Here is a 57,671-nt window from a genome sequence, read left to right as displayed (position 1 = left end):
TTGGCCTGAGACGACCCTACGATACGCACAGTTGATGCCGAACAGTTTTGCTCATGATCTGCATGAAGAATCAAAAGCTTATTTAAGGCACTGATAACAACCGGATCAATATGATACTCTTCAGTTGGCATCGCAAACATCATGTACAAGAAGTTTTCACAGTACTCCATATTGTTTTTAGGGTACATGAAAGGATGACGCATTGCATTTTTATAAGACCATGCCGCAAGTGTCGGCAATTTTGCCAACAGACGGTGAATAGTAAGATCAAACTCAGCTTCCGAACGATTCGGATTCAGTGATTCCGGGTAAAATGTTGAAAGTGAACAAACCATAGAAGCAAGAACTCCCATAGGATGCGCCTTTGCAGGATACGCTTCGAAGAATTGTTTCATATCTTCGTGAACAAGCGTATGCTTGGTAATAGAGCTTTGGAAATTGTCCAACTGTGCTTTTGTAGGAAGTTCACCATAAATAAGCAGATAAGCAACTTCAAGGAATGAAGCTTTTTCAGCTAATTGCTCAATTGGGTATCCACGATACCGCAGTACTCCGTTCTCACCATCAAGGTAAGTAATGGCACTTTTGGTACTACCGGTGTTTTTGTATCCGAAATCAAGGGTTATGTATCCCGTTTTAGCACGAAGGGCCGAAATATCTATCGCTTTTTCATTTTCAGAACCTACAACAACAGGTAGCTCGTGGACTTGACCTTCTAACTCTATTTTGGCTATTTCACTCATTTGTTTTATAAAAAAATAATTGAACTTTTTCTTATCGAGCGACTAATTTAACAAGAAAAATCGTATTCTGGTGCACGCTTTCCGCAAATTTTTAGGGAAAGAAAACAAAAGCAATAGAAACGCTTTAAGTACAATTGTAAAACACATTGTATCTTAATGGATTAATGAAATTTTTGTCGGATAAAAATCAGTCTTACTTCCTATTATTTATGAACTTTTAGTCTGCTGATTAACTTACTGCTATCCATGTATCCTTTCAGGATTTCTAAACGTTTTAGATTGGGAGCCAGCAGGACAAAACTGGGGTAGGACATATTACCATCCAAAAGCATTGCTGCTACCTGATGAAATCCACGTTTTCCTTTTGGAATATAATTATATGTTTTCCCTGAGAAAGTAATATCTTCTTTTTGTTCTGCATCCAGTTTTACACAATAAAAACCGGATAAGTAGTCGACCACTTTTTTCTCTTTGAAAGTGGTCGCATCCATTTTTTTACACCACCCGCACCAGTCTGTGTAGATGTCAATGAAAATCGGTCGTGGTTCTTTTTCATTTAGTAGCATGGCCTCTTCAAACGACAACCATTTTATCTCCTCGGTCAGCTCTTGTGCATACGACCCGAAGGAGATCAGGAGAGTTAGTCCTATTAGAAGTAACTGATTCATAATTATAAGTTCTTAAGGGTGTAATCTAATAACATCGTAAATAGGTGAAGACGGGTATTTCCACCGTAAATACCGTGATTTCTGTTTGGATAGATGAACAAATCAAAGTCTTTGTTGGAGTCTACAAGCGAATTAACCATTTCCATTGCATTTTGCATGTGGACATTATCGTCTCCCGAACCATGGATCAAAAAGTACTTCCCTTCCAGTTTTTCTGTAAAATTAATAGGGGAGTTGTCGTCATATCCATGGGCATTTTCTTGTGGAGTACGCATAAAACGTTCCGTATAGATATTGTCATAGTAACGCCAATTCGTAACGGGAGCAATCGCTATTCCCATTTTAAAATGGGGAGCTCCTTTTGTCATGGCCAAAGAAGACATATAGCCTCCGTAGGACCATCCCTGTATACCTATGCGGTTTTCATCTACGTAATCATACGTTTTCAGTACTTTCGCAGCTGCAATGAAATCTTCCAGTTCAAGTTTTCCCAACTGGAGATAAGTCGATTTTTTGAAATCGGCACCTCTATACATCGTTCCTCTGGGGTCAACCGATACAACAATGTATCCTTTTTGAGCCAATAACTGGTGATACATATATTCCATGCTTCCCCAGGTATCCTCTACAGTGTTACTGCCCGGACCTCCGTATACATGAACAAATACGGGATATTTTTTTGTCGGGTCAAAATCAGCAGGTTTAATCATCCATGCATTAAGATCTGTTTCGTGCCCTTTGAGCGTAAAAAATTCTTTTTTAGATAGTGGGAAGTTTTTCATCCGTTCAACCAAAGCAGAATTATCTTCCAGGACGGTAATTTGCTTTCCGGAAGCTTCATGTAAAGAGACTACATAAGGAGTATTCGCATCAGACCAGGTTTGTACGTAATACTTCATACCCGTTGAGAATTCGGCATCCGTGTGTCCTCTTTGACTGGAAAGTTGCTTTCGTTTTTTGTTTTTTATCGAAATCTGGTATAAATCCTGTTGAGTGGCTCCGTTTTCAGCAGAGGTATAATAAATGATTCCTTTATCATTGTTTATTCCTTTGAACTCAATTACATCCCATTTTCCTGACGTAATTTGTTCGATTTTTCCGTCAAAATATATTCTGTAGATATGATTATATCCATCCATTTCAGAGGTGCGAATGAAGGATTTACCGTCTTTCATGAAGAGTAAATTATCATCAATCTCAACATAAGCCCGGTCTTTTTCTTCATAAATTATGGTTGCCTCATTCGTAGAGCCGTCAATCAAGTGATATTGCAGATGGTTCTGGTGACGGTTTAATGTAAGGGCAATTAATTTGTCATCCAAAGGTGAGTAACTTATACGGGGAATGTATTCGTACTCTCCCAGCTGGACGGGAGTCGATGTATTCTTTTCGGAATCATAAATATGTAGGGTAACTTTGGAGTTGTCTTCTCCTGCCTTTGGGTATTTGAAAGTGTATTGATCCGGATACAGTTCAAAATAATAAGTCATTGTAAATTCCTTTACATCGCTTTCGTCAAAACGCAGATAAGCAATTTTTTTACTGTCAGGTGACCAGTTATAGGCTTTTGTGATGGCAAATTCTTCTTCGTACACCCAGTCTGTTGTTCCGTTGATAACATGATTGATACTACCATCCGTTGTTACCGCTGTAATGGTACCGTCAGCCAGATTTCTTATATAGATATTGTTTTCGTGAATAAAAGCGATCTTTTTCCCATCAGGAGAAAATTCGGCAAGTGTTTGTACGGGATATTGTTCACTTAACGGAGAAATATTGCGTGTTTCCAGATCAAAGATGTAAAAAGTGGCCGTATAGCTCCTTCTGTATACATTTTCATAATCAGTAGCAATTAACAATTTGGTCTCGTCTGCATTGAATTGATAATCATCTACGGTTAATTTCTTTTCATTGTAAACCAGCTCATCCGGATGAACAAAAACTTCCGGTTCAGCAGTAAACGAAAGAAAGGAAGATTTGAGAATAGCATTTCCGGCACGTCCCTGCTGCAGACGTGTGAAATGAGTTCCATCATTCATGGAACGGAAACCCTGTACCCGGCGGCGTGCATAAAAAGCATAATCTCTCCAAATGAGTTCATTGGTCAATTCCTGTTGCTTTTGAGCCGGAACATAGTTAAAAGAACAAACTGCTGAAACGCAGATCATGAAAGCGAAAACTAATTTCATCTATTTCGTTTTTAAGTTTACTGAAAAGCAGGTCCCATTTTAAGCTTTCCGAAATAAGCCCGGATAAAAAAGGTGTCACCTGTTTTACTTTACAAAATGTAACTTTTGGTTTTCAAAAATAATAAACCCTGGAAAACTTCGGGTAGTTTCCTGTGAGTATGCTATACCTTATAACAATTCTTGTTCCAGAATTTGGCATTCGGGAGTTGTTTTTCCTGCATTTTTTCGCGATTCTATCCCATTGAAAACACCTTTTGAGAAGGTATCGCGAAAAGGAGAAATAATCTGTAGGAGATGCTTGATTTCAATATCGTTAATTCCCCCCACAAATACGGTTGCTGTTCCTATACCCTGACTCAATTCATTTTTACGTTCTTCGGGAAATCCCGAAAAAAGTGTGGTGAGTTTTTCAAAGTCTCCCCGTGCATGATAATACAATGCACGTCCGATCCCTGCGTCAAACCCTTCAGGGATATTTTCAGAAGCAAATTCTGGAAGTGACCGGCTTCGAATCGTGAGCCGTGATCGGAAAAGTCCATAAAAATAACCGATTCCATCCCAAATCTTTTGTTGTTTATCTTTCGGAAACCGAATGACAAAATCGGAGGGGGAAGGATAACCGGAAATACCGATTGCCCAACCTAATCCTATTAATAATTGAGAGGAGTATTGGTTCTCGTAGTTATCATAAAAAGCTTTCCATTCAGAGAGATCGTTGGTCTCTATCCCTTTTTGTGCTAATAATTTGGATAGAGCTTCATAAGCAACAGAGGTAAATACCGACGAATTTTGGTCAATCTTTTGTACAATAGATTCCAATGGTAATTGTTCCCAATCGGATTCAACCGATCGAAACAAATCCATAATTTCGGAAACATTCTGTTCAATTTGTTGTACAGACATTAGCTAACAGTTTCTTTTACCGGATAAAACCACATAACGCGAACCTGTTCGTTCATTTCTTTATCCGGAGCAATTGAAGTATTGAGGGGATGATTCTCTTCAGGGAAAAGTTGCATGGTATAGGGATCGACAGGAATATCCATAGGAGTTCCATGCACCTGATTGGAAATCAACCGGAAAATTTCGGCGGCAATTTTTTCGAGTTTTTCCAGATTCTCTTCAACTTTCGTAATCAATTCGCGAGGAGAAAATTGTTCTTCAATTCCCTTGTGAAAGTCCCGAAGGAACTGAATATCAAACGGATCAATATAACGCTCTGTGAAATTGCCGGTATCATACGGTAACCACTCAAGGAATACTTTTTGCATTTGATTGTTTAGTGCTCCGAATCGGCGGCCTGCGCTTTCGTCATTGGAAAACAAGCGCTTTAGTACACTCAGATTGGTATAGCCTTTATTTGTAAAGAGCAGACATGGAATCCCCCAATAGATTGCCCAATCCCAAAAGATTTTAATGACCATAATCTGTGTTGATCCCATGAGCTGATACTTGTTTTGGTAAACAGGAATCCAACTATCGAATAGTGCCAGGTGCGTTTTTTCATATACGCTGGCGTGGAGTTCTATTGATTCTCCATTCATATCCCGGGTGATCAGGTCTGTTAACCAGGTATTGTTCATGGAGATGAAATCGGTTCCGGGAGAATAGAAGGGATCAAGAAATGCTCCCGACTCTCCTGTAACTGCCCATTTTTCAGCCGAATAGATTCGACCGCTGTTATGGGCATAGTGTTTAAGAACTTTAAAGTCCAAAACATGGTCCAACAGGGGAGAGATCATCTGGTGTGCCAGCGGTTCATGCTTTTCCATCCAGGACATAGCCCGTTCTAGTCGGTTAATCTCAGTAAACGGATGAAGATCTCCGTCCGCTACAATCCCAACAGAGGTAGCCCCTGAGGACAACGGAATTAACCAGACCCAATAACCTTTGTCCATTAAGTGAATGGTTCCCAGACGTCGTAGCCCGGGTTCCAGGAAAGATTGCCACTTCTCGTCTGACGACCAGTCGGTCACATCAATTTCACGGTCTACCCGAAACCATACTGCATTTACATTGTGATCAATTTCTTTTGCAAACCCGAGCTTTCGTTTCAATAATGCATGGCGACTGGTAGCATCTACCACCCATCTTGCAGAAACGGTTTGTTCTTTATTCGTATCTGTCGAAAAACGAACTTCGTGAAATGTATCGGGAGAAAGTGTAACATCTTCTACTTTAGCACCGAGTATAATTTCATTTCCTCTCTCTCTTGAACGGCGAATAAGTTCATTTTCAAGTGTTCCTCTGTCAAGCTGATGGCTGGGTACAGGAAGTCGTTCTCTCGGACCCAATTCAACTCGTTTTTCTATAGTGTCTTTGTGTCGTGGAGAAAAGAAAAAGCGCAGCCCGTGTTTCGGCAATTGTTTTTCATCCAGATAACCTTTTAAGTCAAGAACTTCGCGAAGATAGTATGTCCCCAGTTCTACAGTAGATTCACCTACTTTATGTGCAGCAGTCGGAGCAGACTCACCTCGTTTTTCAAGTATAAGAATTTGTGTTTCAGGTCTCTCTTGCTTTAACTGAAGGGAGAGCGTAAGTCCGGCAAGACCACCTCCCATAATAACGACATCGTAATCAGGCTTCATAGTAACTTCTTCGATTAATGTTATACAACAACAGTAAAAGTAGAAAATTGTTCGATTAACAGTACTCCCGGGAAGTGACTATTTCGCTTTCCGCATCATTTTACTATTAATCGCTTTCACCAAACGGTTTTCCTTTTTCTGAAAGAAGGGGGCTCCGGCATGTGTTCTTACATAGAACCAATTGGGTTTACGGTACTGTCTGAACTGATCATCTAGTAATACGAAAGCACTGAAGACGTAACTCGGATGTTTTTCTGTTTCTCCGTCCGGAAGGTAGTGTACAACCGAGTCGGCAATTACACGCGATACCTCTCCAATCCTGAACTGAGTGATATTGATAGTATCTTTATTAACGATTTCGTGATTGAATCCGTAAAAAGTGGTAGCATCAAAATCTTTATTTTTTACAAATTCTTTGTCTTTGGAGTAGAAGAATAGAACCTTACTAAAGGTAAAGTGTTCTCCAAATGCTTTTGCCAGTTTTTTATTTTTTTCCAGTAAATCTGCCTGGTAACGTTGCGCAGCAGCGTCACCCTGATTTTTTCGTATAATTTCTGTTGTGCTTTCACGGGAAAACAATTGAACCAGAAGGTAACCGTTTTGAATGACTTCCAGATTTTGTTTCAGAGATCCTTGCGAAAGAATACCCAGAGGAGTGAAAATAATCAGACTAATGAAAAAAAGTTGGCGCATATTTTTCTTCCAAAAATACATAATTTTACCAGTACGGAAGCGTAAAGAGAAATGGAATATGAAGAATAGTTATACTGGTCTGACTTTGAAAATGTTTTTGCTGATTGCTGCATTTCAGTTTAGTTTTTTGATCAGAGCACAGGAATCGGGAAAGAAAGATGCTATTCAGGTTGTACTTTCTGAAGTGGATAATTTATACAAAGTAAGTCCCGATCTGTATCGATCGGGACAACCTTCCGGACACGCGGTACCAGAGTTAAACGATCTGGGTGTGAAAACGATTCTTAATTTAAGAAATCTAAGTGGTAACGGAAGGTATAGAGGTACCGGAGCGTCCGGCGTTGTATTAAAACGGAAACGAATCAATACCTGGCGAATAGACAGGGAGGATTTATTGGAAGCCTTCCGGATTTTTGAGGAATCTCCTAAACCCGTTCTTGTACATTGTAAGCATGGTGCAGATCGTACAGGAGCATTTGTAGCTGCTTATCGGATTATGTACCAGTCATGGTCTGTTGAAGACGCTATTGATGAACTGAGAAATGGGGGATACGGATTTCACGCAAAATACTTCGAAAATATACCTGAGCTTTTACGATCCATTAATTTTGAGTCGCTTCGCAGCGAAATAAAAGAATGGTCAGTGCAGGATTAATTTTTTTCCTTTTGTGCTGCTTCTTTTTCGCGTTGCTTTTTTTCTTTCTTCCTTTGTTTCAGGTCTTGTTTCCGTTTTTTAGACTTTTCTTTATCTTCTTTTTTAATTTTTTTAAATTCCTTTTTTGTTAGTAGATCCAGTTCTCCGGGTTTGTGTTTCCCCTGCTCAATTTCTTTTACGATCCGTTCCATGAGCCAGTCCTCTTTGTCCGGGTGATAGGTAGCCTTCAGGTTTTGCTCAAACATTTTTCCCATAGTTGAGTACCAGGATGCTTTCAATTTCCCTCTGTACTTGGCGATGATATCAAACACGGTATGTCCGGTTTCACGATGAACCAACTTCATAAGTACTTTTCCTTCTGAAACATACATATTACGGATTACATATTCAAAATCGTCCATGAGTTGCTGATGCGCTTCTTTTCCATATTTTTTGACCTTTCGCTTTTTTTCAATTCCTGAAACATCCGCTTCATACTCATTCAGTAATTGTTTGGCATATACAGCATAAGGATAAACCTTTTTAACTCTGCGTAAGAGGTAGTTATAATTGCGTTTGTAATTAGGATCGACGATTTCTATGTCCTTGTGAAAGTAGGCAACATACAATGAGTCATCACCTTGTCCCCGGACAATTGAAAAACCTGAGGAAAGAGAGAATAAAAAGACTGTAACCAAAACGAAAATAACCTTTTTCATACTAATCGGTTTTCTGATTTCTTTTTATATTAGAACAAATTTCTTGCCATGAAGTTACAATACGCTTTTTTTCCTTTAGGTATTCTTTTGTTCTTTTCTTGTACTAACGAAGAAAGCCAATATGATATTGTGGAAATAGAGGAGGAGTGGGATTCTACCTTAGAGGCTGTTGATAGCATAGAAAATGATACTACTGCGTATGTTTCCGAAGTAGTAGAGAAGAATGAGATTAAGAAAGAAATTGAAAAGAAGTATGGGAAACAGTGGGATCTTTGTGACTGTGTAAGAAAAAATGACTCTATTCAGAAAGCGATTGAAAAAATGGGAGACGAGGATGATTTTGATCCTGTTTTTGCCAGAATGGAAGAAATTGATCAGCACTGTAAAGAAATGCTCACCATACCAAATACTACGCCTGAAGATCGTCAGAAACACCAGAAACGCGTGAAAGATTGCCTGAGGAGTAAATAATATGAGACTGAAACTATCTTTGTTCTGTGTTTAAAATAGCTTTTCATCCGGTTTATGTGCATCCGCTACCAGAGGGACATCGTTTTCCAATGGAAAAATATGATTTGTTACCTCGTCAGCTACAACACGAAGGGACTGCTGATCCAGATGATTTTTTTGCCCCGGATCTGATAGATAGTAAATGGCTAGAAGGAATTCACTCGGATACGTATATTAAAAAATTACAAGAGTTGACGCTTTCCCGTTCAGAAGAACGACAAACCGGATTTCCGGTAACCAGAGAGTTGGTAGAGCGGGAGTTTCGAATTGTGGAAGGAACACGTTTGTGTACCGAATATGCGTTGAGAGATGGAGTTGCGTTTAACAGTGCTGGAGGAACACATCATGCTTTTCGGGATAGAGGAGAAGGATTCTGTTTATTGAATGATCAGGCGGTAGCAGCTAACTATTTGTTGAAAACGGGGAGAGCAAATTCTATTTTAATTGTTGATTTGGATGTGCATCAGGGAAATGGTACGGCGGCAATTTTTGAACAGGAATCCAATGTGTTTACATTTAGTGTACATGGAGAACATAATTATCCGTTACGGAAAGAAAAATCAAGCAGAGATGTGGGATTACCGGATGGTATTTCTACAACTGATTATCTGGAGACAGTTGAGTTTCATTTGAATGATATTCTAAATGATTTTCACCCCGATTTTGTATTTTATCAGTGTGGGGTAGATATTATTGAAACCGATAAGCTGGGACGGCTTAATGTGTCTATTTCCGGTTGTAGACGTAGAGACGAACTTGTTCTTTCACGATTTAAAGACCTCTCTATTCCAGTTGTTTGTACGATGGGAGGAGGGTATAGTAAAGAAATAAGACATATCGTAGAGGCACATGCCAATACTTATCGTGTGGCAAAATCACTTTACTTTTAATTCATTGTGAACTGACAAAAGTCATTTGAATTTTCAGCATGTACTTTTATTTTCACAACATAAAAACGAAATAAAATGGATGAGAATACGCATGTAATTGAGCAAATATCGGCTGGCTTTCGGAAAGTAGCGAAGGAATTGGAGGAGTTTCAGGTTCAGTTAGCACTGGGAAAGATGAATGCCAAAGATAAGTATGAAGAGGTAAAGAAAGACTTTAATTCATACGTTAATGACTTTAAGCAGAAATATGAGGGATCAAAGGAGTTGTGGAATGAATACAAAGCTCAATTAGAAGACCTTCAGGTACAATTAGCTTTAGGAAAAGCCGAAACTGTAGAGGCATTTCGTGAGCAGAAACACAAGATCATTACGAAGGTACGGGAAATAGAAAGTCAGATCAAAAGTCACCCGTTGTATGTAAACTGGTATCCGGAACTATTGGCTGCTTTGGAGAAAGTTAAAATTCAGTTGGAAATTCTTGAAGATTACTACGATGAGGCAAAGACAAAAGCTTCAGGGGAGTTTGAAAAGCGTAAGGAGCAGTTAGAGGAAATAATAGAAGATATCCGGGATAAATTCAAAAAGAACACTGAGAATGATTCCCGATGGGATGTTTTTCAGGAGGAGATAACGTTAGCTTATTCGCATTTGAAGAAGGCTATTTTTCAGAAATAACCTCGTAAATGTTTATCGAGTAATAGAAGCGAAGGGATGAATTAAAATTCTCTTCGCTTTTTATTTTTCTGTTTCTTCCGGTTTTTTCTTGTTTTCTAGCGGGAAGAAGAAACTGGTAGGGTACTTTTTAAAATGTTGCCAGTTGGATGAAAAAACAAATCGTATTTCAGAAAAAGGAATATTTCGTGACCGAAAAGCAAGAAGCAGCGATAGAATGAAACTTACCAAAAAGTTTATAAGACCTATGATCCCTATTCCAAGAATACCGAGTAGAAGCATCCACAACGTAATTTCAAAATCATTTCCGTATAATCCCAATGCCAGATTTCCACTTGCAAATGTAATGTGCCTGATATCCAGATTCAGTCCTATAAAAGCACCGATAGAGGCAGTAGACCCCATAAACACCCCGAACCAGAGATTAGACATAATTCCGGCCCATTTTTTCTCATAAAATTGTGCGATTTTTTCGGTTTTTCTCCTTCCCAGACTTAGTTTAAGGATAGGATGCTCTTTGATACGGTAGGGAACCTGAAGGTAGCGATCTCTATTTGCAATACTTCCTGAGATGATACCCGAAAGAAACAGGAAAACTCCGGCAATGGCTGCGTGAAAGATAGCCAGAGAATGAAGAGGACTAAGATCAGTAATTAGTTTATCCGCCTTTGAGGTGGCTATGTTATAGTCGAAAGCCAGATCAATTAAAAAAACGCCTACTAAAGCAACAGGAAATGCTATTATTACGTTGCCGACAAAGGCAATAAACTGAGACCTGAACAAACGGGCAAAAAGCCGGGCAAAATCTTCATATTTTGTTTTTGATTTAGCTCCTTTATCCAGTCCTTTTTTTAATTCATTGATAAAAGCGGCAGCCGTCATTGCAGGTTGTTTGGTCGCCAGCGTAAAACCTAATAAATAAATGGCAATGAATCCGAATGCATAATTTGCACTGTACAGGAAAGCGTGTCCGAAATCACTGACATGAACTTTAGCCAGCAGTACTTTTATAATACACATAATTCCGACTATTAAACCACCTCCCATGGAGGCTTTGAGCATTTCCATATACTCTTTCCGGTCTGATGTAATATAATGTTCTCCTGTTTTGGCGGTATGCTGGGTTATTTCATATGAAACGAGTTGTGTACTTTCATTGATTAACTGTCGGACATTATTCTTGCGACAATTGATATCTATCAGGAGTTTTGCCAGACGCACGGTATTTCCCTTCATGTCATTTTGCCCTTCAATGGTGAGAATGTCAAGAAGAACTTTTAATCGGGTTAACTGCTGACGAATCCGAAGTAAATGTTGATTTACTTTCATTGATATACCGTACTTGGCACTGTTCTGAAAGGCTTTGTCAATAAACTGTTCACACTGTTTGTGAAGAACCAGAAACTGTTTCAAAGCCATTGTTTCCGGGGTCAACTGAAAATCAGGAGAAGAAAAAATGACTTTTCGGAGTTCGGTAAGTTCATTTTCAAGAGCAACAAAGGAGCTTTCGTGTGAATCATATTCAGGAACCATGCGAAGAACTTCTGTTTCCATTACCCGTCCGTTAATTCGCCAGATAAGTAACTCAATTGATTCAAATAACTGATCAAATGCTGAGTTTTCTGATATTCTGCTAAAGATGGTATTGAAACCAAGCAGGTCAAAAAGATGATTCAGTTCTTCTTCTGGAATTGAATCAATCCACAAAGGGTCACTTGAAGAAAAGAAAACCTGATTAAGAATAAACTCAAGTGTATCGGCTTTTGGTTGATAGGGGAGAAGCTTGGCAATAATACGTCTTTTTACTTCCCGCAAAAAATGAGTGTCTTCAAGTATTTCTGCATCCGTAAGAATGGTTTTGAAATTCCGTTTGTTAAACAAATTGGATAAAAAAGAGCCTAACTCCCTTGCGTATACAGGATTTCGTTCCAGTATATCAAGAAAATGCCGAATGGAATGTTGATTTGTTTTTTGATCCGGACGGATAGCGTTGACAAGGGTGGTTAATACCCGTACCTGATCTTTACAGTGTATCCATCCTTTGTTTTCGTCAAAATAAGAAGAAAGATATTGCTCAACAGGTTGTTTAGCCTTATATCTTTTAAAGATGTCACTGTTAAACCAGGGAAAACGCATAGTCTTTTATTAAGTAGTGTAAATATAGAAGTAATCTGTCTGAAACGGAATGGAGGAAACAAAAAAATCCTGCCGGTAAAAGCAGGATTTTTAATTTTTTAACTTTTATTATTTAAGCATGTACACCCAGTACTTCGGCCATTTTAGCTCCGATTTGAGCAGGTGAATCCACTACGTGAATACCACATTCTTTCATAATGCGTTTTTTTGCTTCCGCAGTATCATTTTCACCCCCTACAATTGCACCAGCGTGCCCCATTGTACGTCCTTTTGGTGCTGTTTCTCCGGCGATAAATCCAACAACAGGTTTTGTTCCGTTTTCTTTAATCCATTCAGCAGCTAAAGCTTCCAGATTACCTCCGATTTCACCGATCATGATAATTCCTTCTGTTTCCGGGTCTGCCATTAGCATCTGAACAGCTTCTTTAGTTGTTGTTCCGATGATCGGGTCTCCTCCGATACCAATTGCAGTAGTGATTCCCATTCCTGCTTTTACAACCTGATCAGCTGCTTCGTATGTAAGTGTTCCAGACTTTGAAACAATTCCGATTTTACCTTTCTTGAATACAAAACCAGGCATGATACCAACTTTTGCTTCACCCGGAGTAATAACTCCAGGACAGTTGGGACCGATAAGCGTAACATCATATTCACGAAGGTATTCTTTTGCATTCACCATGTCAGCCACGGGAATTCCTTCTGTGATACAAACCACCACTTTTATTCCGGCGTTAGCAGCTTCCATGATAGCGTCAGCGGCAAATGCAGGTGGAACAAAAATAATGGAAACATTAGCTCCGGTTTCTTTAACCGCATCTGAGACTGTATTAAAAACAGGCTTATCCAGATGAGTTGTTCCTCCTTTTCCGGGTGTTACACCACCAACAACGTTGGTTCCATATTCAATCATCTGTCCGGCGTGGAATGTTCCTTCACTACCTGTAAAACCTTGTACAATTACTTTCGAATCTTTATTTACCAGTACGCTCATCTTATGCGAATTTTATTAGCTATTTTTTCAATGCCACCAAAAATAGTTCTTTGATTGAGAATAGCCAAGAATAACAGACAAAATTTATCAACCGTTGATGAAATAATAACAGAGTAAATCTGCCTGCACAAACCCAAAAGTAAAAAGCTCCTCTCCGGGCGGAAAAGAGCTTTTCATTGTTGCTTTAAGAATCCTCCTGTGAAGTAGGAGATACTTTAGAATTGTACATTGTATAACGCAAAATTAGAATTTAATTACACCCTATTTTCATTATTAACATCCTTTAACAAAGAATTAACTGTTAGCCCTTGCTATGTAAGAGATGTTGCGTTTTTTTAGCCAAAAAATGTTAATAAAAGAAATGATTTTTAATAGAGACAAAAGAGAGGATTACTGACCTCTTTGAAGAATAGAACCAGGTGCGTTCTTTTTTCTTTTTGGTTGCTTATAATCCGGTTGTGGTGTTCCCGGTTGCTGATTTGTAATTTTTACTTTCTTACGAGAGTCTTTAGCGTTATTCTGACCATCAGGAAGTACAGCAGTGTGTTTTCCATTACTTACTGGTGCTTCATCATCAGTGGGACTGATCCATTTCGTTTTTACTTCACGTTTTTCAGCACCACCTTTTTGACTGTTTAACGTGTAAATAGTCATTTTCTTCCCGCGGTCTTCTTTGTTGGTTGAAATAATGTCTGCACGATACATCCAGTAGTCATTTACATACTCGTAAGCATCATAGCTCATGTCCGGTACGTAATATGAATAGAATCCTTTTAGTGCAGGCGATTCTGGAGAAAGATGGTCATATACGATCATATTTCTTTGCTGATCGTATCGCATGGTCATAACCGCCTGTTCTTTATGCTCAAAGAATAAACGTTTATGTGTGCCTTCTTCATTCTTAAAAAGGTTGTACCCCAACTTAGGTCGGCTACCCGCAAAGTAAAGTACGTCCATCAATTTGATGTTCGAACTGGCAGTATTACCATCCCATCCGAGAAGGGTGTAGTATACTTTGCCTCGTCTTTTCTTGGGAATGATAGCATAGTATAAAGCACCATACCAGTTTTCTGCCGTAAGTGTTTCATCGGGACGAGCCGGAAGCATAATCGAGTTATCGGTTAGTTCTGTTACTTCAACCTGCTTTTTGCGAGGGTTGTTGTATAGAACGTAACAGAAGTACTCATGTGTAAAATCTTTATTCTCTATGTTCCAGTTAAAAAGACGAACCGCATTGTCCGGAGACTTGATCGTACCCATCGATGTGAGTCTTGAAAAAGGATAATCCATTACACCCTCTAGTTGGAATGTTTTTTCCAACTCTTTTTTCAATTCTGTATTGCGGGCTTGAAGATCCTGAGGTGTTTTTGCAGCACGTAATGCATCCAGCTTTACTGAAAGGCGGTATTCGGCTTCAGAAAGAGGTGTGCTTTCCTGACTGTATAAAAAGCCGGTAAAGGCAACAAACATATATGTGATCCACAATCTCATTTACTACTATAACGTAAGCACTTTGTTTTTGTTACAATTCATCAAATATAAAGAAATATAATGAGAGTGCCTACAGGTGCATAAAGTCTTTCTTGGCCAGTAGTTCATCATCAGACTCTCTGTACTCCGGATCGTCTACGCAACAGTCTACCGGACAAACAGCTGCACATTGTGGTTCGTCATGAAAACCAACACATTCGGTACATTTATCAGTGACAATATAATAGACGTCCATATCTTTTGGCTCGAATTTTTGTTCTGCATCAACGTCGGTTCCGTCAAGTGTGGTAATGATTCCTTTTAATGAGGTTCCGTCTGCATAGTTCCATTCGGCACCTCCTTCATATATTGCGTTATTTGGACATTCCGGTTCACATGCACCACAGTTGATGCATTCGTCTGTTATCATTATTGCCATTTGTTCTCTCTTATTAAGGTTCTTTACTTAGTTTTGCAAATATAAGAAATGGAAAAGATTCAATGGGTTCTTATGGAAAGAAATGAATGGATAAACTTGTTTGAAAAACTAGGGAAAGTATTCGAAGATGTAGCTGCGGATTTACCCTTTTCGCAGAATGGATCAGGGGTTTCAGAATCGGGATACCAAGACTTTGTCAGTATTGTTCATACTGTAAAAAGAAATAATCCCTGGTTTACATCTGAAAATGTTAGAAGATCTCTTGGTGGAATAGGAAGTTGGTTAACCAGAGAGCAGTTAACAGACTGGGTGTCTGATTATCCCTTCGCGACTCAACCGAAACGTGTAGGATTGGTTATGGCGGGAAATATACCATTGGTTGGTTTTCATGATTTCCTGAGTGTACTGATAATGGGGCATCAGGCAGTTTGTAAATTCTCTTCGGGGGATAATATTTTATGGCCTGCTGTTCTCAAATTGATGCGTGAGATAGATGCACGCGTTCTGGAACATATTACTGTTACAGTTGGAAAATTTGAGAATATTGATGCTATTATTGCTACGGGAAGTGATAATTCGGCTCGCTATTTTGAACATTATTTTGGAAAATACCCAAATATTATCCGTAAAAACAGAACTTCAGTTGCTGTATTGACCGGGAATGAATCGGACGAAGAATTACAGTTTTTGTCAGATGATATTTTCTCTTATTTTGGTTTAGGATGTAGAAATGTATCCAAGCTTTTGATTCATGAAGATTTTGATCTGGACCGGTTTTTTAAAGGGATTTTTCATGTTGGTGAGCAGCTCATGCAACACCACAAATACATGAATAATTTTGATTACAACCGGGCTGTTTACTTGTTGAACCGGGAAGATGTTTTGGAGAACGGGTTTGCGTTATTGCGATTCACGGAAGATTTACATTCTCCCTTATCTGTTCTCAATTGCCACAAGTATAAGGACTGGAAAGAAGTAGAATCATTTATTATGGAAAAAGCAGATGAAATTCAAGTCGTAATCGGAAAGGACTTTACTCCTTTTGGTCAATCTCAACAGCCTGGACTTACTGATTATGCAGATAACATAAATACACTTGATTTTCTAAAAGGAATCTGATAGTTTTATAAAAAGAGCAGATAGACAGGGGTAAAGAGTCCGCTGAGCATAGAGATCTTTAACAAACCGTTTGCTGTTTTATACTTTTTATCGTCTTTTTGAAAAACAATCTGTAAAAGGGCGAGTAATTGCAGCAGAATAGCCAGTACAATAGGGGCAAGTACAATCATAAATTCAATAGGTTGCAACCAGCCTGAGAAAATCATAAACCCGGCAAAGAGTAGGAGAGGAATACTAAGCAATACCACAATTACCCGATCTGTTTTTCGTTTTCCCATTACAATGGGTATTGTTTGTGCCCGAATGACTTTGTCTCCTTCAATGTCTTCCACATCCTTTATTACTTCACGAGCCAAATTGGTGAAAAAAGCAAAAATACCCATAGAAAAACCGAAATTGAGGATCAACTGACCAATCTGAATAGTTTCCGGGTTGAAGGCGAAATAATCCTGCCCGATGCGATACAGCGAATTTAACCACGAATTATTATCCCCGGCTTCAAGATTATAGACATTAAGAAAGTAAATAGAAGCAAGAATAGGTACAAGCCCTGTTAATCCTGCAATAATAATGTTTCCTATGGCAAACCGACGTTTGAAATACATGGAATAGAACCACAGCAGGTTAATAGATAACAGGTGAATAAACAGATAGACAAAACTTCCGTGCTTTGAACTGAGGTAAATAGCTATTCCGAATGCAACAAGATTGAAAATCCAGTGTGTTACAATAGCCCATCTTCTTTTTAAATGACGGGTAATTATCAGACGCTCAGGTCGATTAATCCGGTCTGTTTTGACATCAAAGTAATCGTTGATGATATTACCTGCTCCGGCTATGAGAACGGTTGAGAATACCAACAAAAAGAAATCCATTGGTTCTCCGTGAAGTACAAATTTCCCGTCTTTTTCGAGTAAAAAACCGATAAAGAACCAACGCATCGCATACATAGTAAGTATGATGATGACAAGGTTTACCGGTCGCAATAGTCGAATAAAGTGCATTAGTTTGCTGTTATGGTGTATTCTGTTCTTCTGTTTAACTGGTGCGCAGTTTCTTTTTCTTTTTCCGTTGGCATATTTGCAATTTCAGAATCACTAATTACAGGTTTCGTTTCTCCATACCCCTTATAGGTCATTCGATTCGGAGCGATCCCTTTTGTTACGACATAGTCATATACTGCTTTTGCCCGTGCTTCCGAGAGCTTACGGTTTTCATCCGCATCACCTCTTGTATCTGTATGTCCGCTGATTTCAATCTGTACATTTTTATGTTGATTCAGATAGTCTACAAGTTTGTTCAACTCGACCTGCGATTCAGGACGAAGTGTACTCTTATTGAGATCAAAGAATACATTGTCCAATCGTACAGTAGCTCCTGCAATAATAGGCTGAAGGGGGACACTCATGTGATAGGGTTCGTTATTTTCAGGAATGGTTAAGGTGAAATTCTTTGAAAAGAAATTGTACCCTGGATAATTTACATTCAGAGCATAATCTCTGTTGGTCGGGAGTGTTACTAAGAATTCTCCGGTAATTTTATCCGCATCAGATTCAACCACTGTTTTGCCGGTTTTAAGATCAATTAGCTGAAAGTGTCCACCGAGTGGTTTCCTGCTTTGTGCATCAAACACGATTCCATCCATATAAATAGTTCGTGTGGGACGGATACTTTCGGGTAATTCAAAATAGTAAAGGTCCAAATCACCATGACCACCTTCGCGATTGGAAGCAAAGAAGGCTATTTCACCATCCGGAGCCACAAGAAGCGAATTTTCATCATACCGGGTATTAATCGGGTATCCTAAATTTTGAGGCAGACTCCAGTTTCCATTGTCGTCCATTCGTGTTACAAAAAGATCCAGTCCTCCGAATCCGGGATGTCCGTCAGAAGAGAAATAGAGTGTTCTTCCGTCCGGATGGATATGAACAGATTCCTCACGCATAGGTGTATTGATGATGTCCGGAAGGCGTTCTGCTTCAGACCAACTTCCGTCTTCCTGCAAAAAGGCTCTGTAGATATCCTGATGCTTTCTACGATCTCTGTCATACGAACCACGGATAAAGTACATTGTTTTTCCATCAGAAGAAAGAGAGGGTTGGGTTTCCCAATGTGCCGTATTCACTCCTCCCGGCAGATTTCTGGGATTGTTCCATTGAGAACCTATCTTTTTCGTAATGAATAGGTCACAGCTTCCTTTTCCTGTTCTCCCTTCACCATAATTTCTGCCTGTTACATCAGGGCAAGCGACAAAAACAAGAGTTCTTCCGTCGGGAGCAAAAGTAGGGGCTCCTTCATTTCGTTCTGTATTAATGTTCTTAGGCATAGAGGTTGCTATATTCCAGCGACCTTCATCATCTAAATGGGAAACAAAAAAGTCTTCCTGCGCCCCGAGTTCTGTACCCGGAGCAGGGAGTCTACGGGTAAATAAGAGTGTTTTTCCGTCTACCGTAATTGTGGGAAAATATTCAGGGTGTTCTGTATTAATTGCAGGCCCCAGGTTGATGGGAGTGAATTTAGCAGGATTACGCATGGCTTCAACTGCCAGTTCTCCACTTCGGATGATTTTCTGAGCCTGATAGTTATATTGTTGATTTCTATTTCCGTATTCCAGATAACGTTTTGCATTTTTTGTAGCTTCTGCATATTTTCCATACTCATGCTGAAGACGGGCGAGCATAATGTAAGAACTTCCGGAAGGATCGTATCCCGGATTGATAGCTATTGATCGCTCGAGGTGATAAATGGCCTTGTCAGGATAACCGGAACCCAGAAAGTATTCAGAAATCAATTGATGAGCTTCAATAAAATTCGGATCCTTTTTGATTGCTTTTTCGAGTAATTCAATTGCCGGACCATAGTCTACAGTACCTGTGCGCATATCGTAGTGATCATTGGGCGATTGTAGCGCCTCCTCAAACCATGAGATTGCTTTTTTGTTAGAAGTGGAATATGTCATTTGAGCTGTAGTTCCACAGCTGAACAAAAGTATGGCAATAGCCAGAATTATCGGTAATCTATGCATAGTATCAGGGTATATTCATGTATTTATGAGTTTGTAAGGAAACTCTCCATTCAGGATGTTCTTTTACAAATTCAATGATCAGGGGCAAAAATCGTTCCTCTTTCGACCATTCGGGTTGAAGAAAAAGTCTGCAATGGCTTTTTACCAGTTTGTCAGCGTGTTTCTGTGCCCAGTCAAAATCAGAGGGATGATTGATGACTACTTTTAATTCATCCGCTCTTTCATAGGCTTCCTTTACAGGAGGTTTGAACTTCTTCGGAGAGAAGCAATACCAGTCTACGTTTCCTGAAAAAGCATAAGCACCTGATGTCTCAATCGCAACTTCCAGTTGGTGAGTATGCAATTCATCCACCAATTTCGACAGATTATACATTCCCGGTTCTCCACCGGTGATAACGACAAAGTCTGTTTTGCTTTTCAGAACGTTTCCTACAATTTCAGAAACAGGAGTATACGGATGTTTTTCGGCATCCCAACTATCTTTTACATCGCACCAAACACAACCGACATCACATCCTCCCAAACGAATGAAATAGGCGGCACGTCCACTGTGATACCCTTCTCCCTGAATCGTATAAAATTCTTCCATAAGAGGAAGCTCACCCGTGTGAGAATGTGAAGTTGTTTCTTTCATTAAATCCAAAGTTACAAAAGAATATCGTTGAATAATACAGCGTAACGAAAGCAAAAATTAATGGGTCTTTGCATAATCTTCAGTGAAACAGAAAATGATGTCAGCCAACTCCTTATTCTCATCCTCTAGTTTATCCATCTGATCCTGCGACACCATTGTGATTACAAGTGTCTGATCAGCAGAAATTTCATCCTTCAGGAAAGATAGAATTCCTTCTGATTTGTTGGAGTGAAAAGAACCGTTTAGATGCAGGAAAGCTCCATTTTCAGGCATATTTTGTTTAATGAAATGTGCCATAGTAGCATCTTTCACTGCTTGTGCCTCCATCATATTCTGGCCTTTATGTCCTCCCATAGACATGTTCATGAGTTGCTTGTTACTTTCCAGTGTTGTGTCAATAGCAATTGGAAGGGGGGCAAAATAAGCTTGTGTCTCCGAAGGAAACTTTTTGAGGTGATCAATTCCGTTATAAAAAACGCTATTTGCATATCTGCGGGGAATATTTGTAGCAATTAAGCGCGCATTATTTTCCCGGACAAATTCGACAACAGGTTTGTAGTCTGTTTTATAATTTTTCCACAATCTGCATTCGTCCTCGAAGTTTTTTGTACTGATTAGACCTCCGAAATATTCATCAATAATGAATTGGTTGTCAGCTTCAAACATTTCCATTCCAACAACTAATCCGTCACCATGTTTTTCATGAAGATATTTGGTGACTTGTAATTGAAGCCAGTGAATATCAGCGCAATCATGAAATTCTCCGAAAAAAATAAGTTGTTTTTTGTCCAGAGACTTATAAAACTTATCTATCGAAATTTCTTTTCCTTGTTTGTTGAAAATCTTAAAGTTAACTTGAGCATTCGCCTGTAGCAAGGTGAAAAGTAGTGAAAATATAAAAAGATGTCTCATTTTAGTTTTTATTTTAAAACCGTAAATTTACAATCCAAATCGGTAATAGCAAGTGGAAAATAAGCAACATATTTTACTGTTGAGTTCATGGTATCCGACGCGAATTGATGAGACTTCCGGGAATTTTATAAAAAGGTTTGCACAACTTTTATCCGGAAAATTTAAGATCTCAGTAATTTTTGTCAAAGCGGATAGTTCAATAGAAAAAGTTGAATTTCATGAAATGCGTGAAGGAGACTTTCATGAGATTGTTGCGTATTATCCTAAGCCGAAGGGAATTTTCAGCAGGACACGTCAATTGGCCAGGTACAAAAAAGTACTGGATACGGCTTTACAAAAACTGGATTCAAAACCGGATCTTATTCATGCACATGTTGCTTATCCGAAAGGAAAGGAGTTTGAATATGTTTCTTCTAAGTTGGGGGTGGATTATATTCTCCAGGAACATTCATCCGATTTTTCTGAGCATGAAGACTGGTCAAAAATAAAACGTCAGTTGGTCATTCAAACACTTCGGAAGGCACGTTTGGTTTTACCGGTATCTCATTTGCTGGAAGCGGAGATTCTTAAAGTAGAACCACATTTGGCACGTGTTGTTCTTCCTCTTCCTGTCAATACCGAATTGTTTTATCCTGAAAAATCAATTTCTTCGCAACGTCCTTATACCTTTTTACACGTTTCGGGACTGGATGAAAAGTATAAGAATGTAAAGGGTATTGTGGAAGCTTTTCACCGTGTTTATCAACATCATCCTGACACGCGGCTTACGATTGTGACAGATGGAGATCCTTCATCATTATTTCAGTTTTTGGAAGAGAACGACTGGCGGGAAGGTATTGATGTTAAACGAAACCTTACGTATGAAGAGGTTGCCATTGAATACAGAAATAGTGACTGCTTTGTTCTTTTTTCCCGTTTTGAAACGTTCAGTTGCGTATTGGTAGAAGCTATGGCTTCGGGAATACAAATCATTACAACAGAGGTGGGGGTGGTTTCTTCAATCGATGAAAAACTACTGACCATAGTTCCCGATGGGGATATTCATGCGCTAGCTACTTCAATGGAAGAGCTTTGTATGGGAAAAAGAAATGTTGAATCCACGGAATTAGTGGATGCTGCTCAACCATTCTCTAATGATTATATCCTTGAACGATTGAGCATGATTTACAACGAAGTACTCCTGAAGAATAATGATTGACTTCAGTGAACTGAGTGACGATTACCGTCTGACAGCTACAGATTTTGGGACACTTATCACCGTCGAAAATCGGCTGATGATTCACTTTGTGAATATGCCTTTGACCAAAAAGGAAAATGATCTTTTGGTTTTGTTTCTACATAATTTAAGGAAAAAACATTCCTATCAGGTTATTCAATTGACATGGAAACAGTGGGAAGATCAATATGATTTTGTTGTGAATATTTTGCGTGCAAAACTCGGGCTGGTGGAGCGTATACATGGTAGAAAGACAATGGTACGGGGGCTGGATGTTGCAATAGCAACCGATTTTGTGGATGTAAATCATCTTCAGGGGGCGACCTCATTTGATTCTGCACTGGGATTATTTGAAAAAGAAAGACTTTTAGCCGTAGCTTTGTTCGGAAAGCCAGTACAAATGGTTCGTGATTTTGATAAATCGTATGTTTCGGGCGAATTAATCCGGTTTTGTTCTGCTCGCGGTACAAGAGTTTATGGAGGATTGGATAAATTGCTAAAAGCCTCTGCCAGACAATTTAATCTTCGGGATATTATGACCTATTCGGATTATAATATTTCAGATGGAACTGTTTACCAAAAGCTTGGATTCGAGAAACGTGGAGAGTTACTACCAATGGCATTTGAAGCGAGTAGGGGGAGGTGGAAACGAATTCGTCAACCTGATGAAAGCAAAACCTATTACTGGAATTCGGGGAGTGAGAAATATGTGTTACCAATTTCTGTTTCCGGTTTTCAGAAGTGATTTAGGTTGCCTACTTTTGTTACGTGCAAACTACGTATGACTCGATATTTGTAATTGGACCAACTGCTTCCGGGAAAACTGCTTTGGCAGTTCGGATAGCTGATGCATTGGAAGGTGAAATTATCAGTGCTGATTCCAGACAGGTGTACCGAAAGATGGATCTTGGTACCGGAAAAGATTTACACGAGTTTACCTACAACAATACAACGATTCCTTATCATCTTATTGATATTTGCGATGCGGGAGATAACTACAATATTGAGCGTTTCTATCTGGATGCAGGTGTGGCAATATCTTCTGTGAAAAGCAGAAATAAACTCCCGGTTATTTGTGGCGGAAGCGGTTTATACATTGAAACACTTCTTAAAGGAAATGAGTTTGCCTCGATTCCGAAGAATGAGATACTGAGAGAGCAATTAGTAACTAAAAAAAAGGAAGAGTTATTTCGTCTTTTTGAATCGATTCCTGTGGATTTGCGCTCTCGTTTGGACAACCTGTCGGTTAAAAAGACAATTCGGGCAATAGAGATAGCAGAGTACGTTGCTGAGTATGGTATGCCTGAACAAAGAAATTTAGGCTTGAAACCATTGATTTTAGCCACGGAAGTCGACAGAGAAACACGTAGAAACCGTATTTCAAAACGTTTACACACAAGGCTTCAGGAGGGAATGATAGAAGAAGTGGAAGGACTTCTTCGGGATGGAGTGACTCCTGAACAGTTGAAGTTTTATGGGTTGGAGTATCTTTGGATAACCCGATATGTAACGGGAGAAATTGATTATACAACAATGGCCAATTCGTTGGAAATAGCAATCCACCAATTTGCAAAGCGACAAATGACCTGGTTTCGTCGTATGGAAAAACAAGGATATAAATTACAATGGGTGCCCTCGGATATTTCTATCAATTCAGTCATGCAATTGTTTGAGAACTGAAATAATTGTAATTTTCGGAAAAAATTGACAATGAAACTATTTACTACGGTTTGGAGTGTTTTTTGTGTTTTGATTGTTTTTTCCCAGACAACTATTGATCATACATTACAGCATGGAGGGGTGACACGCGAGTACAGGTTGTATATTCCGGCCTCTTATGATGGAACAGAAAGTGTCCCGTTACTTTTTAATCTTCATGGTTATACATCTAATAATGTACAACAGGAAGTTTATGCGGATTTTCGTCCGATAGCAGATACGGCAAATTTCATTATTGTTCATCCTAACGGGACTTTGGATTTAGGCGGGAATCGTTACTGGAATGCTTTTAATATTCCCGGAGGAGTGGATGATGTAGGCTTTTTATCAACTTTAATTGATGAAATAAGCCAATCGTATACAATTGATCTGAATCGCGTTTACAGTACAGGAATGAGTAACGGAGGTTTTATGAGTTACGAACTGGCTTGTGCGTTAGGATACCGAATTACGGCTATTGCGTCTGTCACGGGAGCCATGCCTAAAAACAGACCTTCGACGTGTAATCCTCCTCATCCGGTTCCTGCAATGCAAATTCACGGTACTGCGGATCCAACAGTTCCATACAATGGAAATGCGCAACAGGAATCTATCGAAGATGTTGTTGATTACTGGGTAGGGCAGACAGGCTGTAATCCAGTACCTGTTGTAACACCGGTACCCGATGTAAATACTATGGATGGTTGTACAGCCGAACAGTATGTTTACTCCGGAGGAATAGGAGGTGCTACAGTAGAATTCTTTAAAATACTTGGCGGAGGACATACGTGGCCAGGAGCGCCGATCGATATTGGTGTTACGAATCATGATTTTGATGCGAGTGTAGAAATATGGAGGTTCTTTAGTAAGTATAAAACGACTGATCTTGTGAGTTTTGATGAGCAGGAGAAAACAGTTGAGTTCACTTTATTTCCTAATCCTACGGATGGAAACTATACTTTGGGAGGAGCTGTGGAAACTATTCGTTCTGTGCGAGTTCTGGATACATCAGGAAAGATCATCGAGGTCTACGAGGGCAATACAATTCCTACTGAGTTGGAGTTACAACAGAGCGGAATGTATATTGTTCATATTGAGACAATAACGGATACTATAATCCGAAAGTTAATTGTTCGTTAGTTGTATTGATTATATTACAATAGAAAAAAGCGGTGCAAATTCATTATTTGCACCGCTTTTTATATCATCGTATTTTTTCTACTTAGTAGATAGAAGGAAACTGAGAAGGGTTAGCTTCGTGCATAATTGCATAAGCTGCTTCTACGATATCCTCTATACTTGGCTTCGAGAAATAATCTCCGTCCGAACCATAAGCAGGGCGGTGATCTTTAGAAGACAAAGTAACCGGCTCCGAATCAAGGTGATAATACCCTTTTTGTTTTACGAGTACCTGATCCAAAATGTAAGCCGTAGCACCACTGGAAACATCTTCATCGACAATCATTAAACGATTTGTTTTTGAAAGTGATTCTGAGATCATGTGATGGGTGTCAAACGGAATCAATGTTTGTACATCAATTAATTCGGCGTTGATCCCCAATTCACGAAGCTGTTGAGCTGCTACAGTACAAAGATTAAATGTAGAGCCATAAGAAACAATTGTCAGATCTGTTCCTGTTTCGGTGATTTCGCATTTACCAAGCTCTTCACAGAATTCTCCCAGATTATCCGGCAATGGCTCTTTAGATCGATAACCGTTAAGTGGTTCGATAACCAATGCAGGTTCATCGGATTTCAATAATGTATTATAGAAACCTGCTGCTTTGGTCATATTTCGTGGAACACACACATGCATTCCCCGGATACTATTGATAATCATACCCATTGGAGATCCTGAGTGCCAGATACCTTCAAGGCGGTGTCCACGGGTTCTGACAATAACCGGAGCTTTTTGCCCTCCTTTTGTACGGTACTGAACAGTTGATAGATCATCAGACATAATCTGAATAGCATACAACAAATAGTCAAGATACTGGATCTCTGTAATCGGACGAAGTCCACGCATCGCCATACCAATACCTTGTCCAAGAATTGTCAACTCCCTGATTCCTGTATCTGAAACCCGCAGTTCGCCGAAAGCTTCCTGCATACCTTCCATACTCTGGTTAACACCTCCGATTTTACCGGTATCTTCACCAAAAGTCAATACCTCCGGATATTTTTCAAAAAGCTTTCTGAAATTCTCGCGAAGTATAATTCTTCCATCCTCCATTTCAGGAGTATCTGCATACACAGGATCTATCGGTTCAACGTTTACTATCGCTTTATCTGATTCAGAGTACAGGTATGAGCTATATCTGTCAAAGTTTACTTGTTTTTGCTGCTCGAGCCAGTTGATAAGTGCAGTTCTTGCAGCTGAATTCTCTCCACGGGCATATCGAAGTGCTTTTCGGGCTGCTCCCAATATATCACGACGAATCGGATCCATTTCTTTTTTCAGGTCCTCTGCTAGTTTAGCTATAAAAACAGTATTAGAAGAAGCATTAGCTAAATCACTAATCAATTGTAAGGCATTTGACAAATCGTCTTTCAAAGAAGCTGTAAATGCTGACCACGCCTGATTCTTTTCGTCACGCACCTGCTTTTTAGCATCTTTTTCAATTTGTTCAAGTTCTTCAGCTACGGCCAATTTATTACCATCGGCTTCGAAGGAAAGAATCCATTCTTTGAATTTAGCAATACAGTCGAAATCTTTTTCCCACTGCATGCGCTGTTCGTCTTTATAACGTTCATGAGATCCCGAAGTTGAGTGTCCCTGAGGTTGATTAACTTCTTCAACATGAATGAGAACAGGAACGTGTTCCTCACGAGCAATAGCTACTGCTTTTTCGTATGTTTCGCAAAGATGAGCATAGTCCCATCCTTTGGTTTTGAAAATTTCATATCCGTTTTTGGAATCGGTTCGTTGGAAACCGGATAAAGCTTCAGAAATACTTTCCTTGGTTGTCTGGTGTTTTTTAGGAACAGATATTCCGTACCCGTCATCCCATACAGACATTACCATAGGAACCTGTAAAACACCTGCTGCATTCATCGTTTCCCAGAATGGACCTTCTGAAGTACTGGCATCTCCGATAGTACCAAAAGCAACTTCATTACCTCCATTGGTAAATTTCTTGAATTCTTCAAGATTTTTTAATTCCGGATGATTCCGATAAATTTTTGAAGCCTGAGCAAGTCCCAATAAACGAGGCATCTGACCTGCAGTAGGAGAGATGTCCGCTGAACTGTTCTTTTGCTCCATCAGGTTTTTCCAGTTTCCGTTTTCATCTAAACTACGCGTAGCAAAGTGTCCTCCCATTTGTCTACCTGCAGATTGAGGTTCCAATTCGACCTCCGTATGGGCATACAGTCCGGCAAAGTATTCGCGAACAGTAAGGTTTCCGGTAGCCAGCATAAATGTCTGGTCACGATAATATCCACTTCTGAAATCACCGTTCCGGAATTGCTTTGCCATAGCGATCTGTGCAATTTCTTTTCCGTCTCCGAAAATTCCGAACTTAGCTTTTCCTGTCAGTACTTCACGCCGACCAAGTAGAGAAGCTTCTCTCGAAATACAGGCGATTTTATAATCATTCAGAACTTCTTCTCTGAAGGTATCAAATGCTACTTTATCCTGAGTTGCTGTTATCGATTCTTTTGCCATATACGTCTTTGATTTGCGGGGCTAAAGATAATAAAAAAACGCCTTGATTTTTCCATCAGGGCGTTTGCTTCGTGTTTTTCAACCATTTATTATAACGGCTGTGTTTATTTAGTTATCTCTTTTTTCAAATGTTTCCTTCTTCTTATCTTTGATGCGTTTGAAAATCAAATAGATTATTGCTGCGATAATTATTAGAACTCCGAAAAAATAGACGGTTCCTGTTAGGGCTATTGCTCCAAAAGCAAATAAATCACCCAAGCTTAACAGCTGTACCATAGGCCAAAATTTCTGCAGCTCCTTGTGTAATAACAGAGGTGGCAAAACGAATATTTACAATTGCATCCGCTCCCATTTTTTCAGCGTCTTGTTTCATTCGCTCTAAAGCTTCCTCCCGGGAGTCAGCCTGAAGTTGTGTATATTCATTGATCTCTCCTCCCACCAGATTCTTTAATCCCGCGAAGATATCACGTCCCACATTGCGGGCACGAACCGTACTTCCTCTTGCAATTCCCAAAGCTTCAGTAATTTGTTTTCCGGGAATATTCTCAGTAGTTACAATAATCATAATTTAATCTATTTTATGGAAAATTAGTTCATTAATTTGTATCCTTCAAAACTAAACCGTCATTTTTTATCTGACGTGTAGTTTTTTATTTTCAGAAAGCATCAGTCAATTGATTTTTAATGGTATTCATTGCCAATGTAATTTCGACCTTTTCAACTGTAAAAAATGTCAACTTCTCTTTTTTACTAAAGAGTAGTGATCAGATAAAACAGTTGTTTTATTTATACAGACTCTCACCATTTAGATCAGTTGTCAATACTGAACTCATGAAATCGAAAAAAGGTCGCATTGCTAAAAAAGTTGCCACAACTTCGGACTTAAAGTCATTAGATAGTACTTCTTTATTTTCAAACTTCCGCATCACCAGATATTGTTTTTTTCGAATTAAGTCAATATCCGGATGTGTTTTATCAAAACCTTTAGGGGCTGTCTTTAACTCATCTCCCGATAATTCTCCAAACATCTTCTTAAAGTTCTTATCGGAAATGATTTCCCGTAATTCCGAAGCATCAAGTTCGATTTCTTTACGAATTCGATGTAAATCCTCTTTGTCTGGTGCCCAAAATCCACCTCCCACAAAACTATTATCGGGTTCAAGGTGCAAGTAATAACCTCCCCGAAGCATCGGCTTGGAGCGAGAAAAACTCACGCCAAAATTGGTTTTATACGGGGATTTATCTTTAGAAAAACGAATGTCGCGATAAATTCTAAAAACATTCATCTTTTCAATACTATCAGTCTTCGTTAATTCTGAATTAATCTCCGTAAAAAAAGAGGTAGCATTTTTTAAAATAGCGTCATATTGCTTTTTATTTTCTGCAAACCAATCTCTGTTGTTATTCTCTTTTAACTGACTTAAAAATTCAAATGTATCTTTTGTAATCATGTTTTGAAAGTTAATGATCATTCGTCCAGAAAGAAACAGGTTCAATAATGATAGTTTAATCTATCTTACGAAAAATGAGTTCATTGTTTGTGTTCTTCAAAATCAAACGATTATTTTTTATCTGGTACGTAAATTGTTTATCCCCAAAAAGTGTCATTAGTTTAGTTTCTCCGGGTGTTTCACTGCATTTGAAATCGGGAGCGATCAGTAGTGACGCAAAAAAAGTATTTTCCTGCATATTTATACCTCCATTTATTCTTCTGCAACCAAATTTCCCGAATAAACGATTTCCTTCCAAATGAATTTCAAGAACGGGAAGATCTGTTTTTTTCAGTTCTTTAGCAGCAGTATCCCCGTTTATAGATTCGATAACCCAAATATCTTCCAACCCGGAACCATTATGATAAAATCCACATCCTTCTTCTTTAAAAACAAGCTTTCCATTTTTATCGGAAACCTCAATTTTAGCCAAACGTTCATGCTCTTTACAACCTTCGGAAGAAAGACGAACTTCCAATGTATATCCACGATCGTCAGAAACGGTATAGACTTCCTGAGTGAGTCCTTTTTCAAAAGAGGTAGTGGGAAGTTTTTCAACTATCCTGCCAAAACTACTGGACGGGTTATTGAGTAACAGGTTGTATCCGAATGAAAATTCGAGGTACCATTTATTATCCGGACCGTAAACGGAGAAGTAATTGAAGTTACCGGCAGGGTGAGATAAGTTATGTGATGCTGATGGCGTAGAGCCATTTTCTTTACTTTTGCGGGAAGTTCCGCACGAAAGAGCAGCCAGAGATAGTGTGAACAATAGTATGTATTTCATAATTTTCAGAATTGTTTTTTTAAATTCGACACCAAAACTATGCCAGAATGCCTGTGAATATACGAAAATTAAGAAATCTGACAGAGAAAAAGTGTATTCGAAACCGTATTGAATCAATGAAATAACAACGTAATGGAAAGAAAATCAATAGGGGATAAATCGTTGAAGGGGCTCGATTTTTACCTTACAGCTCTTGTTGAGGCAAAACTTTGGGTAAAGGTATTGATTGGATTGGCACTAGGTGCTTTAACCGGATGGTTAATTAGTCCGTCTTTAGGATTGGTTCCCGAAAAAATAAGCATTCCTTTGGCAAATTGGTTAGTGTTGCCCGGAACCTTATTTTTGAAGTTGGTACAGATGATTATGATTCCTTTGATTTTGGCCAGTATTGTGACCGGAATTATTAATGCGGGAGGGGAGCAACTTAAGAAGATGGGGGCTCGGTTAGGCATTTATTTCATTATTACAACACTTATTTCGGTTGTTTTGGGAACCGTGCTGGTGTTGTTGATCCGTCCGGGACAATTTATGAATGAAACTACTACCAACAAGGGGATTGAACTTTCGCCAACTGAAATTTCGGAGGGAGCGGCTCCCGGCTCTGTATTTAGCCGTATTCCGGACGCCATAGCTCAATTACTTCCTGAAAATCCGCTAGCTAGTATGGTAAACGGTGAAATGTTGCCAATTGTATTATTTTCCATTCTTGTCGGGATTTCATTAATAGCCCTGACCGAGCAACAAAGAAACCCTGTCGTTATCTTGCTGAGTTCCGTACAGGAAGTTTGTATGACTATTGTTAAATGGGCAATGCGACTGGTTCCTTACGCTGTATTCGGATTAATAGCTCAATTGGTTATGAGTGTCGGGATGAGCAGTTTGAGCGGTATAGGAATGTATGTAATAACTGTTCTTATTGGTCTGTTGATTCTCCTGCTCATGTACATGATGATTGTTGCTTTTATCGGCCGAAGGAATCCGATTACTTTCCTGAAAGAAATACGGGATGTTCAGTTGTTAGCTTTTTCTACAACAAGTTCGGCTGCTGTTATGCCACTTTCCATTAAAACTGCGCAAAATAAGTTGGGGATAAGCAAAAGCATCAGTAATTTTTTAATTCCTGTAGGAGCAACAATAAATATGGATGGTACAGCATTATATCAGTGTATTTCTACGGTTTTTATTGCTCAGGTTTATGGTTTGGATCTGAGTTTAGCATCTCTTCTTGTTATTATTTTAACGATTGTTGCTGCGTCCATCGGAACCCCTTCTATTCCTGGAGGTGGTGTTGTTATTCTGGCCTCCGTTCTTCAGGGAGCAGGAATACCTGCTGAAGGAATCATTTTGATCATAGGGGTGGATAGAATATTAGGAATGTTTAGAACAGCGGTTAATGTAACCGGTGACTTGACGGCATGCATCGTTTTTGAGAAATGGCAGGGCTCCGAAAACAGTAGTATTCGTGGTCAAAGTGATTAATTTTAGTATTTTTGCAGCCAAATTAAATCAACTTTCTTATGAATAAACTCTTTTTCTGTGGGGTGTTGTTTATACTGATGTCTATTACCCAGTCTTTTGGTCAAAGAATGACTGATGCTATTAGTTTTACACATGAAGATTTGATCTGGGATGTACCAAGAGATCCTATTCTTCAAAAAGCATTTGAAATTCCTGATGGGTATCTGATATTCCGAAAACATGTAATAAGAGGTCCTGGAGGTTATAACTATTTTATTGAAAAACTGGATGAAAACTTAAAGCGAACCAAATTTGTTGATATATCTGCAGATATTGACGAACGCAATTATTTTGTTGAAGAAATTGTAAAGTTTGCAGACAAATATTTTATTGTAACGTCAAAACAACAGCGTGACATTTCTACAGAGGAGTACTATATTCAGGAAGTAGACTGGGAAACAGGAACTGTAAGTAGTAGAGAACTTATTTTCAGGTACAAATACGATAGTAGACGTTCCTATATGCGTTTGGCTGTTAATATCTCACCCAATGATAATTTCATGTTGTTTACTTTTTCGCATAGGGGAAAAGTACAAACGTATACACGCAGACGACGGGATGTAGATACACAAACATTTATTGTCTTCAATTCCAAGATGGAAGAAGTAGAGCGGGAAGAGGATGTGAAAATGCGGATAGGTCAAAATTCATTTAGTATTGATCAAACGCTTATTAGTGATGAGGGAGTTATTTATTTGTTAGGAGTGAAAATTGTTGAAGAACGAAACGATGAGCAATTTACAAGTATCCTGAAATTCGATAAAGGAGATTTGATGGCAAATAGAATCAACTTCTCAGCAGGTATTTTAACTGATCTTTCTTTGAAATTCAATAAAGAAGGAAACCTTTATGGTGGTGGTTATTATTATGAAGATGAAGGAAGAGGTTCAGGATATGGCGTTGTAGTGATGGCAGTTAATCCAGATACAGGTGAACCTATATCTGTTTCTAATCAATTGATTGATAAAGAGATGTTGATTGAAGGGCTATCAGATAGAGAAAAAGCACGTATTGAGAGAAGAGAGTCGTATGGAAAAGAAACAAAGCAAGTACATGATTTGGATGTGCGACAGATCGTGACTCATAAAGATGGAAGTGCATCTCTGATTGGAGAAAACTGGGATATTGTCATTTCATCAACTGTCGATGCAAATGGAAACAGAACAACTACTGTTACGTATATTTATAACGAACTTTTTGTGACGAGAATCAGTTCGGAAGGTGATATTATTTCTACGGTAAAAATGCCGAAAAAGTATTCTGGAAAAGCAGATCTTCAAAAATCTTTCCATGCAATTGATATGGATAATGATTTGGGAGTCATATTTTATGATAATAGACAGAACTTGATTGAGGTAGGGCCAAAGGGAATTCTTCCTTATACAAGAAAATCGAAAAAGACAGCATTGTCTCTGGTACGTATATCCCCTGAAGGAAAGCAAACCCGTGAGGGACTTATTGACTATGTAATGAAACCTTACCGCTCATATCGTCACTATCGATTTAATATCGATATGGAAGCTATAAATGAAGATAAAATGCTTTTTATTACCTATTATGGTAAGAAGAAGTTTGGATATACGCTGGCTACACCGAAATAAATCAGATTATTGGGCCAGTAACGAATAATCGAACTTGCCGCACTTATCGAACATCAGCTCGTCTCTTTTAATGTAAAGTGGTGAGCTGATGTTTTTTGTATACAAAGCTCCTGTTCCAAGTCCTTGCGGTAGCGAATTAGCAAAGGTAGCTGTATATTGCGCAATTGCATTTAATCCGATATTAGACTCCAAGGCACTGGTTGCCCACCATGGGATATTGGATTTTTCAGCGATTTCAACCCACTCTTTCATTCCGGTAAATCCACCGGTAAGAGATGGTTTTATGATGATATATTGGGGTTGTATTGTATCAAGTAGCCACTGCTTTTGTTCGGGAGTATTGACTCCGATTAGTTCTTCATCCAAAGCGATAGGGCAAGGAGTTTCGGAGCAGAGTTGTTTCATTTGAACAGTATTCCCCGATTTGATTGGTTGTTCAATTGAGTGAACCTGTAAATCATGTAGCTGATCCAAAACTTTAAGGGCTTCTTCAAACTGGAAGGCTCCGTTAGCATCAACTCTTATTTCCAATTGATCAGCGGGAAAACGGCTTCGAAGTTGTTGCAGAATTAAAAATTCTGTTTGCCATTCGATAGCTCCTATTTTCATTTTTATACACCGAAAACCTGAACCCAATTTCTCTTCAATTTGCTGAATCATAAACTCCGGTTGCCCCATCCAGATCAGTCCATTGATTGGTATTCCTTTTCCTTTTTCTGTGAAATCACTTGGAAATAGAGAAAGAGCACTTCCGGTATGTAGATGTCTCTCAGCGGTTTCTATTCCGAAACGGATAGAAGGAAAATTAGAAAGTTGTGATGGGTCTAGTGATCGAGATTGCCATTGGTTACAAAAATCAAGAATTTGTAACTCATAATCAGCATCATTTTTATAGTCAGGGGATAATCCTTCAATGACGGAGCATTCTCCCCATGCTTCTTTTCCCTCTTCAAAAAAGCGAAGGAACCATGATTTTTTGCGAGTCATCACGCCTCGAGAAGTTCCCCCGGGACGTTTAAATGGGAATTGAAAAGGAATAACCTGGTAACTTCTCATGGTATACTATTGTTAGATTAAAATCCAGATACTGATGAGTAAGGAAAAGAAAAAAGTGGAAAGTGCTACTTTTTTCAACTCCGGGTCGAGTTCCCGGGGTTGTTGGTTTTTCATTACAGTTCGCAAATGCGGGAGTAATATACCATATACTAGTAATCCGAATAAATAACCGGGTGTTGCAGTCAAATAGGAAAAAAGTAACAGTAAAAGAACCGGGGTAATGATGAGAAAAGCATGGTATTTCTTTGCTGCATTCCCTCCTATTTTTACAACAAGTGTATTCTTTCCACTTGCCTGATCATTTTCAATATCACGCATATTGTTCAAATTGAGTACAGCAGTACTTAGCAAACCAATTGCACTGGCTGGAAGCAATATCAGATTGTCCCATTGTTTTGTCAGTAATACAAATATTCCCCCAACGCTAAGTAAACCGAAGAATAAAAACACAAAAAGATCTCCAAGACCGAGATAGCCATAGGCTTTTTTACCCACTGTGTAAGTGATTGCTGCAAGTACGCAGAGAAGAGCGAGTACGATAAAAACCCAGAAGAGGGAAGAAGGCATACCTCTGGTTCCCAGCCAAGCCAAAGGAAGTCCGGCAGCAAGAGACAGTAAACTAAACAGAATTACCGCTTTTTTCATTGCTTTTACCGAGATAGCTCCCGACTGAACGGCTCGTTGCGGTCCGATTCTGTTCTCATTGTCGGTACCTTTCATACCATCTCCCAAATCATTTGCGAGGTTAGAAAGTATCTGCAGGAAAATGACCGTAGAAAGAGCCAATATAAACACTAAACTGTCAAATTTGCCTGTTTCATAGGCAAGCATTGATCCTAATAAGATTCCGGAAACGGATAACGGAAGTGTCCGAAGTCGAAAAGCTGTTACCCAGTTTTTGATAGATGATTTCCCCATACACAACAAAAATAGCTGTAATGTTTGAATTATTTATTGGAAAAGCACGAGATTCGGAAGAAGTCAGAATGTTTTCAGTTCTTCTATGAGGTCAGCAACCGGAAGCCCAACAACATTCAGGTAAGAACCTTCAATACGTAGTACGCCAATCGTACCGATCCATTCTTGAATACCGTAAGCACCTGCCTTATCAAGAGGGGAGTAATTGTCAATATAATATCTGATTTCGTCGTTACTCAATTCTCTGAAGGTAACAGCTGTAATACGTTGAAAAGAATGTTGTTTTTCTACAGAAGAAAAGGTTACCCCTGAAATCACTCTGTGTGTGTTACCGGAGAGCTTTTTTAACATTCGAAAGGCATCCTCTGAATCGGATGGTTTCCCCAGAATTTCGCCGTGTAATTCAACAATTGTATCGGAAGTAACCAGAACGTCTCCCCCGGAAAGAGTAGGTATTAGAGGAATAGCCTTTTTCTGTGCGAGAAATACGGGTATTTCTTCAGGGGAAAGGGATTCCGGATAAGTTTCATCCACATCCTGCGTACGTATTTCTACCGGAAGTCCAATTGAACTGATTAACTCTTGTCTACGTGGTGATTTGGAACCTAATATAAGGCGCTGTATTGTCATTAGAAATTGTTGTGTTATTTGTTCCATCCTTTCCAATCATCCTTATCTCCTTTAAAGATGTCGCGAATCATGCCTATTCCCAGAAGTCCGGCAATAGATAAACCGATAATTCCCATAATCGAGATATCGTTATACAACGGATGAATAGAGTTGATAATAAATAAGGCGGATCCGATTATCAGTGCAGCAATAATAATGGATGAGATTAATTGTTTTGCTATCCTGTGGAAAGTATGTACCATTGGATCGATCCCTTTATGTGTGAGATCGGCTTTAATTTGTCCTGAGTTTATTCTCCGGATTGCATTTTTAAGATCTCTGGGGAAGTCTTCCAGATAATTGGCAAATTCAACAAAAGAATGCAACGCTTTCTTTGTTAGTTTGAAAGGGTCATACTTTTTGCGAATCACTCTTACCATAAAGGGTTTAGCAAGTTCCACAAGGTCCAGTTCAGGATCAAGATGCTCTATAACTCCTTCAATAGTTACCATTGAACGAGCCAACAGAAAGAAGTGACCGGGTACTTTTAAACCATGATCGATAACAATATCCCGGATTTCGAGTAATACCGTACTCATTTCATTCTGGTGAAGGTTGCGTATGGCGTAGCTCTGGAGGAATTCGTGAACGGAAATTTCCAAAGCATGCATGTCACTGATTGGTGCATTACCGGATAAATCCTGCAAAATTCGAATAATGGCTCTTACTTCATGATCTTCAATTGCGATGAATAACTTTCCAAGTAATTCAATATCCCGGGGTAGAATACTACCCATCATACCATAATCCAGAAAACAAATATTACCGGAAGGAGCTACAAGAAGGTTTCCGGGGTGTGGGTCAGCATGGAAAAAACCGTATTCGAATACTTGCTTGAAATACGAAATGGCCAGTTTTCGAGCTATTCGTTTTGTATCATGCCCGGATTCTCGTAAGCGCGAAACGTCTGATATTTTAATGCCGGAAACAAATTCCATTGCTAAAACTTTACCGGTAGTAAATTCTCGGAAAACTTTTGGCGATCGGGTAATTCCGCCATCTTCGGGGTCGTTTAAGATATTGGCGTGGAACCTTTGAATGTTAATGGACTCTCTGATAAAGTCCAGCTCTTTTCGAATACTATTTTCAAAATTTCGTACTAATCCAACGGGATCAAAATGTTTGACAGAAGGAACTCTACGTACAATAATATCAGCAATTTTATACATCACTTTGATATCTTCTTCTATCATTTCACTGATGCCCGGGCGTTGAATTTTCAATGCAGCCCGTTCACCGGTTTTCAGAGTTACTTTATGGACCTGTGCCATCGAAGCACTGGCGAAAGATTCCGGCTCAAACCAGGCAAACAAATCCTCGACAGGAGCGTTCAACTCACTTTCCACAACCTGTCTTGCGATCTTACCGGGAAGGGGAGGAACATTGTCCTGAAGTTCTTCCAGTTGCGTAATGAGTTCAGCGGGAAGCATATCCGGACGATTACTAAGGATTTGTCCGAACTTGATGAAAGTTGGTCCCAATTCTTCACATAACAAACGCATGCGCTCGTACTTCGAGTACTTTTTTGCGCTTTTAAGAACTCTTTTTGGCAGTAATTTTCTAATAAAACCAAAACGTTTTTCATCTTCTAGGTAAGAGACAAGATCCTCAAAACCGTACTTAACAAAAACACGTAAAATTTGATTGTAACGGCGGATTGCTTTAAAGCGCCTGATAATAGAACCGAATAACCACATGTTTATTCACTGATTTTTTTCTCGAGGTGATTAATGCGGGCTTCGGCGAGTGCGAGTTGCTTATTCAGGTCTTCAATCCTTAAATTCAATTCATTGATCTGTTCAACGTGCGCAATATTCATTTTTTGATAAAGTCCGGCAACTGTTTCTTCAATTTTCTGATTCATTTCTTCTCGGGCTTCATGCGCTTTCTTAAGAAGTTTATCGATAAAAGCCAGTTCGTTACCTTCTTCATCAAGAATAGGGTCAGCTACAAACTCGTTTACTTTATCCTTCCCTTTTTCCAGAAAACTTTTAAGCTTTGACATCATTTGTTCATCCTGTGACAAAACATACAGGTTGGTAGAAAGAGTCATGAGTTCCAAAAATGTCTTTGCCTTCATACTTTATCAGTTTATCTCTCAAAAATAAGGATTAATGAAGAGAAAAAACTGTTATTTGTCATGAAAATGAAAAAGAAACGGGTAGTTTTGTTCTCCATTGTGACTGAAAGTGTAAATTTGAGAAAAAATTTAGCCATGAATTTGAATGACTCCGTAGCAACTATTATGACTTCTGATGTAGTAACTATTGCTTCCGATCAGAAGTTGTTAGATCTAAAGCGAATTTATGAAAACCAACGATTCCATCATCATGTTCCGGTTGTTGACGGTCACAAAGTTTCGGGGATAGTTAGTCTGATCGATTTTATGCGGGTTGTGAGTAGTGCAAGTCTGGACGATGACGAAAAAGTGTATCATGATACTACTGTAGCGAAGGTTATGAGTCCACGAGTAGTAAGTTTGCCCAAAACAGCAACTATTGCAGAGGCTGCCGGAGTTTTGGGAAGAGGAGAAGTAAGATCTGTTCTTATTCTGGATGGTGAAGAGTTGGCAGGGATTATCACGACCGCTGATATTATCCGTAATTTAGTTAAGTAATTACTCGGTAGTCATACTGCTGAAAATCGAATAGAGATTCCTGATGTTGTCCGCAAAAGTTTTTCTAATTTTGCGCCGCTTATGAAGGATAAAATAGAGTTTGTACTTTTCGGTCTTGATTTATTGGAACCTATGGCTTTTGTCACAAATATGCTGGTGATGTTAAGCTGTTTGTATGGTTATTACAGAACAAAGAATGTTATTTCTGCTTTTGGGTACTATTGGCGTTTATTCTTTATCAGTTTTGCCTTAGCTTCTTTTTTCGGAGGATTATCTCATGTGTTTTGGAATTATTGGTGGTTCTATGGAAAAATTCTCCCCTGGTTTTTTGGAGTTGTTTCTACTTCTTTTGCTGCCCTGGCTATGTTGGAAGCCCGAAAAATTTCTCCGAAAGCTAAGTCGAGATGGCAATTGATTATTTTTTTGAAGGCTCTTCTTGTTCTGATATTGGCTTATAGTCAATGGTCGTTCTTATTTGTCGCTATAGATACGATTCTAACGCTTCTTGGTTTTGCCGGAATTTACGGAGTTACGGTAGTAAAACAAGGATATCCTTCGGTAAGATATGTAGTGTATGGTGTGCTGGTTCTTTTACCCTCCGCGTTTATTTTTCTTTTAAAATATGACCTTCATCGCTGGATGAACAGAGAAGATCTTAGCCATATATTAATGGTTATTGCTATACAACTTTTCGCTCTTTCTGTACTGAGACATAAAGAATCGGTTACAAGAACATCACTTGGGTAATTATTCCAAAGGATTGAATGTTATAGAGTAATCAGCATTTCGTTCAATACAAGGAAAGAAGCAAGCGCAAGCTGTGAGTAATTCTGAGAAGCGTTTCCGAATCTTCCTGCTTTGGTCTGCCACATTTGAGTAATAAGCTCCTGACCGCCTTGTGTAGGTTGGATAGCATTAACTACCTGAGAGACATTCCCAGATCCTGCGTGGTAGATATGAAGCACAAAAAGACGGAACCAAAGATCATTTTCATTGTAGGATAAATTATGTCCGTTCAGGATGCGTTTGGCTTCGGGAATACAAACGTTTTTAATCAGTTTTCCTGCTGCCCAGGCTGATTTTTCAAAATCTTTTCGTTCATCAACAGCTCCATTTACGGTTAAACCCTGCTTGATAGCTACAGCTTTCATTAACTGAAAAGGGCCATACGCTCCTACATTCGATTTTGCCAGTTTTCCGGGACTTTCGATCATAAGTATTGCTTGTGCATACCACGGATCCACACCATTCTGATTAAATACTTCTATTCCTTTCGAAATACTCGGGATAACCGCATTAAAATGGTAAAAATCATTTTTCCCCGTAGTCATAAATACTTTTTCTTCGGCAGCCATACCGCGTTCAGCACGAACGGAATCCCGATAGGTATCTTTTTCATCTTCACTTTTTTTATCCCAGTCTGCCAGACTCATAACGGCAATAATCTCTCGCGTTGCTCCGATATTAATGACACAGGAATCCGGCGAAAGACGCATAATTTTTTGCCAGAACTTAGGTTGGGCCAGTTCGTTCCACTTCTCGGACTGAATACGACCGGGATTCACGAAACAAAACTCAGAAGTATCTGAAACCGAGCAAATAGATAAAAGTTCATCTTCCCAATGATAGTTGTCCATATCCTGAGAGATGGAGAGGAAAGGGAAAAAAGTAACTATTGCCAGAAAGTATTTAATCATGATTCTTCGTTTGTTTGAACTAAAATAAGAACAAAAATCATTCCGGTTACAAGAAATCTGACAAATTCTCCGTTGAACTGTGTTAAAAAATCAATAGACTATATGACGTGGAATTTCTTCTGGGAGTCGTGTCAGTAATTCATAATTCAACTGATTACTAAGCTCTCCGAAAGAAGCAACCGATATTGCTAAATCTCCCTGATTCCCGATAAGAACGACTTCATCTCCTTTTTCAATTTCGGGAGCATTTGTGATATCTACAATTAACATATTCATATTAACAAGACCCGTAACGTCCAGTCGTTTGCCCCGGATAAGGACTTTTCCCTGATTGCTTAACGATCGGCTGAATCCATGCGAATACCCAACTGGGATAGTTGCTATTTTCATATTTTTTTCAGCCAGTACACTTGTTCCGTAACTGATAAACTCTCCTTCACGCACATCTTTAACTCCCATCACCCTGCTTTTCCATGATATTACCGGATGGAGTGGGTTTTCGTGGCTTTGAACCTTTGTGAAGTGTTTCATTTGTGTCTCACGGTTTGGCCAGAAACCATATTGCATGATACCAACACGAACCATATTGTTAATGGTTGACGGGTAATTAATAATGGCAGCAGAGCAGGCGAGGTGCTGATAGTCAAAATTCAGGTTTCGACCGAGAAGAAATTTCCTGAATTTGGAAAAGCTTATGATTTGTTGCTTAATCCGGAAGTAGTTGGCAATACTTTCCGCTCCTGCAAAGTGTGTGCAAAGACCTCTGAGTACAAGGTGATCTCTATTTTCTTCAATGATAGAAACAGCTTGTAAGAGATCGGAGGAGGAGAAACCTGTCCGGTTCATTCCTGTTTCCAGCTCGATATGTATGAATGCCTTTTTCCTGAGTTTTTTGGCACATCGGATGGCATGCAGCAATCGGTCTGTATCGTAAACAAAGAATTCCACCTGTTTATGGATTGCCCATTCCAGTTCTTCGTCCGAATCAGCAACTCCCATAATCATAATGGTGCTAGTTCCGTTACTTACTTTTGATAACCGATAAGCTTCGTAGGCGCTAAATACCGAAAAGTGATTGATTCCGCACGTTTCAGCTAAAGGAGCAAATGTTTCAATTCCATGACCATATGCATTTCCCTTTATTACAGATGATAATTGACAACCGGATCCGATTTGTTCCCGGATAAAGGAGATGTTTTTTCTGTAATTTTCAGCATGTAATTCGATATGCGAAGTTTGTTTCATTCGTTCGTCACTTTTTGGATTAATGAGGTGAACATTTGTACACCTGTTTGAATAATTGTGTCGGGAAAGTCGTAGTCGGGATGGTGTAGAGGGGGAGTGTCTTCACCAGCTCCTAATCCGAACATGGCTCCTTTGAATTTCTGAGTAAACAGACCAAAATCCTCTCCCCAGGAAAACGGAGCTGGTTTATTGATGTAATTGAATTTATGATCACTTGCCGCATTTTTTATCAGTTCAACGCAGGTGCTGTCGTTTTCATTGGCAGCAAATTCTTCCAGAAACGAGAAAGTAGCGTGCATTCCTGTATTTTTTAGATATTGCTCGGTGATTCGTTTGATTTTTTCGGTGATTTTGTTTGTTTTTTTATTGGAATAGGTACGAATGGTAAAGTGTGTTTCTCCTTCTCCGGCACTGGTTCCGTAAGCTTGCGAACCGATCCGTGTATAAATAGGTGTTACAATACAAAAGTCGCTTTCTTCGGATGCGGTGCTTGAATTTAATTGAAGTACGCGCTCTATAATTCCGGCTATACTATGTGTCGGATTTTTTCCTTTCTCTGGTTCTGCGGCATGTGATGTTTCCCCCTGTACCCGAATAATCATACTGATTACGGAAGGCGTAAAAGTATCATTTTTACAAACGATTGTATGCTTTTCAAATCCGGGAACATTGTGTAATGCAAAACAATAATCAGGGAGTTGCTCCTGAAATAATGGATGTTCAATCACACTTCGTGCCCCTTTGCCTGTTTCTTCGGCAGATTGAAAGAGTAGTGTGACAATCCCGGTCTGGATTGAATGTTCCGAAAGCCATTTCCCGACTCCGCAAACAATAGCCATGTGTCCGTCGTGGCCACACAAATGAGCCACATTTTCAAAAACGGAGCTGTATGGTTTGTTTTCTGTTTCCTTTATGGGGAGAGCATCCAGTTCGCAACGAACCAAACAATGCTTCCCTTCTTTTTTTCCAAAGAACCTGAAAGCAACTCCTGCTGAGTTTAGATCAATTGTTTTGCAACCTGAAAATTGTTCGAAAAATGCAATAATTCGCGCTTTTGTATTTTTTTCTTCACCTGAAATTTCGGGATGTTTATGAATCAGATGTCGCAATTGCATGAGTTCATCCATGATCAGGATCTTTTCAAACGCATTTCAAGATAAGGATTGGTGAAACCAAATTTTTCATACAGGAATTTTGCCGGATTGTCTTTCTCTACGTGAAGTGCAATATCTCCTTTACAGTGATCGGTTACTAATTGCATAAGAGCTTTTCCGGTACCTTTTCCTCTCTGATTCTGGTGAACAGCAATGTAGACTAAAATGTTTTCAGGGATATAGCCATGCATCCCGGTATGGTTAACAATAACTGCTCCCACAATGGAATTGTCTTCCTCTGCCAGATAGATAGCTCCTCCGCGTCCCGGTGTAAAGACATAGTCTATGCATTTTTGAATGTCTTCTTTTTCATCACCGTATTGATCCAAATGTGTATAAAGGAAATCTACAATCTTTTCATCGTTGAAAGTAGCGTTTTTTCCTGTTTCCGGTGTAATTACATGTGTTTTCATTTACTAGCTATTAAATTTGTTTTTTTACTATAAATACTATGAATGGTAGCGTAAGTAAGCAATGAAATAGTGAGCCCGATAACGTTAATATCCAGTTCGTAAGGTAATTTTACGTTAGCAAGGTGAAGGATAACGGTAGACCCACCACCCGCAAGCATAGCTGAGAGGGCGGCTGCAGAAAAATGTTTCTTGAGGAAAAGTATGCCTAATACCGGAATAAATAACCCCGATACCATAAAAGAGTAGGAGAGAAGCATGAGTTCCAGTACACTTGTCATCTGCACGGCAATGAATACTGCAAGAAAGCCTAATACAAGTGTTGACCACTGTGAAATCTTTAGAATTGCATCGTCAGAGAGTTTTACAAATTTCCCGAGTAAGTCTGTAACAAAATTACCACTAGCAGCCATAAGACAGCTGTCAGCTGTTGACATGATTGCTGAAAAATAGGCAGCCATAAGTAATCCCAGAAGTCCTACAGGTAATACTGTTGCGAGAAGAACAGGAAGTCCCAGTTCAGGATCAGCTCCATCCATTCCGGGCAGGAGTTGTTGTTCAAAAGCAGCCCGGGCGATTAAACCTAATGAAACTCCGAGCAGTGCCATGATCGGCCATTCAAATAATCCGGCGATAAACCATGCCTTTTTCGCGTCTTTTTCATTTCGACAGGCAAAAATACGCTGGTACAGGGTCATTCCGATAAACCAGATAGGAATAATAATAATACTCCAGTTAACGATCTGACTCCAGGATATATTGTCGAAATTCAAGAATTCCGGCGGAATAGAAGCTTTTATGGCATCGTAACCACCCACAGCATAATAGGCAACCGGTAATCCGATAAAAAGTAATCCGGCCATTAGAATAATCCACTGTATTGTATCGGTAAAAATTACGGCTTTCAGTCCACCTATCGCTGTATACACTACAGTAAAGATTCCCATCGAAACCAGTAGTGTTGTAAAATCAATTTCAGGAAATGTAGCAGAAGCCAGTTTAGCACCGGCCAGTATTTGAGAACTGGTAAAACCTAAATAACCGATAAATGAAATTAGGGCAGCCACAAGAGCTGTTCGGGCACCGTAATAATGATTAAAGATCTGCGGAAAGGTGAGTAAGTTGATCTGTTTGGTAAGTTTACTCACTTTGGGGATCAGTAAAACAGCACTTACCCAGGCTCCGATAAGTCCTGTAAAAAGCATCCAGGAACCGGAAATTCCCATTGTAAAACCCAGGCCTCCTAACCCGATGGAGAACCCTCCTCCAACATCTGTTGCTACGACCGATAGTCCCACGTGCCAACTGCTCATTTGACGACCACCAACAAAATAATCATCTACACCTTTGTTTTTACGGTAAAAGAAAAAACCGATAAATAACATGATGAGCGCATAGATGATGAAAATAATCAGGTCTATTGCGTTCATAGTAGTACTGGATTTATATGTTTTGAATAATTGTTTGTATAAGAATTTAATAAGTAATGTTTCAACAACATAAGTTTATAGATGTTATTTTGATAATTTGTTTGTGCAGAAACAAAATTAGTAAAAAACACGGGGATGACAAAATAGGGGGAGGAGGTAGTGGAGTCGATACTATAATTATATAGTAGTTTTGATTTTTTTTACATATTTTGATGTTCGCCTTGTTTTTTAGGGGGTACTTCCTTTAAATTGTTGCTTTTTTATGGTTTGAATATGTTTTTAATGGGGGTATGTTGAAAAAAAGTGTATTTTTTGACTTGACTCGTGTTTAAACTGTTGTATTTTTGTCTGGTAAATACAAAAAATATGTCATCATTTAGAAAAGCGGCTTTAAACGATGTACTCCATCGAGTTCCCAAGCCATTTAATTTCGAAGGGAAAATTTCCGAGTTGTTTGGTCAGAATGTTTTTCACGCGGAGGTAATGCGTGAGTTCCTTACGGAGGAAGCATATGATTCTGTTATGGCGGCTGTTAATAATGGTGCCAGCATTGACCGAAAGATCGCAGATCAGGTTGCTTCTGCCATGAAGGATTGGGCTATTTCCAAGGGAGCTACGCATTATACTCACTGGTTTCAACCATTGACAGGTGCTACAGCAGAGAAGCATGATGCTTTTTTCCACCCGCTTTCGGCAGGTAGAGCGATTGAGCGTTTTTCAGGTGATTTGTTGGTTCAGCAGGAACCGGATGCTTCGTCCTTTCCAAATGGAGGGATTCGCAATACTTTCGAAGCACGAGGGTATACAGCATGGGATCCGTCGTCACCTGCATTTATTATTGGTAAGACACTTTGTATTCCGACAATTTTTATTTCGTATACAGGTGAAGCACTGGATTATAAGACACCGATGATAAAAGCGCTTGCGGCTATTGAAGATGCCGCATTGCAAGTATGTCAGTATTTTGATAAAAACGTTTCGAAAGTAAATACAACGTTAGGTTGGGAGCAGGAGTATTTTCTTGTTGACAAAGCACTATTCAATGCGCGCCCTGATATTATGATGACAGGAAGAGCGTTGTTTGGACACGCTCCTGCAAAAGGACAGCAATTGGATGATCATTACTTCGGTTCAATTCCGGATCGTGTTACTGCGTTTATGCGCGATTTTGAAATTGAAGCGATTAAGCTTGGAATTCCGGTGACAACACGACACAACGAAGTGGCTCCTAATCAGTTTGAGTGTGCTCCGATGTTTGAAGAGGCAAACCTGGCAAATGATCACAATTTGTTATTGATGGATTTGCTGGAAAAGATAGCACGTCGTCACGACTTCAGAGTATTATTGCACGAAAAGCCTTTTAAAGGACTTAATGGTTCGGGAAAACATAACAACTGGTCACTTTCAACAAATACAGGAGTAAACCTGTTACGTCCGGGTAAAAACCCGAAAAGCAATATGCAGTTTCTGACATTCCTTGTCAATACAATTGCAGCAATTAATGAAAATGCAGATTTGTTACGGGCTGCTATTGCTTCGGCATCAAATGATTACCGATTAGGAGCAAATGAGGCGCCTCCGGCTATTATTTCTGTGTTCCTAGGATCGCATCTTTCCAAAGTTTTAGATGATCTTGAAAAGAGTATCAAGGCTGGGAAAATGACACCGGAAGATAAGACAGAGTTAAAACTGAATATCGGAAAAATTCCTCAGATTTTACTGGATAATACAGATCGTAACAGAACTTCTCCTTTTGCTTTTACAGGAAACAAATTTGAATTCAGAGCGGTAGGTTCTTCTGCGAACTGTGCTTCGGCAATGATCGCTTTGAATGCTATAGTTGCCAAGCAATTGCGGGAGTTCAAAATGAATGTGGACGGTCGTATTAAGAAAGGGGAGAATAAGGACGAAGCCATTCTTAAAGAATTACAGCGTTTGATCAAAGCTTCGAAAAAGATTCGTTTTGAAGGGAACGGATACGGAGATGAATGGGTGAAAGAAGCAGAAAAAAGAGGACTTTCAAATCTTAAAGATACACCAAGAGCAATAAAAGTATTAACGGACAAAAAGACACTTTCATTGTTTAGTGAATTGGAAATCTTAACACCTGTTGAACTACATGCCCGTCAGGAAATAGAATACGAAGCGTATGTGATGAAGGTGCAGATTGAAGGTCGTGTAATGGGGGATTTGGCTCAGAATCATTTGATTCCTGCTGTTATTGAGTATCAGAACCGACTCATCAATAATGTTAAAGGAATGATTGAGGTAATGGGGGATAAAGAGGGGCGCGAGTTGTGTGTCACGCAAATTAGTCTTATTAAAGACATTTCCCATCACTTGAATAAGTTGAAAGAATTGGTAGATGCCATGCTTCAGGAGCGTAAGAATGCGAACAAGATTGAAGATATGGAGAAACGGGCAGAGGCGTATTGTGATAAAGTAAGAATCTATTTTGATGAGATTCGTTATCACGCAGATAAGTTAGAATTGCTTGTGGATGATGAAATCTGGCCACTTCCAAAAATGAGAGAAGTTTTATTTACGAGATAGATAAAATAAGCGGAAAAAAATCCCGGGAGTTTTCTCCCGGGATTTTTTTTCTTGAAAGTTTTTCTTTCATTATATCTGCTCCATGATCTGTCAATACTTTTATTTTAAAATATCTACATTGGCTACTCACGGATCTGGTTTCAATATCCTCATGGCATAGATTCTACCATTACTGCAATATTCAGTTATTTTTTATATTCCTTAACTACTTGATTTATTTTTCCAAAAATTGACTTTCCGTTTTTGCTTTTCATTTCCACTTCAATTCTGTCTCCATATTTCATAAATGGAGTAGAAGCTTTTCCGTTTTTTATTATTTCCAAGCATCTGACTTCTGCTAAACAGCTTGAACCATTTGGACTTCCCTGATTAGCAACAGTTCCTGAACCAATTACAGTTCCAGCCATTAACGAACGTGTTTTTGCAGCATGAGCAATTAATTGTCCAAAGTCAAATGTCATATCAACACCAGCATTTGGTGAACCAATTAGACTTCCATTCAAGGTAGAGTATAATGGCAAATGAAGTTTTCCATCTTTCCAGTCATCGTTAAGTTCATCAGGAGTAACAACTACTGGCGCAAATGTTGTCCAAGGTTTTGATTGATAAAAACCAAATTGTTTGGAAAGTTCGCCGGGGATAAGGTTTCTTAGTGATACATCATTGATTATCGTTATTAATTTAATGTGTTTTAGGGCTTCTTTTGAACTTACTCCTGCAGGAACGTCATCTGTAATAACAGCAACTTCAGATTCAAAATCAATTCCCCAATCTTCATTTTCAATTTCAATGTCATCGTTTGCTCCAATAAATGCATCGGAAGCTCCCATATACATTAATGGATCTGTCCAAAAGGATTCAGGTAGTTCTGCATTTCTTGCTTTTCTAACAAGTTCGACGTGAGTAACGTAGGCACTTCCATCAGCCCAGTGATACGCTCTTGGGATTGGAGCCATCACTTTTACTGTAGAGAAATCAAAAGCGGATTTTAGTTTTCCGGCATTTAATTGCTCATAAACTTCTTGCAATTTATTTTGTGTTTCTGACCAATTATCAATTGCAGATTGCATGGTTTCTGCTATTTCCGGCACTTTAACTGCCTTGGTTAATTCTTTATTTACAACCACTAACTGTCCATCTCTAGTTTGGTTATCAATTGATGCTAATTTCATTTGTTTTCTGTTTCGTTTTTTAATTATTACGTTTGGCAGATTTTAGGTAGGCTTGATTTTCAATGTAAATGTTCATTCGGAAGGACAAGTATTTGATTAACCACATGACTTTCCGTACTTTCATTTTTAAGTCATTGTATATTTTGTCCAACAACAAAACTTTTAGCTAAAAACAGTAATAAGATTGTCAAAATAGTCCCATATTATTCGTCATTTTTTGCTTGTTCTCAACGCCAGGCTATGGTTGTTAGCGACTCGTTTTTATCAATCCAACATTTGTTCCACTTCTTTATCGTAATGAATAAATGTTGTATCCAGTTTATACTCATATTTTCTTTTGTCAAATTTAAAAGTTGTTATTTGAATTTTAGATGGATGGTATGGTTCAAGTTCTTCAGATGATTGGATAGTCCATAGTCCGTTTTCTTCTACTTTAAATTCAGCATTTTTCAAGTAACCCATAAAAACTAATTTGTAAAAATTGTCGTGTTGGTTTAAAAATAAGCCATACATACAGCCTCCAGTTCCGCAAGCACCTAAATTAACTAATATGTCTTCTTTTCCATCAGCATTAAAATCACCATTTTTATATGATTCAGTTTTCGCAGAACTATCCGGAAATTCAAAATCAGAATCTTTAGGTGGAATAATTCTGACAAAATTTTTACTACTTTTTTCATTAAGTATAAACAAACTGTCGTTGTTGTTTATTAACTCATTGGTTTGTGAAGAACTTGATTTTTTCGTAATACCTTTTTCTTGTTCGGCTTGACAAGAAATTAGAACTAATAATATACATCCTATCGTATTTTTCATTCTTTTTGAATTGTCTTTTCCAAATGGTTGATAACTATGCGGCTAACCGTAGTTTAGCAACCAGGACGAAGATTAGTCCAATAATTACAAATGGGATTCCAAACAAAGCAAATATTCCAGCTTGAGAAGCTATAATTACCCAGAAAATGGCAAATCCACACCATAAAATGCTACATGGAATTAAAAATATGTCCGCTTGTCTATATACAACTCCACTTTTCGGTTTCCCAGTCCACAATATATTTTCACCATTTTCCAGATGTGGTCTTAATTCCGATTGTAAACTTTGTGTCATATTGTTCAAATGTGTGTATAACGGTCTATTATAACCGTCAGTTATGGGGTTAAAGTTACTATTTTGCGGTTATACCATGTTGCAGGAAGGCTTTTCATTCCGTAATCTTTATTTGTCTGTTCAGTTCCAATATCTTTTTAATAAAAGATTCATTTGTTTTTGGACTTATATAGATTTCATTGTATTTATCATATTTCACAATCAGCCCTTTTCTAGCAGTTGCTGGCCTAAATCCGACCCAAAGTGTTTTTCCCTTTATAATTTCAGTTATTCGGTCAACGCTTATTTTTCCGTTGAATGGTCCGCTTCTGTATACCAGTCCGTCTTTTTTGGTCAATTCATAGTTAGTTCCGAAATACAGCCAAAAGAGAAGTCCAACGACTGCAGCGATAATTAGTAAAGTCCAATATTCATCTTTTTCCATTTCTCCGTTTAGAATTCCAACGATTGTAATTCCAATCAGGAATGCATTGGTTCCGAGAATTAGTATACTGAATAATGTATCTTTTTTACTATCGAATTTCATTTTTTTAGCTTGTTTACAACAGTTTTTATATGGTTAGGGATTAAAAATAGAATAATTTTCGGATTTGGAGGACTTTATAAATATGCACAAACCCCGTATTACGTATATAGCCATTGTTGGCATTTCGTTTTTAGGTTGTTTTTAAATTCCAAAAACTTATTTTCCGTCTAGTTGTGAACCCTAATTTTTCATAAAGTTTAATCGCTCCAATATTCGATTCAGCTACGTGTAAGTATGGAATTTTATTTTCGTCAATTATTAGGTTACTCGTTTGCCTTATTAACTGTTTTGCATAACCTTTTCCTGTATGTTCCGGATGAGTAACAACAGCACTTATCTCTGTAAATTCATTCATTTTCATTCTTTCTCCTGTTACGGCAATTAGTTTTTCTTTCTTATATATTCCGAAATACTTTCCTAAATCAGATGTTTTATTGTTAAAATAACCTGGTTGAATCGTATTAACTAAATCAAACAAATCCGTTTTTTGATCTTCGGTTTGTAATTCTATAATCTGCTCATTTATCTCAATATTGATAGGTTTATCAAGAATCATTTGATTACAAACTAAGTTTTTATGTAATGTTAATTTACTATCAAATAGTGGCTTTTCTCCAACTACATAAAAATTATTAATCAGGTCCGAATATTCGCTTATACCTTTTACTAGATTATCGGGTTTTATAAAACCTCCAAAAGGGCAATAGGACGGTTTATAAAATTTAATTCCATTATATTCCAGAGAAAGGCTTTCATGGGTTTCATTTAAAGAGTTCCAAACAGGATTGTCTAATTTTCTTTCTTCTAGTTCCATTTTTTTTCAGATGAATGCCAACGAATCGGTTACGCGCAGTACGGGAATTCAAAGAACTCTATTTTCCACTTATCGAAAAAATAGTTCTGTGTAATTGCTTCGATAAATGCACCTTCACACGCATTGCCTATAGGCAGATATTTTATTGAAAATTCAGGTATAAAAATAAAATGATTGAAGCAGACTGAAATGTCTTCTTATCAACAGGTGAAATAGTCATTCCTGTTTTTTCAGTTCCTTTTAGAAGCTCTCCGCTATCTGTCCATTTTATGTATGTTCCTGAACCATTATCCATTGTTCCATTTTGGTCAATTTTAATTAGGCTTTGTCCATCTTTATCTTGAAGGATGTTGTCTTCTGTGATTTTTGCTAACAATTGGCCTTCTTTGTCATTTAATGTTCCGTCTTTATTAATTTCCCCAATTTCTTCTCCACTAATTTTAATCTTTCCTGTTTCACTTACAGTAATTCCTGTAGTTCCATTTTCATCCTTAATTTCAAATTGGGAAAATTGAAGTCTATCAGTTTTCGTTCCACAAGAAATCATAATTACTGATACAAATAAGAAGTAAAATAATTTTTTCATTTTTCATTTTTTTGTTTTCTTACTCTTTAGGATTTTCAGTTACTCCCCAGTTTTAATAGTTTGCTGGTCTCTATTTGCCTATAACGGTCGTGAACTACGCACTGTGCGGATTGCTACCAAAATTATTTTCTAAAATAAGGATTAATTCTTCAATTTTAGTTCTTCCTCACAAGCAACTAAACCCGCATGATGTGTGAGGTGCTGTTATGTATATTATTTAAACCAGGTTTCATTTTTGTCAATGTGTTTGCTACCATACGATTCAAGAAAGTACCATTTCCCATTCTTTTTTTCAACAAAAACAAACTCCCGCCATGGATCAGTTCTTGTTTCATAAGAAAATAAATAACAAGCCCTATCTTCTGATGAATTAAAGACTGGTCTGAAAACACGTATCCCTTTCAATAGCATTGATTGGTGCCATAATGAGTCGTGATTTAGCGGAAGAACAGTAGTAAATGAATAGTTTGAACTGCTTAGTTTATTTATGTCTATAGGAATGTCCTCATTAGAAATTGAGTTGATATGCATTTTAATTAGCTCTATGAATTCAAGGTCAATCGGTTTTGAAAGTCCTCGGTATTCGTGATTGGTCTGAAAAACTTCTACTAAGTCTTCATATTCAATTGACCAGGTACTGCTATCCCGTAAATCAAATGTATCAACCCAACCATCACCAAAATTGAAATGCATATAAGTAGGTGAATACTTATACGTAAAAAGCGTATCCGAAAGTTGGATAATTATTTTAGTATTCTTTAGAACTTCAGCTATCGAATCAGCGAGTAGATCTAGTTCGGCTTTTATTTGATTAGAATCAGGGGAGATAGAGGTTGTTGAGAGTAACGACTCATAAACCTTTCCACCTTTTAAATAGCTCACTAAAGAGGTCGGATTCGCATCTAACACTTGTGGAAGAGTTTCCTTTATCACCGTAAACTCAAGTTCATTATTTATTTCTTGTTCCACACTTTGTAGCGAGATTAATAAACAAAATAGTGTCATCCAGTTCTTCATAGTGTTACAAACTTTTATTTCTTTTTTAACTCATACAGTTTTATTTCCCACTTTTGTATTGCTAGATAAAAATTATTTTCGACTAATTTACTCCAGGAGACAATCCTTCCAGTGTCAATATCATATTGATAAACAGACAAAGCGAATTTCAATAATTCCGCATTAAGTCTTTGTTCAGAAACTTCTTTACTGATAATATCAATTATTTCTTCATTTAATAATAGTTCAGGTTTAGTTTGTAAAATATGTACAAATGTCCTCCTAGTTCCACTTTCGATAGATTGATTTAATTTTTTATTCTTTTTCACATTTGAGAACTTAGGGTATCCTTGAATTTTAATTAGATCAATTATTTGGTTGAAGTTTTTAATAAACAAAGTGTCTCTAATTTTTTTGCCTATGTGGGTCTGATCAGATTTATTAATTTCAAGAAACATTTCTGCGATTTCCTCTCTACTTATGGTGTCAGTTTGGCAAAATGAAAGAAAACTTAATACAATGAAAAATATGGGTAGAATGTATTTCATCTTTTATTGTTTATAACGGTTGGTAGATGTTGTCGGGGCGGATTTCGGAGAGCGTTCCTGTCCGAAGGACACGGAACTGCGAAATGAGAATCCGCAGTTAGCGAATCACCGACCTCGCCCTGCAATATGTACTTTGTTAGCGGCTGGTGTTTTTGTCAGCATACTGTTTCTTCATTATCGTCTTCGTTATTTTCTAATTTTTCTTTCGCACAAGCTGAAACTTCATCATCTGACAACTCTCTGTCAAATAGCCATCTCATTTGAGGGTCAGCATATAATTTGTTTTTCTTAAATTGTCCTATCCATTTTTCAAATTCTTGAATGAGGTCGGACTTCTCAATTTTCTTGTGTCCCTGATTTTTCTTTATTAGTTCTTTTAATTCTGTCGGAAGTTGTCTTGCTTCAACGCCAAAATAGTAAAAGTGGTCAGAAAGCAAGGCGTTATGTCCACTTAAATCTCTTTGTCTGTGACCTTCATTGTGAACACCTTTTCGAATTGTCGGATCGAAGTTTATTGAATAGTCGTAAATGCAATCACCAACACGAAGTCGCCAGTCTTTTGTTTTCCATTTCGGAATCTTCTTTGTTAAATTGTTCTTACAAAACTGGTCATACTCCTTTAACGTTTTCTTGTCGGTAACTTTCATTGCATATACAATACTGTCCGAAAAGTCATATGTTTTTCCGTCTTTAAGTTTCGTGTTTTTTGAACCTGTTCCAATTACCCAATCACCAATTTGTGCGTTTCGTCTAATTGCAGGCTTGCAAATTGTCAAGGTGCAAACTTGCCAAAATGGATTTGGTGCTGCTCCATCGTCTATTCGCAATACGTATGAATAAATTTTCGTCATCTGCCAGTTGTCATTTTACACTTGCCACTAACAATTGTATAAAACACATTAATGTGCTTTATACAACCTATATCTCTTTATACATAAAAAATCGCTGAAAACTCAGGTCCTGTCTAGAAACTATAGGTTTTCGGTTCATCATCTATTAGGTGTTTTTCTTTTCCTAAATCTACTCAAAAACTAACTTCACAATTCGGGAGTTGTTTGATGAGCTCTTTTCTTTCTTTTTCAGGAAGGAAACTTTCTCGTAGCACCAAGTGCCGTAGATGAGGCAGATCCTTCAAACAGATGGGAACTGATGCAATTTCATTTTGAGAAATGGAGATGTATTCGATGGATTTCATTTTGCAGATAAATGGAGGAAATTCGGTTAGATAGTTGCCTCTGATAAAGAGTTCTTTTAGGTGAAGCAGTTGCCCCATGGATTCGGGTAGTTGTTTTAGTAGATTATCGGAAAGGGATAATTGGGTTAATTGAGAAAGTTTACCTATTTCCTCTGGTAGAGATTTCAAATAGTTGGAGCCTATTGTAAGTCTGTTCAAATTTGATAATTTTCCGATTGATTTGGGCAATACTGTAATTTGGTTATGCGCCAGTTCAAGGTTCTCCAGGTTGTTCAATTCTCCAAAGGCATCCGAAAGTTGCTCGAATCTGTTATCATATAAACTCAAATAGGCCAAACTTTTTAACTTGAAAAAAGATTCTGGTAAAATGGTAAGTCGATTATGGGCTAAATCTAAATATTGAAGATTTTGAAGCTTGCCAATGGATGCAGGCAATTTGGAAAGAATATTAAAGGTTAAGATTAAAGTATCTAAACTTTCCAAATTCCCAATTGATTCGGGAAGAGTAGCAATTCTATTGAGACGTAAATTGATATAGCGGAGTTTTTTCAAATCTCCAATAGATTCAGGGAGCTGCGTTAATCCACTAGCGCCAATTTGCAGCCTTTGCAGATTCACGAATTTCCCCAAGGATTCAAATACTTTTTGATTGTCAGCAACTGACAAAGTCAGTGAAGTCACTTTTTCTGGTGCCAACAAGGCCTTTTCCAGAGAGTGATAGTTCCCATTGTCCTGAGCATTGAGGATAAAGGGGATTGAAATTAAAATTAGTATTATTAGACCTTTCATTTGTATTGTTTGTTTGCTGCAACGGTTAGTATATGAAAAGTAGCGCAACCTTGAGTCCTATCGGCACTATTTTGTTTATTTGTTGTTATGTGGCTTTCGTCTCATTAATATTTTATTGATTTCGTTATCGTAGATCATTTCCAAATGTCTTTCCCAGTTTAAAAATTCATCACAAGTAAATACTAGCATATCATCATCCCATTCTTTAAATTCAATCATATCCATTTTTATAGGACTTTCTATAACCACCTTACTTTCCAATTTATGAGTTATTCTTTCGATAGTATAATAATCAGCTAGAATAAAGCTTCCATCAGGGGCAGTGGTTAAATTATGATACTGAGGTTGATCTTCAAAATTCAGTATGTCTCCATTTTTTAAATCAATTTCAAATAAGAAATCAGAAGTTAATATTAATCCAGTACCTAACAATTTTGAAATAGAAACTTTACGCTGTGCACCTCTAAATTGGCCACACCAATCACTATCCGAGTCATCTTTGAACTTTACCCATGTCCAACTTTGAGATTTCCATGAATCTTCAATGTCATAGATACGCTCTTTGTATTCTCCAGATTGTGGTTGTCTTATTATTTCAGCTTCAGTTATCACTTGGGGTCTTTATATTATGCCACATAACGTTCTGTGTATGGTGCGTATCCCGAAGGGTATGCACTATACACCTTGTTGTAGAGCGTTTTTATTCTTTAATTACGAATGTTTCCCAGCCGTCATACTCACCGTAATACTTTTTCGCTATTTTCCTTAAGCTGAGAGTAGTCTTATTTATTTCATTTGGAACTACATAATCAATTCTTGATATATGCAACTGATAAGGCAATTCAATATCCTGTAATTTATTTTCAGCTTCTATTTTAAATCCTTCTTCTTTGATTGATTCGACAAATGAATTTTTGTCTTTTTTATTGGCAAAGTAAATCCAATGATCTACTTGTCTAGGTTTTTCGAGATTATCACCTGCTTGCCTAAGCTGTATCAATACCTTTTCATTAGCCATGAATTCTTGTGTTTCCTCATTCGGATAAAGGAATTTAAGGTAGGCTTTCCAATCTTTATCAGCTTTAATGTTGATGTAGTTTTTAAAGCTGGGAAATTCCGTTTTATATAATTTAGTCAGTTCAGTTAGAATAGTTGCTGTATCAGCGACATATATATAGTTTAGACGTTCGCACTGGTAAGTAAATGTGCCAGCAAGCTCTATTTTTGTTATTTTATTAAGTTTCGCTACAATTGAATCTGAAATATTGTAAAGTTTTTCAAATTCCGTACTTTCAGGAAACCCATCCTCACGACAATTCTCGGTTGTTACTCCAGTAATGACAATAAATGGTAAATCTTTTTTAGGAGCCAATTTTATCAAATCCATGTTTAGTGTAGTAGACCCGGAACCGTCATCATACTGTGCCATGTAGACATCCCAGTTGCCCGATTGGGACCAACCCACATTGACTAAAAAAAGGAGCTTTATTACTATTATTAGATTTTTCATTTAATGTATTCTCTTTTACCTATGCTCTACAACGGTTTTGTGTATGGCTCGTTGCGGGAAAATCCGTGTGGATTTTTCCGCAACGAGCTATACACGGTGTTGCCACACGTTTTTATTTATTCCGTAACAAATACATTTTTCGTATTCTGGATATTCTTTTAGTTTCGGATGTTTAAATTCTCCGATTTTTTTCATTCCAATTTTTTTCATCACATTTTCTGATTTAGAATTTTTCTCTGTGCACGTTGAAATGATTTTTTCTAAATTCAGTTCGTTAAATGCAAATTGAAGGCATTTTTTCGCTCCTTCAGTTGCAAATCCATTTCCCCAAGCACTTTTTTTCAGTCTCCAGCCAATATCTACAGCAGGCGTAAAGTCAGTTTTATAATCTTGAAATGCCAAACCGATAAATCCGATTAATTCTCCACTTTCTAAAATTTCAGTTGCGAAATAATTAAATCCGTTTTTTGTATAGTGCTTTTTAAGTCGGTCGATAAATTCCGCAGTTTCTTTTTCGGTCAATGGTTTTGGGAAATGTTCCATAACTTCCAAATCCGCATTTATTTTTGCAAATTCGGTCAAATCGTTTTCAGTCCAATTACGAAATCCAAGTCTTTCAGATTCAAAAATGTAGTCTTTTTTCAATTCTATAGTGATTTTCTCAAATGTGGTACAACGGTTAGGCTATGAGTAGTTGCGTGGTTTAGTACTTAACTTTGCAAGTACACACCAAACTGAAAATCCGCGAAGATTTTCGGAAGTAGGCGAGAACAAGCAATTACTTATAGCCATTGTTGTGCGTTCGGCTTTTTTCGATTAATTTAATCTAATATTTTCAATTTCAATAATTTCCTCGATTTCTTTTCCCAATCTTCTTTTATTTCTGTCATCAATTCGACCAATAAAACCTGAAAGTACAATCCAAAATTCGTGAATTCCATTTTTTAATTCAACTTGCGTTTTGTACGATGTTACAAACTTTAAATCAGTTCCATTTTCGGGCGGAAAGAATTTAATTATTTCCCAACATACATTTGAACCATTACATATTATTAGTTTCGGTCTGTTCTTATTCAGTTGTTGAATTAAATGCTCTTTGCAATTATCAATTATCTCAATGTGAGCTTTTCTTACGTTAGTTTCATTTTCCATTATTGGTGGTGGAAAAGTTTGAGAAAAACATTTGACTAAATCTGTGTGAGCTATATTACTTTTTTCACTTTTCCAATTATCATACAATTTTGGTGATGCTTTTCTGAAATCACTAAAATACCTATGGCAATCTGGGTCAAAATTTTTAAAATCTTCTTTTGTCCGCATTTCTACGTGTCCAATATCGTTTTTTGGATTAAGTCCAACAATCCAAATATCAGCTTTGGGATTTCCCTCAATATATTCATTCGGTTCAATATTTTCAGACTTAAATTGTAGTCCAAATTTTGAACATTTATCACAGGTTATTTTCAATTTTTCAATGTTTTTTCAGCTAACGCACAACGGTTAGTATATGAAAAGTAGGCGACTTCGAAGGACTAAACTTTCGGTTAAGAACGAACTTTGATAAGAGCTAAAACCCTTGATATTAATATAGTTTCGCCTATTTTTTATATCCATCCTAAGTTTACAATCATTAACTTGTATAGTATTAATTCAAAGAACGAAAGAG

At 38.1% G+C, this 57,671-nt stretch carries 56 protein-coding genes (1 of these 56 running past the window's edge); 14 read left to right on the top strand and 42 right to left on the bottom strand.

The genetic code is table 11. The annotated features are described in order from the left end of the window. The 6 genes from AC4PL9_RS07860 to AC4PL9_RS07835 form a co-directional block, all read right to left on the bottom strand. A protein-coding gene (locus AC4PL9_RS07860; RefSeq protein ID WP_491604201.1) for a citrate synthase crosses the window boundary here: on the bottom strand, positions 1 to 743 show its 5' portion. 544 nt of this gene lie to the left of the window's left edge; 743 of the gene's 1,287 nt are visible here — the first part of the coding sequence; the start codon lies at positions 741 to 743; the stop codon falls past the left edge of the window. A 203-nt stretch (positions 744 to 946) separates the two neighbouring features. Further along, on the bottom strand, positions 947 to 1,411 hold the full coding sequence (locus AC4PL9_RS07855) for a thioredoxin family protein (RefSeq protein ID WP_491604200.1): 465 nt from the start codon (positions 1,409 to 1,411) through the stop codon (positions 947 to 949). Positions 1,412 to 1,413: 2 nt separating this feature from the next. Continuing rightward, complete coding sequence (locus AC4PL9_RS07850; protein ID WP_491604199.1) at positions 1,414 to 3,600, bottom strand: S9 family peptidase; 2,187 nt, start codon at positions 3,598 to 3,600, stop codon at positions 1,414 to 1,416. Between the two features lie 168 nt (positions 3,601 to 3,768). Next, complete coding sequence (locus AC4PL9_RS07845) at positions 3,769 to 4,503, bottom strand: DUF1702 family protein (protein ID WP_491604198.1); 735 nt, start codon at positions 4,501 to 4,503, stop codon at positions 3,769 to 3,771. Then, positions 4,503 to 6,188: an NAD(P)/FAD-dependent oxidoreductase gene (locus AC4PL9_RS07840; RefSeq protein ID WP_491604197.1), complete on the bottom strand. Its 1,686-nt coding sequence runs from the start codon at positions 6,186 to 6,188 to the stop codon at positions 4,503 to 4,505. The genes AC4PL9_RS07845 and AC4PL9_RS07840 overlap by 1 nt, the downstream gene beginning before the upstream one ends. A 78-nt stretch (positions 6,189 to 6,266) precedes the next feature. After that, a complete protein-coding gene (locus tag AC4PL9_RS07835) occupies positions 6,267 to 6,881 on the bottom strand; it encodes a hypothetical protein (protein WP_491604196.1) in 615 nt (204 codons plus the stop codon). A 58-nt stretch (positions 6,882 to 6,939) separates the two neighbouring features. Between AC4PL9_RS07835 and AC4PL9_RS07830 the strand changes: the two genes are divergently transcribed. After that, a complete protein-coding gene (locus tag AC4PL9_RS07830; RefSeq protein ID WP_491604195.1) occupies positions 6,940 to 7,536 on the top strand; it encodes a fused DSP-PTPase phosphatase/NAD kinase-like protein in 597 nt (198 codons plus the stop codon). On the opposite strand, the gene AC4PL9_RS07825 is transcribed toward AC4PL9_RS07830, so the two are convergent. After that, positions 7,533 to 8,234 carry a DUF4294 domain-containing protein gene (locus tag AC4PL9_RS07825; protein WP_491604194.1) on the bottom strand — a complete coding sequence of 234 codons (702 nt, stop codon included), beginning with the start codon at positions 8,232 to 8,234 and terminating at the stop codon, positions 7,533 to 7,535. The two genes, AC4PL9_RS07830 and AC4PL9_RS07825, sit on opposite strands and share 4 nt — an antisense overlap. A 48-nt stretch (positions 8,235 to 8,282) precedes the next feature. Here AC4PL9_RS07825 and AC4PL9_RS07820 point away from each other — a divergent pair, with 48 nt between their 5' ends. The 3 genes from AC4PL9_RS07820 to AC4PL9_RS07810 all read left to right on the top strand — a co-directional run bounded on the left by AC4PL9_RS07820 (position 8,283) and on the right by AC4PL9_RS07810 (position 10,309). Then, on the top strand, positions 8,283 to 8,705 hold the full coding sequence (locus tag AC4PL9_RS07820) for a hypothetical protein (RefSeq protein ID WP_491604193.1): 423 nt from the start codon (positions 8,283 to 8,285) through the stop codon (positions 8,703 to 8,705). Positions 8,706 to 8,731: 26 nt separating this feature from the next. Further along, complete coding sequence (locus AC4PL9_RS07815) at positions 8,732 to 9,634, top strand: histone deacetylase family protein (protein WP_491604192.1); 903 nt, start codon at positions 8,732 to 8,734, stop codon at positions 9,632 to 9,634. A gap of 75 nt (positions 9,635 to 9,709) precedes the next feature. Continuing rightward, positions 9,710 to 10,309, top strand: a complete 600-nt coding sequence (locus tag AC4PL9_RS07810) for a hypothetical protein (RefSeq protein WP_491604191.1) — start codon at positions 9,710 to 9,712, stop codon at positions 10,307 to 10,309. A 60-nt stretch (positions 10,310 to 10,369) separates the two neighbouring features. On the opposite strand, the gene AC4PL9_RS07805 is transcribed toward AC4PL9_RS07810, so the two are convergent. The 4 genes from AC4PL9_RS07805 to AC4PL9_RS07790 form a co-directional block, all read right to left on the bottom strand. Further along, a complete protein-coding gene (locus AC4PL9_RS07805; RefSeq protein ID WP_491604190.1) occupies positions 10,370 to 12,442 on the bottom strand; it encodes a recombinase in 2,073 nt (690 codons plus the stop codon). A gap of 112 nt (positions 12,443 to 12,554) precedes the next feature. Continuing rightward, a complete protein-coding gene (gene sucD / locus AC4PL9_RS07800) occupies positions 12,555 to 13,433 on the bottom strand; it encodes a succinate--CoA ligase subunit alpha (RefSeq protein WP_491604189.1) in 879 nt (292 codons plus the stop codon). A gap of 390 nt (positions 13,434 to 13,823) precedes the next feature. Continuing rightward, on the bottom strand, positions 13,824 to 14,924 hold the full coding sequence (locus tag AC4PL9_RS07795) for a hypothetical protein (RefSeq protein ID WP_491604188.1): 1,101 nt from the start codon (positions 14,922 to 14,924) through the stop codon (positions 13,824 to 13,826). Positions 14,925 to 14,994: 70 nt separating this feature from the next. Continuing rightward, on the bottom strand, positions 14,995 to 15,342 hold the full coding sequence (locus AC4PL9_RS07790; RefSeq protein WP_491604187.1) for a 4Fe-4S dicluster domain-containing protein: 348 nt from the start codon (positions 15,340 to 15,342) through the stop codon (positions 14,995 to 14,997). A 48-nt stretch (positions 15,343 to 15,390) separates the two neighbouring features. Here AC4PL9_RS07790 and AC4PL9_RS07785 point away from each other — a divergent pair, with 48 nt between their 5' ends. Further along, a complete protein-coding gene (locus tag AC4PL9_RS07785) occupies positions 15,391 to 16,461 on the top strand; it encodes an acyl-CoA reductase (protein ID WP_491604186.1) in 1,071 nt (356 codons plus the stop codon). Positions 16,462 to 16,466: 5 nt separating this feature from the next. Here AC4PL9_RS07785 and AC4PL9_RS07780 read toward each other — a convergent pair whose 3' ends face one another. The 4 genes from AC4PL9_RS07780 to AC4PL9_RS07765 are packed head-to-tail and all read right to left on the bottom strand — an operon-like array spanning position 16,467 to position 21,032. Further along, positions 16,467 to 17,465 (bottom strand): geranylgeranylglycerol-phosphate geranylgeranyltransferase, encoded by a 999-nt coding sequence (locus AC4PL9_RS07780; RefSeq protein WP_491604185.1) that lies wholly within the window; start codon positions 17,463 to 17,465, stop codon positions 16,467 to 16,469. Beyond that, positions 17,465 to 19,486, bottom strand: coding sequence for an OmpA family protein (locus AC4PL9_RS07775; RefSeq protein WP_491604184.1), 2,022 nt, complete (start codon positions 19,484 to 19,486; stop codon positions 17,465 to 17,467). Before AC4PL9_RS07775 ends, AC4PL9_RS07780 begins: the two co-directional genes overlap by 1 nt. 4 nt (positions 19,487 to 19,490) lie before the next feature. Next, the gene (locus AC4PL9_RS07770) at positions 19,491 to 20,120 is read right to left on the bottom strand and encodes a 7-carboxy-7-deazaguanine synthase QueE (RefSeq protein WP_491604183.1); all 630 of its coding nucleotides are present in this window, start codon (positions 20,118 to 20,120) and stop codon (positions 19,491 to 19,493) included. A gap of 57 nt (positions 20,121 to 20,177) precedes the next feature. Then, positions 20,178 to 21,032 (bottom strand): ChaN family lipoprotein, encoded by an 855-nt coding sequence (locus AC4PL9_RS07765; RefSeq protein ID WP_491604182.1) that lies wholly within the window; start codon positions 21,030 to 21,032, stop codon positions 20,178 to 20,180. Between the two features lie 52 nt (positions 21,033 to 21,084). On the opposite strand from AC4PL9_RS07765, the gene AC4PL9_RS07760 reads away from it, so the two are divergent. The 4 genes from AC4PL9_RS07760 to AC4PL9_RS07745 are packed head-to-tail and all read left to right on the top strand — an operon-like array spanning position 21,085 to position 25,086. Further along, entirely contained in the window at positions 21,085 to 22,230 is a 1,146-nt protein-coding gene (locus AC4PL9_RS07760) for a glycosyltransferase (RefSeq protein ID WP_491604181.1), read from the top strand. Further along, positions 22,223 to 22,993, top strand: a complete 771-nt coding sequence (locus AC4PL9_RS07755) for a hypothetical protein (protein WP_491604180.1) — start codon at positions 22,223 to 22,225, stop codon at positions 22,991 to 22,993. The genes AC4PL9_RS07760 and AC4PL9_RS07755 overlap by 8 nt, the downstream gene beginning before the upstream one ends. A 23-nt stretch (positions 22,994 to 23,016) precedes the next feature. Continuing rightward, positions 23,017 to 23,928: a tRNA (adenosine(37)-N6)-dimethylallyltransferase MiaA gene (gene miaA, locus AC4PL9_RS07750; protein WP_491604179.1), complete on the top strand. Its 912-nt coding sequence runs from the start codon at positions 23,017 to 23,019 to the stop codon at positions 23,926 to 23,928. A 30-nt stretch (positions 23,929 to 23,958) separates the two neighbouring features. Next, complete coding sequence (locus AC4PL9_RS07745; RefSeq protein WP_491604178.1) at positions 23,959 to 25,086, top strand: extracellular catalytic domain type 1 short-chain-length polyhydroxyalkanoate depolymerase; 1,128 nt, start codon at positions 23,959 to 23,961, stop codon at positions 25,084 to 25,086. Positions 25,087 to 25,168: 82 nt separating this feature from the next. On the opposite strand, the gene AC4PL9_RS07740 is transcribed toward AC4PL9_RS07745, so the two are convergent. The 4 genes from AC4PL9_RS07740 to AC4PL9_RS07725 all read right to left on the bottom strand — a co-directional run bounded on the left by AC4PL9_RS07740 (position 25,169) and on the right by AC4PL9_RS07725 (position 29,890). Continuing rightward, positions 25,169 to 27,613, bottom strand: a complete 2,445-nt coding sequence (locus AC4PL9_RS07740) for an alpha-ketoacid dehydrogenase subunit alpha/beta (RefSeq protein WP_491604177.1) — start codon at positions 27,611 to 27,613, stop codon at positions 25,169 to 25,171. 250 nt (positions 27,614 to 27,863) lie between these two features. Beyond that, complete coding sequence (locus tag AC4PL9_RS07735) at positions 27,864 to 28,178, bottom strand: YbjQ family protein (RefSeq protein WP_491604176.1); 315 nt, start codon at positions 28,176 to 28,178, stop codon at positions 27,864 to 27,866. 217 nt (positions 28,179 to 28,395) lie between these two features. After that, positions 28,396 to 29,064, bottom strand: a complete 669-nt coding sequence (locus tag AC4PL9_RS07730; protein ID WP_491604175.1) for a DUF2461 domain-containing protein — start codon at positions 29,062 to 29,064, stop codon at positions 28,396 to 28,398. A 55-nt stretch (positions 29,065 to 29,119) separates the two neighbouring features. Next, on the bottom strand, positions 29,120 to 29,890 hold the full coding sequence (locus AC4PL9_RS07725; protein ID WP_491604174.1) for an META domain-containing protein: 771 nt from the start codon (positions 29,888 to 29,890) through the stop codon (positions 29,120 to 29,122). 132 nt (positions 29,891 to 30,022) lie between these two features. On the opposite strand from AC4PL9_RS07725, the gene AC4PL9_RS07720 reads away from it, so the two are divergent. Together AC4PL9_RS07720 and AC4PL9_RS07715 are read left to right on the top strand one after the other, a co-directional pair. Beyond that, positions 30,023 to 31,369, top strand: coding sequence for a dicarboxylate/amino acid:cation symporter (locus AC4PL9_RS07720; protein WP_491604173.1), 1,347 nt, complete (start codon positions 30,023 to 30,025; stop codon positions 31,367 to 31,369). Positions 31,370 to 31,407: 38 nt separating this feature from the next. After that, the gene (locus tag AC4PL9_RS07715) at positions 31,408 to 33,009 is read left to right on the top strand and encodes a hypothetical protein (RefSeq protein WP_491604172.1); all 1,602 of its coding nucleotides are present in this window, start codon (positions 31,408 to 31,410) and stop codon (positions 33,007 to 33,009) included. Positions 33,010 to 33,015: 6 nt separating this feature from the next. Here AC4PL9_RS07715 and menC read toward each other — a convergent pair whose 3' ends face one another. The 5 genes from menC to AC4PL9_RS07690 all read right to left on the bottom strand — a co-directional run bounded on the left by menC (position 33,016) and on the right by AC4PL9_RS07690 (position 37,732). Beyond that, the gene (gene menC / locus AC4PL9_RS07710) at positions 33,016 to 34,065 is read right to left on the bottom strand and encodes an o-succinylbenzoate synthase (protein WP_491604171.1); all 1,050 of its coding nucleotides are present in this window, start codon (positions 34,063 to 34,065) and stop codon (positions 33,016 to 33,018) included. Between the two features lie 12 nt (positions 34,066 to 34,077). Beyond that, positions 34,078 to 34,983, bottom strand: a complete 906-nt coding sequence (gene menA / locus AC4PL9_RS07705) for a 1,4-dihydroxy-2-naphthoate octaprenyltransferase (protein ID WP_491604170.1) — start codon at positions 34,981 to 34,983, stop codon at positions 34,078 to 34,080. A gap of 63 nt (positions 34,984 to 35,046) precedes the next feature. Continuing rightward, positions 35,047 to 35,607, bottom strand: a complete 561-nt coding sequence (locus AC4PL9_RS07700) for a Maf family nucleotide pyrophosphatase (RefSeq protein WP_491604203.1) — start codon at positions 35,605 to 35,607, stop codon at positions 35,047 to 35,049. A gap of 20 nt (positions 35,608 to 35,627) precedes the next feature. Then, positions 35,628 to 37,349, bottom strand: coding sequence for an ABC1 kinase family protein (locus AC4PL9_RS07695; protein ID WP_491604169.1), 1,722 nt, complete (start codon positions 37,347 to 37,349; stop codon positions 35,628 to 35,630). Between the two features lie 2 nt (positions 37,350 to 37,351). Further along, positions 37,352 to 37,732 (bottom strand): hypothetical protein, encoded by a 381-nt coding sequence (locus tag AC4PL9_RS07690; RefSeq protein ID WP_491604168.1) that lies wholly within the window; start codon positions 37,730 to 37,732, stop codon positions 37,352 to 37,354. 135 nt (positions 37,733 to 37,867) lie between these two features. Between AC4PL9_RS07690 and AC4PL9_RS07685 the strand changes: the two genes are divergently transcribed. Both AC4PL9_RS07685 and AC4PL9_RS07680 read left to right on the top strand, forming a co-directional pair. Next, complete coding sequence (locus tag AC4PL9_RS07685) at positions 37,868 to 38,269, top strand: CBS domain-containing protein (protein WP_491604167.1); 402 nt, start codon at positions 37,868 to 37,870, stop codon at positions 38,267 to 38,269. Between the two features lie 81 nt (positions 38,270 to 38,350). Beyond that, positions 38,351 to 39,016: a DUF6962 family protein gene (locus tag AC4PL9_RS07680; protein ID WP_491604166.1), complete on the top strand. Its 666-nt coding sequence runs from the start codon at positions 38,351 to 38,353 to the stop codon at positions 39,014 to 39,016. A 20-nt stretch (positions 39,017 to 39,036) separates the two neighbouring features. Here AC4PL9_RS07680 and AC4PL9_RS07675 read toward each other — a convergent pair whose 3' ends face one another. From AC4PL9_RS07675 to AC4PL9_RS07655, 5 genes are all read right to left on the bottom strand, one after another. Next, positions 39,037 to 39,966: a transglycosylase SLT domain-containing protein gene (locus AC4PL9_RS07675; protein WP_491604165.1), complete on the bottom strand. Its 930-nt coding sequence runs from the start codon at positions 39,964 to 39,966 to the stop codon at positions 39,037 to 39,039. Positions 39,967 to 40,056: 90 nt separating this feature from the next. Further along, a complete protein-coding gene (alr, locus tag AC4PL9_RS07670; RefSeq protein WP_491604164.1) occupies positions 40,057 to 41,211 on the bottom strand; it encodes an alanine racemase in 1,155 nt (384 codons plus the stop codon). Next, entirely contained in the window at positions 41,208 to 42,338 is a 1,131-nt protein-coding gene (locus AC4PL9_RS07665) for an amidohydrolase (protein ID WP_491604163.1), read from the bottom strand. Before AC4PL9_RS07665 ends, alr begins: the two co-directional genes overlap by 4 nt. Positions 42,339 to 42,340: 2 nt before the next feature. Then, complete coding sequence (locus AC4PL9_RS07660; protein WP_491604162.1) at positions 42,341 to 42,778, bottom strand: GNAT family N-acetyltransferase; 438 nt, start codon at positions 42,776 to 42,778, stop codon at positions 42,341 to 42,343. Then, complete coding sequence (locus AC4PL9_RS07655) at positions 42,775 to 44,205, bottom strand: sodium:solute symporter family protein (RefSeq protein ID WP_491604161.1); 1,431 nt, start codon at positions 44,203 to 44,205, stop codon at positions 42,775 to 42,777. Before AC4PL9_RS07655 ends, AC4PL9_RS07660 begins: the two co-directional genes overlap by 4 nt. Positions 44,206 to 44,571: 366 nt before the next feature. On the opposite strand from AC4PL9_RS07655, the gene AC4PL9_RS07650 reads away from it, so the two are divergent. Continuing rightward, complete coding sequence (locus AC4PL9_RS07650; protein ID WP_491604160.1) at positions 44,572 to 46,758, top strand: glutamine synthetase III family protein; 2,187 nt, start codon at positions 44,572 to 44,574, stop codon at positions 46,756 to 46,758. A 185-nt stretch (positions 46,759 to 46,943) separates the two neighbouring features. Here AC4PL9_RS07650 and AC4PL9_RS07645 read toward each other — a convergent pair whose 3' ends face one another. From AC4PL9_RS07645 to AC4PL9_RS07585, 13 genes are all read right to left on the bottom strand, one after another. Then, positions 46,944 to 47,930 carry a fumarylacetoacetate hydrolase family protein gene (locus tag AC4PL9_RS07645; RefSeq protein WP_491604159.1) on the bottom strand — a complete coding sequence of 329 codons (987 nt, stop codon included), beginning with the start codon at positions 47,928 to 47,930 and terminating at the stop codon, positions 46,944 to 46,946. 264 nt (positions 47,931 to 48,194) lie between these two features. Next, entirely contained in the window at positions 48,195 to 48,746 is a 552-nt protein-coding gene (locus AC4PL9_RS07640; protein WP_491604158.1) for a hypothetical protein, read from the bottom strand. A gap of 389 nt (positions 48,747 to 49,135) precedes the next feature. Beyond that, positions 49,136 to 49,567, bottom strand: coding sequence for a PH domain-containing protein (locus tag AC4PL9_RS07635; RefSeq protein ID WP_491604157.1), 432 nt, complete (start codon positions 49,565 to 49,567; stop codon positions 49,136 to 49,138). Between the two features lie 130 nt (positions 49,568 to 49,697). Next, the gene (locus AC4PL9_RS07630; RefSeq protein WP_491604156.1) at positions 49,698 to 50,381 is read right to left on the bottom strand and encodes a GNAT family N-acetyltransferase; all 684 of its coding nucleotides are present in this window, start codon (positions 50,379 to 50,381) and stop codon (positions 49,698 to 49,700) included. A gap of 142 nt (positions 50,382 to 50,523) precedes the next feature. Further along, on the bottom strand, positions 50,524 to 50,967 hold the full coding sequence (locus tag AC4PL9_RS07625) for a hypothetical protein (protein WP_491604155.1): 444 nt from the start codon (positions 50,965 to 50,967) through the stop codon (positions 50,524 to 50,526). Positions 50,968 to 51,180: 213 nt separating this feature from the next. Next, entirely contained in the window at positions 51,181 to 51,984 is an 804-nt protein-coding gene (locus AC4PL9_RS07620; RefSeq protein ID WP_491604154.1) for a hypothetical protein, read from the bottom strand. 14 nt (positions 51,985 to 51,998) lie between these two features. After that, positions 51,999 to 52,511, bottom strand: a complete 513-nt coding sequence (locus AC4PL9_RS07615; protein WP_491604153.1) for a hypothetical protein — start codon at positions 52,509 to 52,511, stop codon at positions 51,999 to 52,001. Between the two features lie 155 nt (positions 52,512 to 52,666). Next, a complete protein-coding gene (locus tag AC4PL9_RS07610) occupies positions 52,667 to 53,362 on the bottom strand; it encodes an Nmad2 family putative nucleotide modification protein (RefSeq protein ID WP_491604152.1) in 696 nt (231 codons plus the stop codon). A gap of 173 nt (positions 53,363 to 53,535) precedes the next feature. Beyond that, positions 53,536 to 54,495 (bottom strand): leucine-rich repeat domain-containing protein, encoded by a 960-nt coding sequence (locus tag AC4PL9_RS07605; protein WP_491604151.1) that lies wholly within the window; start codon positions 54,493 to 54,495, stop codon positions 53,536 to 53,538. A gap of 75 nt (positions 54,496 to 54,570) precedes the next feature. Then, positions 54,571 to 55,107 (bottom strand): hypothetical protein, encoded by a 537-nt coding sequence (locus tag AC4PL9_RS07600; protein WP_491604150.1) that lies wholly within the window; start codon positions 55,105 to 55,107, stop codon positions 54,571 to 54,573. Between the two features lie 88 nt (positions 55,108 to 55,195). Next, on the bottom strand, positions 55,196 to 56,005 hold the full coding sequence (locus AC4PL9_RS07595) for a DUF695 domain-containing protein (RefSeq protein WP_491604149.1): 810 nt from the start codon (positions 56,003 to 56,005) through the stop codon (positions 55,196 to 55,198). Positions 56,006 to 56,092: 87 nt separating this feature from the next. Continuing rightward, positions 56,093 to 56,650 (bottom strand): GNAT family N-acetyltransferase, encoded by a 558-nt coding sequence (locus AC4PL9_RS07590; RefSeq protein ID WP_491604148.1) that lies wholly within the window; start codon positions 56,648 to 56,650, stop codon positions 56,093 to 56,095. 171 nt (positions 56,651 to 56,821) lie between these two features. Further along, complete coding sequence (locus AC4PL9_RS07585) at positions 56,822 to 57,472, bottom strand: uracil-DNA glycosylase family protein (protein ID WP_491604147.1); 651 nt, start codon at positions 57,470 to 57,472, stop codon at positions 56,822 to 56,824. Positions 57,473 to 57,671: the final 199 nt, after the last annotated feature.

This window comes from Wandonia sp. (assembly GCF_984588085.1).
Note: the sequence above shows the minus strand (reverse complement) of the source record. Positions and strands in the feature narration are given on the sequence as shown.

Coding starts and splice junctions, on each gene's coding strand:
- AC4PL9_RS07855 (WP_491604200.1), bottom strand. CDS start 1,411: ATGAATCAGTTACTTCTAATAGGACTAACTCTCCTGATCTCCTTCGGG.
- AC4PL9_RS07850 (WP_491604199.1), bottom strand. CDS start 3,600: ATGAAATTAGTTTTCGCTTTCATGATCTGCGTTTCAGCAGTTTGTTCT.
- AC4PL9_RS07845 (WP_491604198.1), bottom strand. CDS start 4,503: ATGTCTGTACAACAAATTGAACAGAATGTTTCCGAAATTATGGATTTG.
- AC4PL9_RS07840 (WP_491604197.1), bottom strand. CDS start 6,188: ATGAAGCCTGATTACGATGTCGTTATTATGGGAGGTGGTCTTGCCGGA.
- AC4PL9_RS07835 (WP_491604196.1), bottom strand. CDS start 6,881: ATGCGCCAACTTTTTTTCATTAGTCTGATTATTTTCACTCCTCTGGGT.
- AC4PL9_RS07830 (WP_491604195.1), top strand. CDS start 6,940: ATGAAGAATAGTTATACTGGTCTGACTTTGAAAATGTTTTTGCTGATT.
- AC4PL9_RS07825 (WP_491604194.1), bottom strand. CDS start 8,234: ATGAAAAAGGTTATTTTCGTTTTGGTTACAGTCTTTTTATTCTCTCTT.
- AC4PL9_RS07820 (WP_491604193.1), top strand. CDS start 8,283: ATGAAGTTACAATACGCTTTTTTTCCTTTAGGTATTCTTTTGTTCTTT.
- AC4PL9_RS07810 (WP_491604191.1), top strand. CDS start 9,710: ATGGATGAGAATACGCATGTAATTGAGCAAATATCGGCTGGCTTTCGG.
- AC4PL9_RS07805 (WP_491604190.1), bottom strand. CDS start 12,442: ATGCGTTTTCCCTGGTTTAACAGTGACATCTTTAAAAGATATAAGGCT.
- sucD (WP_491604189.1), bottom strand. CDS start 13,433: ATGAGCGTACTGGTAAATAAAGATTCGAAAGTAATTGTACAAGGTTTT.
- AC4PL9_RS07795 (WP_491604188.1), bottom strand. CDS start 14,924: ATGAGATTGTGGATCACATATATGTTTGTTGCCTTTACCGGCTTTTTA.
- AC4PL9_RS07790 (WP_491604187.1), bottom strand. CDS start 15,342: ATGGCAATAATGATAACAGACGAATGCATCAACTGTGGTGCATGTGAA.
- AC4PL9_RS07785 (WP_491604186.1), top strand. CDS start 15,391: ATGGAAAAGATTCAATGGGTTCTTATGGAAAGAAATGAATGGATAAAC.
- AC4PL9_RS07780 (WP_491604185.1), bottom strand. CDS start 17,465: ATGCACTTTATTCGACTATTGCGACCGGTAAACCTTGTCATCATCATA.
- AC4PL9_RS07775 (WP_491604184.1), bottom strand. CDS start 19,486: ATGCATAGATTACCGATAATTCTGGCTATTGCCATACTTTTGTTCAGC.
- AC4PL9_RS07770 (WP_491604183.1), bottom strand. CDS start 20,120: ATGAAAGAAACAACTTCACATTCTCACACGGGTGAGCTTCCTCTTATG.
- AC4PL9_RS07765 (WP_491604182.1), bottom strand. CDS start 21,032: ATGAGACATCTTTTTATATTTTCACTACTTTTCACCTTGCTACAGGCG.
- AC4PL9_RS07755 (WP_491604180.1), top strand. CDS start 22,223: ATGATTGACTTCAGTGAACTGAGTGACGATTACCGTCTGACAGCTACA.
- AC4PL9_RS07745 (WP_491604178.1), top strand. CDS start 23,959: ATGAAACTATTTACTACGGTTTGGAGTGTTTTTTGTGTTTTGATTGTT.
- AC4PL9_RS07740 (WP_491604177.1), bottom strand. CDS start 27,613: ATGGCAAAAGAATCGATAACAGCAACTCAGGATAAAGTAGCATTTGAT.
- AC4PL9_RS07735 (WP_491604176.1), bottom strand. CDS start 28,178: ATGATTATTGTAACTACTGAGAATATTCCCGGAAAACAAATTACTGAA.
- AC4PL9_RS07730 (WP_491604175.1), bottom strand. CDS start 29,064: ATGATTACAAAAGATACATTTGAATTTTTAAGTCAGTTAAAAGAGAAT.
- AC4PL9_RS07725 (WP_491604174.1), bottom strand. CDS start 29,890: ATGAAATACATACTATTGTTCACACTATCTCTGGCTGCTCTTTCGTGC.
- AC4PL9_RS07720 (WP_491604173.1), top strand. CDS start 30,023: ATGGAAAGAAAATCAATAGGGGATAAATCGTTGAAGGGGCTCGATTTT.
- AC4PL9_RS07715 (WP_491604172.1), top strand. CDS start 31,408: ATGAATAAACTCTTTTTCTGTGGGGTGTTGTTTATACTGATGTCTATT.
- menC (WP_491604171.1), bottom strand. CDS start 34,065: ATGAGAAGTTACCAGGTTATTCCTTTTCAATTCCCATTTAAACGTCCC.
- menA (WP_491604170.1), bottom strand. CDS start 34,983: ATGGGGAAATCATCTATCAAAAACTGGGTAACAGCTTTTCGACTTCGG.
- AC4PL9_RS07695 (WP_491604169.1), bottom strand. CDS start 37,349: ATGTGGTTATTCGGTTCTATTATCAGGCGCTTTAAAGCAATCCGCCGT.
- AC4PL9_RS07690 (WP_491604168.1), bottom strand. CDS start 37,732: ATGAAGGCAAAGACATTTTTGGAACTCATGACTCTTTCTACCAACCTG.
- AC4PL9_RS07685 (WP_491604167.1), top strand. CDS start 37,868: ATGAATTTGAATGACTCCGTAGCAACTATTATGACTTCTGATGTAGTA.
- AC4PL9_RS07680 (WP_491604166.1), top strand. CDS start 38,351: ATGAAGGATAAAATAGAGTTTGTACTTTTCGGTCTTGATTTATTGGAA.
- AC4PL9_RS07675 (WP_491604165.1), bottom strand. CDS start 39,966: ATGATTAAATACTTTCTGGCAATAGTTACTTTTTTCCCTTTCCTCTCC.
- alr (WP_491604164.1), bottom strand. CDS start 41,211: ATGAAACAAACTTCGCATATCGAATTACATGCTGAAAATTACAGAAAA.
- AC4PL9_RS07665 (WP_491604163.1), bottom strand. CDS start 42,338: ATGGATGAACTCATGCAATTGCGACATCTGATTCATAAACATCCCGAA.
- AC4PL9_RS07660 (WP_491604162.1), bottom strand. CDS start 42,778: ATGAAAACACATGTAATTACACCGGAAACAGGAAAAAACGCTACTTTC.
- AC4PL9_RS07655 (WP_491604161.1), bottom strand. CDS start 44,205: ATGAACGCAATAGACCTGATTATTTTCATCATCTATGCGCTCATCATG.
- AC4PL9_RS07650 (WP_491604160.1), top strand. CDS start 44,572: ATGTCATCATTTAGAAAAGCGGCTTTAAACGATGTACTCCATCGAGTT.
- AC4PL9_RS07645 (WP_491604159.1), bottom strand. CDS start 47,930: ATGAAATTAGCATCAATTGATAACCAAACTAGAGATGGACAGTTAGTG.
- AC4PL9_RS07640 (WP_491604158.1), bottom strand. CDS start 48,746: ATGAAAAATACGATAGGATGTATATTATTAGTTCTAATTTCTTGTCAA.
- AC4PL9_RS07635 (WP_491604157.1), bottom strand. CDS start 49,567: ATGAAATTCGATAGTAAAAAAGATACATTATTCAGTATACTAATTCTC.
- AC4PL9_RS07630 (WP_491604156.1), bottom strand. CDS start 50,381: ATGGAACTAGAAGAAAGAAAATTAGACAATCCTGTTTGGAACTCTTTA.
- AC4PL9_RS07625 (WP_491604155.1), bottom strand. CDS start 50,967: ATGAAAAAATTATTTTACTTCTTATTTGTATCAGTAATTATGATTTCT.
- AC4PL9_RS07620 (WP_491604154.1), bottom strand. CDS start 51,984: ATGAAGAACTGGATGACACTATTTTGTTTATTAATCTCGCTACAAAGT.
- AC4PL9_RS07615 (WP_491604153.1), bottom strand. CDS start 52,511: ATGAAATACATTCTACCCATATTTTTCATTGTATTAAGTTTTCTTTCA.
- AC4PL9_RS07610 (WP_491604152.1), bottom strand. CDS start 53,362: ATGACGAAAATTTATTCATACGTATTGCGAATAGACGATGGAGCAGCA.
- AC4PL9_RS07605 (WP_491604151.1), bottom strand. CDS start 54,495: ATGAAAGGTCTAATAATACTAATTTTAATTTCAATCCCCTTTATCCTC.
- AC4PL9_RS07595 (WP_491604149.1), bottom strand. CDS start 56,005: ATGAAAAATCTAATAATAGTAATAAAGCTCCTTTTTTTAGTCAATGTG.